We start from the raw sequence: 43768 nt of genomic DNA, 5'->3' as shown, positions 1-43768 counted from the left end.
TTTTAAGCTTGTACACTTAAAACTACCTTACACTTGTAATCAAAATCTTGTTCAGTTTTCAAAGATCTACTCTTACTAATAACGGCTTTCGTTTCATCTCAACGCCGCATATATTAATATACCATGTGGTTAAATTAATGTCAATAGAAAAGTTTGACTAATTTTAACCAAATTGATATGCCGCTCTTGACAACAATTAATACTATACTATCTATAACCTTAATCGTCAACACTTTTTTTAAATAAATCAAAAATAATTTAAATAAAGCAAAATTAAATTCAAAAAAATACATTTTATTGATACACTTAAATAGTTAAAAACATATATCAAAAGAGGAAAAATATGGATTTTTTTAAATTTTTAATTGATTTCGTACTTCACATTGATAAGCATCTCATTACCATTGTAAACATGTTCGGAGATTGGACATACCTGATTTTGTTTATAATTATATTCATTGAAACGGGTGCTGTTATTCTACCATTTCTCCCTGGTGACTCTCTTTTATTTGCTGCGGCAGCCCTATCAGCCAATTCAAATTATAGTCTTAGCATTTGGATCTTCATTCTTACCTTCTTTGTTGCATCAGCAGCTGGAGACTCATTAAACTTCTTTATTGGAAGAAAAGTTGGCAATGCTTTAATTGAACATCAATTCTTCGGCAAATTCATTAAGGAAAGGGACTTAAAAAGAGCACGAGAGTTCTTCAATAAATACGGCGCAATTGCAATCTTCTTGGCACGATTCATGCCAATTATTAGAACATTTGCTCCCTTTGTGGCAGCTGGAACCGACTTCAGTTACAAAAAGTTTCTAAAATATAATTTAGTCGCTTGTATCTGTTGGGTATTAATTTGCTGTGGAGCAGGATACTTTTTCGGAAACATCCCATTTGTTCAGGCTCACTTCTCACTTGTAATCATTTTGATCATTATCATCTCATTGATCCCCGCTTTAGTTGGCTATCTAAAAAGCAAGGTTTCAACACCAAAATAAAAAGAATCTTTCTTCCAGAATTTAATCTGCTAGAAAGATTCTTTTTTTAATTCCCTTTTACCAATTATGGCAACTATTATCAAACCAACAATAACCAGTAAAAAGAACAGTGCAAAACACATCAAAAAGTATTGATCCGGTAATACATTAATTATCGGATCTTTTTTTGGATTAAAAATCCAGTCTTGATTTTTAAACAATACTTCATGGAAATATATGAATACATCTTGGAAATCCAAAACACAAAACAGTGATAAAACACCCGTCACTAAAATCGCCACTTCTGAAAGTGACTGTAATTTCCACATTCTCTTAAAATAGTTAAATCGAAACATGATGATAAGTAAACTGATAAATGTAATCAATAAAACTAAATTATTAACTAACGTTAACGTTCTGACATTTTCAAAATGAACCATTCCATTTGATGAAATGGGAAACTGATTAAGTTTTAGCACACTCGTAAATGGATTTTGAATAAAATTAGTCATCCTATGAAAATTTTCCATTAATAATCCGTTTGAAACATGAAACTTAACCGCTAATCCCATGAACGCTATCGTCACGTAATACAACCAACTGGCATTAATAATAAAAAAGACCGAAAACGTGATCAAAAAAAGTAGGATTAGGATAAATACTCCAATATCCTTTAGACTATAAAACATTCCATTCATCTAGACTATTAACCTCATAAGTGGGTTGAACATCCCGTTTCTCAACCTGTTTCTTGGTGGAAACTCCCGTATAAGTAATTAAAGTATCCATTCTATCGTTAATTCCCGCCATGATGTCAGTATCATAATTATCTCCTACCATAATCACTTCCGACTTCTTTAAACCTAACTGTTTCAGAGCTTTTTCCACAATTAAAGTCTGTGGCTTTCCAATCATGATAGGATCAACTCCCGACGCATAACGAACTGAGTCAATAATTGATCCCGCACTTGGTAACATTCCATTCTCACTTGGAATTCTAGCATCTGGGTTCGTTCCCACGAATTTAGCTCCATGAGCGATTCCAAGAACTGCCCGTGACAATTTTTGATAGGTTAAATCACGATCAAGTCCAACTACTACGTATTCAGGATCATCCGTGAAAACATTAAAACCCTGTGCTTCCATGGCTTCTTTTAAGCCATTTTCACCAATTACATACGCTGACTTTGTTCTGTTATTAGCTTTAGCATCATCATTCACATAGGCCGCCGTTGCAATTCCAGAAGTATAGACGTTCTTGTCTTCTACATCAATCCCATGATTATTCGCCAAATTATCAACGACTTCACTTGGCATCTTCGTTGAATTATTCGTCACAAACAAAAAGGGAATGTGATTTTGCTGGAGCCTTTCAATAAATCGTTTGGCTGCAGGAATTCTTTTCTTTCCTTGGTAAACGGTCCCGTCTAGATCAATTAAGTATCCCTTATACTTCTTCATTTAATCCTCACTTATTTCTGCCTAATGGTAAAGCCACGTTTACCACTCTTAAAGTGTTTTGTCTTTAAACTCTTCTTTTGTTGTTTTTTAGCTGAATTATGACCACCAGCCGATTTGGATTTTTTATTTTTCATCCCAAACCGTTGTTTTTTTCTATTAGATTTATGACTTGAATTCTTTTCCTTCTCTGCCTCTAAATTATGCAAAATGAAGTAATTGGAACCAAAATTAGTATCTTCAATCAAATAATCAGGAATTGCTGAATGGCGTAAACTTTTACTAACGTTTCTAAAGTCACCATAAAAACCCTTTAATCGTAATTGTCCGTATCCCCAATCACCAACAATATAATCAAATCTAGTCAAAATTGGGTTAAATTTATTCGAAAATTCACCCAAATCAAAAGCATTTCTAACATTTGTTTCAATCACGTATACATGACCATTAACACTTAAAGTAGTCTCGTCCACTTGCTTGATATCAGCTAATGCTGCTCGTTCATCATTTCTGGTCTCAATTAACGTCTCGATTTCATTATGATCCATACTATTCTCCCTTTAACGGAAATTTCTTTGCCAGATAATCACCAAAGACATCTCGGAGGGTTTCATCATAAAAAATATCATTCTTTCCCACAATGCTAATTGCTGGGAAAAATGGGATGAAACTATAATGATCTATCAGTGCAATTGTGTATTTTTTGTCGGGCTCCACGAGTTCGTCATGGTAAAACAGTTGCTTTTTTTCAGGATCATACCGAATTCCATCATAAATTAATCGACCAAAGTATTTCCCACGAAAACCCATTCCTTTTTGTTCAAATCGAACTAGAAAATCCTTGTTCTTTTCCATTTCCATGACAACTTCCCACAAATTATAACCATAAAATTCACTTTTCATAACGTGAATTGAATGTGGTAATAACTTATGAAGTTCATTTTTATCAACAACACCCTTATCCAAGTTACCTAAAAACAAACCAGTGTTCAAAACGGCAGCCGTTGTACCGGCTTTTTTCTCAATCGCTTTAAGTCCCAAGTCGACTAATTCATTGTCATCCGTTAAAGAAGTAGTCATCGTATGAGGAATATCAGCGACTCGTTGACTTGCTAAAATTCCTTCGCCACGATCTTCAAGATGTTCAATTTCTTCCGCATCTTTCACATCAGCTTTCATTTCAGAAGTTTTGTAAACCCGGGCTTTCATGTTTTCGACTTGTTTATCATCATTGACATCAAACGTAATTTCACCGACATAATGACCCCACTTTTCAGCAGCAGTCAACATGGTTTGATTAACTTTCTCACCATGAACTAACAGATGATGGGTATGACCACCAACAATAACGTTAATTTCAGGAAAGGCTTTTGCAATTCTTCGATCATTATTAATCCCTAAATGAGAAAGTAAGATCAAAACATCATATTGACCCTTCCAAGCTGTCAAGCAACGTTCAATTGTACTTTTGATGGGAAGAGAATTCCAATCCATGTACTGATAAGTCGGATAAGGAGCAGTTAATCCCATAAAACGAACTCTAACATTGTTCTTTAAAAGAAAGTCACGATATGGAATTGCCCAACTTGGAAGTTGCCCAGTTCTTTCGTCAATCACATTATCTAAAACAACGGGGAAATTAGCATCATCGTATAAATGCGCCAATTCATCATGCGAAGTAGTAAGGGCTTCATTATTACCAATGGTGGCCGCATCGTATCCCACTGAGTTCATCAACTCAATATTTGCTTTGCCAGAAGTGGCCTCGGTCAATGCATTAGATCGATCAATGGCATCCCCATCATCAACTTTAAAGACACGATAACCCTTGTCTTCCAATTGTTTAGTTCTTAACTTCATAAATCTTCTGATTTTAGGCCAATTTTCAAAATGTGAGTGAAGATCATTGGTATGCAAAATTGCTACTTTATCCATCATATTACTTCCTCAATATTTTCTTCTATAATTATCGTTATTTTCTATTCTAACATCCATTAATAATGATAATCAAAAAGTCGATGACTTTAACCATCGACTTCTTTTCTTTCCCTATGCTTATCGCTTAAAACTTTGAAACCATACAAAATTAGTAACCAAATAATTGAACCAATCAACGCAACTAACGTTTGCATTTTAAAAATCAAAACAAAGGCAACAAAAACCATAAATCCAACAACAAAGAAGTCGGAGTAAGGGAACCATGGCATCTTAAAGGTAAGCTTACTGGTTTGTTCTGGCGTAAGTGATCGTCGATACTCATAATGAGTGATCACAATCAATGACCAAACAAATAAGAAACAAGTAGTGGCAATACTTGAGACCAGTTCAAACACGCCTTCAGGCATTAAAATGTTCAACACAACTGAGATAGCAATCACAATAGTTGAGAACAAAATTGCGTTAGCTGGAATGTGTCTTTTGGACAGGGTACCCAATTTCTTGGCAAATTTGTTTTGACTTTTATCTGTTAACGAAAATAACATTCGTCCAGTGGTAAAAATAGCACTATTACACGATGATGCTGCAGCAGTTAGAACGACAAAGTTAATGATCGCAGCTGCTGATTTAATTCCAATATTCGAAAATACTTGAACAAAAGGACTTGAATTAGCGGAAATGTACTGCCATGGGAAGATACACATTAAGGCTAGTAAAGATCCAACATAGAAAATAATGATTCGGGTAGGAACTTCATTAATACATTTTGGAATGATTTTCTGTGGATCTTGTGTTTCTGATGCGGTCATCCCAATCATTTCAATCCCTGCAAAGCTAAATAGAACCATTTGAAATGAAAGCACAAACCCGGAAGCACCGTGAGCAAAAAATCCGTGAGAATACAAATTGGATACCTGGGCGTACCCCACACTTGTCTTATAGTGCATTAACACCAAAATAATTCCAACGATGATTAACGCCACAATTGCAACCACTTTAATTAATGCAAACCAAAATTCCGTTTCACCAAAAGCAGAAACAGTAATCGAATTCAATAGGAACAAAATTAGAATCAAGAATGCAGCTGTTACCCATTGTGGTAACCCTGGAAACCAAAACTTCATGTATAAACCAGCCGCAGTGACTTCCGCCATCGCAATGGCGATCCAACAGAACCAATATGTCCACCCAGCTACAAAGCCGGTTCTTTCCCCTAAATATTTGTTAATAAATTCAATAAATGAAACGCTATTAGTATTCGATAAAAGTAATTCACCGAGGGCTCGCATCAAGAAGAAACAAGCCACTCCAGCAATCACATAGGCAATAATGATTGACGGTCCTGCAAGGTGAATTGATTGTCCTGCACCTAAAAACAGACCCGTTCCAATGGTTCCACCTAACGCCATTAATTGAACATGACGACTTTTGAGTCCCCGTGACATTTGGTTTTCATTATTTGTATTCTTTTCCAACAAAAACATCCTTTCTTTACGTATGCCTACATTATACACGGATACGTGAAGCTATTTGTTACTTTTTAAGGAAATTATACAGATATTTTGTCAGAAAAACTACCAAAAATTTAAAAAATTCCAAATTTACGTGATAAAAAAGAATCCACTTTGATGAGTGGATTCTCATTAAAACTATTTATTTGCTTTTTCTTTACTTTCTTTTTCAAGTCGTTGGACATCAAGAGCGATCATTAATTCTTCATTAGTTGGAACTAATAAAGTCTTAATCTTTGATCCCTTGGCACTTAAATCTCTAACAACTCCCCTGACATTATTCTTTTCTTTGTCAACACCAATGCCAAAGTATGAAAGTTGATCAGTGACTTCTTGTCTAACAGTGATACTGTTTTCACCAACTCCAGCAGTGAAGACGATGGCGTCAGCACCACCCAATTCTGCTAGATATGATCCAATATAACGAACAATTCGATTATCATAAATTTGACGAGCAATCTTAGCACGATGGTTAGTCTTTTGAGCCTCTTCAACTTCACGCATATCGGCAGAAACTCCAGAGATACCAAGCAATCCAGATTTCGTGTTTAAAACCTTAATCATATCATTGATATCAGTCATGCCCTCTTTTTCCATCACATAGGCTAAAAGAGATGGATCAACATCACCAGAACGAGTTGCCATTGTTAGGCCAGTAACTGGGGTGAACCCCATGGATGTATCATAAGACTTTCCATTCTTAACAGCACATATAGAAGCACCAGCACCCAAATGCATAATAATCATCTTAAGATCTTCCACTGGCTTACCTAACAACTTAGCAGCACGTTGTGATACATAACGGTAACTGATCCCGTGGAATCCATATTTACGAGCTCGATACTTCTCATAGTATTCATATGGAAGACTATATAGGTAGTTCTTTTCAGGAATCGTTTGATGAAATGAAGTATCAAAAACGGCCACACTAGTTACATTAGGAAGAACCTTTTCAAATGCTTTAATTCCCAAAACATTAGCTGGTTCATGGAGAGGAGCCAACTCATCCAAACTTTCAATCTTTTTGAGAACTTCAGGAGTAATAATTACCGATTGATCAAAATATTCTCCACCAGCAACAACTCGGTGTCCAACCCCAGTAATTTCGTTATAGTCATTAATAATGTCAAGATCGAGTAATTGATCTAACAAGATTTGAATTGCTTGTTCGTGATCTTTAACATCCAATGTTTCCTCAAATTTCTTCCCATCATCATATTTAATTTCAACATGTGATTCTGGTAAGCCAATTCTTTCAATTAATCCTTCACCAAGAACCTTTTCTTCTGGCATTTTGAATAACTTAAACTTTAAAGTTGAGCTACCAGCATTAATCGCAATAATTTTACCCATGAGTAATCTCCTTATTTTTAACTATTTTTTTAATAAATCGTTTTCTTCCCAATCAACAATCTCAGCCATGAATTTTTGAAAGGCATCTGTATCTTTAAATGAAGGGAACTCTCCCAACATAACCTTTTGCACTTGGTGACTATCTCCGCCACGATTTTGCAAAATTAAAATGGCCTTCTGAGCATTTTCGTTTGCAAACAACTCTTTTGGTAAATTCAAGACTCCTTGTAAGTATACAGAATCTTGAAACCATTTTAAAAGACCCTTGGCTTCACTAGTTTGAAAAATGTTGCTGGGAACCAAAAATACTCCAAAACCAGCTGGTTTTAAGTAGTTCATTGATTGTTCAATTAGTAAATGATGAACATATGAATGTCCTGCTTGAGCTCGAGTAGCATAACCCGTGGTTTTTTCATCAATTGGATAATAACCAACCGGAAGATCAGAAACAACCAAATTAACCTTGGGAACCAACAAATGTTCAATACTATCTTGCTGAATTAGCTCGACATCCAAATTCTGCATTTTCGCACTAATACTAGCAATTGAAATCATTGAATCATCATTATCAATTCCATATCCCTTTACAGTATCATGAAGTGAATCATGTAATTGATTCATAACCGCTGTGAGTAAATTCCCAGTTCCAACTGCTGGATCAAGGATGCTAACACTGGATTCATGTTCATAAATCCGCGTAACTATGTATCCCATGATGTAGGCGATTGTATCAGGAGTTATTTGATGATTTGCCTGAATCTTGTCTTCTTTAGTGGCTCGGATCATAACCATTTGAATGGCTCGTCGAATTGATTCGTTATCCATTTTGTGGTAGTCAACCGTTCGATATAGCTTAGTAAGGTCATCCACTATTTTGGGTTTAGGAACCCCATCTTCAACTCGAACCGTATTATTATCAATCATATTATCAGCCGTCTCAATGAAAGCATCCAAATACGACGTTCCTAAAGCTTGACTCAAGACTTTGCTGGATTGATCAAAAACTTGAAACAATGATATTGATTCTTTTTCAGACAGAAATATCAACCCCTTTTCTTATATATCTAGGGTTAATACTACCAGAGTTCACGTCCGTTATTCAAGATTTCTCGTTTATCTCTTAGAATTATTCAATTCTTTAGTCAACCTTTGATATTTTGCGGTCCGAATATGATTATTTTGGATTTGAAAGTCTACTTTTTGGTAGCGATAAACGATTATACCAGATAAAAATAGCAAAAATAAAATAGCAATTAAAGTTAAACTTCCCCTTCTTTTATAAATAACTTTTGGCTTCATAATTAACCCCATCAATTTTGATACGACTAGTTAAAACATGGTGATGGGTAGACCACGAAGCATGATTCACCCTTAAAATAATTGGGATGTGTCCACCCTTAACCCCACGTAACCTCACCATGTTCTCATATTTTTCCATAATGTATTCTTTATTCTCTTTTTTACTTTTAAGCTTAACGGAATTTCTTTCGACATTCATGACTTTAAACTGATAATCAGGTGATTCAATCACATCGAGATAACGGTAAAAAATTCCATCACGATCTTCCCACTTCTCACTTCTAACTAGTTGCGTGGTCAACATTATTAGACCAAAGGCCATCGAAATTACCAGCAAGGAAAAAATTGATTCAATGATCGAGAAACCAGCCCGTTTACTGATACTTTTTAAGTAATTTATGCTCATAAGTTTTCCTCACCGCATGCATTTCATCCCTACTTTTTTGTAAACAATGATGCTCAAAATCATTCACATTCAAATAAAAAATCACTCCACTACAAATTAATGCCATGCCAATCAGTGAATCCAATAGAGTAAATCCTAATCTAATTTTGTTTAATAGTTTCAAGGTGATACGCACCCCATCCCAGTTGAATTTTTTGTAAAATTAATCTTTTTTGTCCACTTGAAGACCATCTAATGGTTTGCGGTTTCACGTAGCCATCTTTTTTGATTTCAATGTTATGATAACTTTTAACGCTTAGCCCCCTTGGCATTTTAACTACTCGATTTTTTAACTTTGACTTTTCCTGCTTCACAAACACTACTTCATCATTTGGGTAAAATAATACCCGGGTTGAATGGTGATGAGCTTGCGATTCAACTAATGCCTCATTCCAAGCAGAATCAAGTGTCTCAAAGAAACGTTTCTCTTGATTTCCTATTACACCGAGATAATTGAAAGCTACTAACGTGATGCCAAGAATTAAGGACGAAACAAACAACACTAAGACACTTTCAACTAACGTAAATCCAGGTTGATCATTTTTGCATCGCATGATTTTTTACCACAACGATTCTTTCAGCATGTGCTTGATTAGCCTGCTTCCCAGTTAAATAATGACTTCGAACTAACTTATTAATTGTTACATCTCCATCGTGATTTTCATCCTGATAGGCATCAATTTGAGTTTGAATCACAGATACCATTGCTGATCCATGAATTTTCTTAGCATGATCTTTCTGATTACTAAGATTTGGGATAATAATTAAAACTAACAATGAAATGATAAACAAAACAATCGTCATTTCTATTAAAGTAAAACCCTTCCTATTCATTAATAAAGTCCTTTCATCGAATCATACATTGGTAATAGCATTTGTAAATAAGCTCCTACAATTAAAATTCCGATTACTGCAAAAGAAACTGGCTGAATCAATTTAATTAACAAGTTAGACTTACGGATCATTTCTTTAAAGCTCAATCTACTAAGTGCCTTAAGATTTTGAGCTAACTCCGACTGAGTACTTCCGTTTGAAAGAAACACGATCATTTCTTCAGACACAAAAGAATAGCGTGCTAAACTTGCCCCAAAATTCATTCCCTCATTAAAACTTGCGCGCATTGTTTTTCCAACATCATAAAGAAGACTTTGACGATCAAACTTTAATAAGGCTGAAACGACCTGCTTCAAGTCCAAGCCACCGTTAATCATCAAAGCAAAATTAGAAGTAACAAAATATTGATAATACGCTTTAAATAGCTGTCCTATCACGGGAATTTTAACCAATAAATTAATGCGATCAATGCATTTCTTCGCTTTAAAGTTTTGGTAACCAACCATTCCCAATAAAATAATTGTTAAACCAACAGCATAGACTATATACGAAATAACATGATGGTTACTAGTGCCTGTTTGTCCTGTCAAGTCAGCTGTTTGGGGCATAATTAAGAACTTAACGGCAAAGATGATGCTAAATAAAACTAAGAACAAAAAAATGGGGTAAACCACAACTGCTTTGATTTTCTCATTTTGTGTAATTCTTAATTTTAAAAAGTCACCAACTTCTTTCATTCCATTCACTAAATCACCATGCTCATCAGCGATTTTTAACTGATAATAGATTGATTCACTAAGAAAAAATTTCATCGAATCCGGTAAATTATTTCCTCTTTCTAAACCATGCATGATCTTATTTACAATTATTTGATTCCGTTTCGAGACTACTTTAACAAACTCCAAGCTCTGATGAATTGAAAATCCAGTAGATAATAAATCACCTAAGGTTGAAAACAAAAATGCTTGTTGTTTTATGGAAATCCGCTTACCCGTAAAAATATTTATCCCGATTTTTTTCACTAATTACTCCCCTTTTAAAAAGCAGTTCAATCTGATCCTTCCAATCTCTCATATCATCTTTTTCCACATGATGATTATTAAACTCATCCTTAATGGTTAATAAGGTTTTAATTTCCTTTAGATTTAGTTGGGATTAACCGTTGGTAGACCACTAAGTTTAAGGCCGCTTGAATTCGTTCAAAGTCAATCCCTAACTCTAGTAGTCGCTGAATCGTTCCATCAGGAGACTTAGCATGAACAGTACTTAAAACTAAATGACCTGATAAAGCAGCTGAAATTGCAACTTCCGCCGTTTGATGATCCCGAATTTCACCAATTATAAAAACGTCAGGACGTTGTCTTAATCCTACTTTTAGCAAATCTGCATAAGTCATCTTGGCCTGATCATTGACTTCCAATTGTAAAAAAGACTCTTCATAGATCTCCACTGGATCTTCAATTGTCATTACAATTTGATTTTTGCTGATTTTTCTAACTACACGATAAATAGTAGTTGTTTTACCCGATCCAGTGGGACCCGCAAATAAAAGTAAACCTCGCTTTTTACAAGCCGATTCAATCTTTTGAATTTGATCCGGATTAAAAAAGCCGCTCTCGATTTGATGAGTATCGTAGATAATCCTAATCACCATCGATTCATTTTGGCTAAAGTTTCCCACCGACGATAATCGCAAACGAAGTTTCTGATCTTTGATCGTATAATCCATTGCACCAAGCTGGGGCCTTCTACTATCCGTCACTGACATTCCACTTTGATACTTACAATACGAAATGACTCGTTTTGCCATTTCGGTACTTAAATTTGTAATTTGAATCGTCCTGACCGCCGTATGAACTTTAATACAATATTCATTTTCCTTTGGTAAGATAAAAACATCAGAAGCCTGGCGTTGGACCGCGAATTCCATAATATTATCTAACCATTGTGTCACTTTCAATTTCATCACATCCTTCATAACTAAATACGAAAAAAAGATGCAATCTAATTAAAGATTGCACCCTTTTTTTAATTATTTAATTATTCAGCTTCATTTGGTAAAACAGCTGCTTCATAAACATCTTGAACATCATCGTTGTCCTCTAATTCATCAATAAGACCACTATACTGCTCAACTTTATCTGAAGGAACTTCAGTTGTATTCTGTGGGACTAACTTAACCTCAGCATCCAACTTATAACCTGCTTTTTGTAATGCATCACGAACGCTCGCCATGCTTGCAGGATCAGTAAGGATTTGATATTCATCATCGGTCGACTTCATATCGTCAGCACCAGCATCTAAGGCAGCCATCAACATACTATCTTCATCATCATCCGTATCAGACTTTGAAATAGTAATGAATCCCTTTCGATCAAACATATATGATACTGAACCATCAGTTCCAAGTGAACCACCATGATGAGTAAATGCAGAACGAATTGCCGCAGCAGTTCGGTTCTTATTATCAGTTAAGGCAGATACCATTACTGCAGTTCCACCAGGTCCATATCCTTCATAAGTTACTTCTTCAAACTTTGCTCCACCAACACCTGAAGCTTTGTCAATTGCCCGTTGAACGTTGTCTTTCGGCATGTTTGCTTCACGAGCTTTTTCCATTTCTAGTCGTAATTGAGGATTTCCTTCTGGATCACTTCCACCAGCCTTTGCAGCTTGGTATAAGTTACGTGAGATCTTCTGGAAAATCTTTCCACGCTTAGCATCTTGGGCGTTCTTTCGTCCCTGAATGTTATGCCACTTTGAATGTCCTGACATGATCGCAACTCCTCTCTCTTTTAAACATATTAACTCTCTAATTATAGCAACTAGTAACTCTAGTATCAAGTTAAGTTCTATTTAGTTGATTCACGCTTTTTTAAACCAAAAGGCAAAAAGACCTTATTTTCTTCAATATCTTCATTATTCATTAACTTCGTTAAAAGACGCATGGCAACGGCTCCCACATCATAAAGCGGTTGAGTAATCGTTGACATGGTTGGTCTGGTCATTTCAGTTAACTTCGTATCATTACTAGTTGCAAGTTCAAATTCACCTGGGACACTAATCCCATCATCAGTCATCGAATTCATCACTCCTGCAGCCATATCATCGTCAGTAACAATTGCGGCAGTTACTTCATTCTTTTGCAAACGTTTTCTTAAAGCATATCCACCAGAATAACTGACATCGGTCTCAAAAAGCAATGATTTTTCATATGGGATTCCCGCATCAGTCAACGCATCCTTGTACCCTTTCAAACGAAAGTCCTTATTAATGGAACGTTCGAGGGGACCCGAAACAAAGGCAATCCGGTCATTTCCATTATTAATTAAATTAGTAACTTCAGAGTACACGGCTTGTCTATAATCAATGTTGACACTCGGAATCTTCCCACTAGCATCCACAGAACCCGCTAAAACCACAGGTGCTCGGGACTTCTTGAATTCCGATCGTAACTCTTCTGAGATTTCATTTCCCATAAAGATAATCCCATCAACCTGTTTAGCCTGAAGCGTATTCATTGAGGTCAGTTCACGCTGATTATTACCGTCAGAATTAGTTAAAATAATATTGTACTTATACATCGTCGCAATATCATCAATCCCTCTGGCAAGTGAAGCAAAGTAAGTATTCGTCACGTTCGGAATAATAACTCCCACCGTGGTAGACTTTTTACTTGCCAGTCCTCTAGCAACTGCATTGGGACGGTAGTCAAGTTTATCAATGATGTTTAAGACTTTTTGTTTGGTCGCATCTTTAACATTTTGGTTACCATTTACCACTCGTGAGACAGTTGCCATTGACACATTGGCCTCGCGAGCTACATCATAAATTGTCACATTTTGTTTTTTCAAAGTCGATTTCTCCTATGAGCACACTTATGTACACTAATTATTATAAATATATCAAAGTAAAGGAATTCATTCAAGTGAAATCGGTTACATCAAGAGAGCAAAAAAAACCGGACCGTCCGTCCGATTTGGGTAAATAAATTATTTTTCATGGTGTTCGTGAACTGGATAAATTGTCTCTGCACGATCTTGATCGCTAAATGCATCATCTGGATCAATCACAATATCATCAGATTCTTTTTCTTTAGCAAGATCATCTAATTCATTCTTAGGTGCTGGATGTTCTTCAACATCAGATTTTAAAGAATTAACAGCTTCCTGTAAATCAGATAATTTATCACTAAGAGATTCATTAACTTTATGAACCGATCCTCTAGCATCATCCATCTTATCTGAAGCAAGATCCTTAAGGTCTTCAGCCGTATCATTTGCATAGTAAACGTAGTCTAACGCACGGTCTTTAGCATCTTCCGTAGCGTCTAGAATCCACTCTTTAATTTCACGTTGTTTTGCTTCATCTAATAGTTTGTAGGCTACGAAAGCAGCAGTTCCACCAAGTACTGATCCTAAAAGCATTCCCTTTTTCAAATTCATAACCAATCCACCCCTTAATTTGTTTCTTCAGAATTTTTGTCGCGTTTAGAGAACAATCTGCCAAGCATCTTACCAGCAAATGTTAATGCAGACGTTTTAGCTAACAAACCACTCTTCGATTTAACTTTCTCAGTTGCATTTCTTGTTGCTTCATTTAGGTCTGAAACACTTTCACCTAAATCAGCTGCCGCCTGGAACACGGGATCAACCTGATCGAGTTTTGAATTAACGTTGTTAAGTAAGGTGTTTGAAATGACCATAATTTGCTCACATTCTTTGCTAATATGATTAGCATCATTTGTAAGACTATTAACACTTTCACTGACATCCTTAACCGTTTTTGACAACCTGATCAAGAAGAAACACAAAAATACAACTAAAACTAAAAACGCAATTGCAGCAATTAACGCTGCTACTTCACCGATACCCATTTAATTATCCTCCTAATGGCTTCTTCATCATTTAGAATAGCATTATCCTGTCAATATGACAATTTAAAAAGCTTAATTTTATTTAGGAGATTTCTCTGTTAAAATATTGATAACAGTAAAATTAAGAGTGGAGGAAATTATGAACATTTTTATTCAATTGGTAGCCAATTCTGCCAAAGCATCATCGGTCCTTAAATCGGGGTCAGTGGAAAATGTAGCTAATCCGTCGTTTTTAACCAAGTACTTTAGGAGTTTCGATTGGACCAAAATACTTTCAAATCTTACAACCAAAATTGTAAGTATTATTTTAGTCTCAGTCCTTTTTCTAATAATTGTACGAGTTGGAAAAACCGTTATAAAACATTTTTTCAACAAACGTCAAACTAATATTTCACAAAAAAAGGATAGTTTACCAAAGATTAACGGAACATCCGAACCAATTGCAGCGAGAAGAAACAAAACCATGTATACCCTTGCTACTAATATCTACTACTATACCGTCATTTTCTTTTGGTTATATTCAATTTTATCAATGATTGGCATTCCGGTTGGAACTTTGCTTGCTGGTGCTGGAATCTTCAGTTTAGCAATTGGACTTGGAGCTCAGGGATTCGTTAGTGATATTGTTAGTGGATTCTTTATCTTGTTTGAACACCAAATTGACGTTGGTGAACGAGTTATCATTAACAATATTGAGGGTTACGTAAAAGCCGTAGGTATCAGGACCACTCAAATTACTAGTATTAACGGAACCCTTAACTTTATTCAAAATCGGAATATTACCACGGTTTCAAATCTATCTCGTGGTGAAATGATGACAATCGTCAACATCAGAATCACGCCAGAAACACCCATTCATAAAGTTGAAGATATTATTGCTTCAGTTAATGAAGAAAAGTGTCCAAATGATCCTGATATTGTTGGAAAACCAGTCATTTTTGGAACCAACTTCCTTGAAGACGGGTCACTTGCCATCTCTGTGTTCCTACACACCAAAAGTGAACGCGAATTTGACGTCAATGCTAAGTACTTAGGGGCTTATCTCACCGCTATTTATAAGGCTGGCATTAATCTTCCACTTTCACCATTGGTAGTTCCTGCTCCACCACAAAAAACAAATTAAAAAATAAGCTATCACATATGTGATAGCTTATTTTTTTACCACCAATCTTCAATTACACCAGTTAACTTTCTGAGAGCATTTCCACGTGCACTATACGCATTCTTTTGCTCATCAGTCAATTGAGCCAATGTCTTACCTAACTCAGGCAGATAAAATAAGGGATCATAACCAAAGCCATTGGTTCCCCGTGGAGTTTCAACGATCTGACCATCCACTCTTCCAACAACCACTAACTGTTTCCCATTTGGCTTTCTAACAATCAAAGTCGTATTGAAGTGAGCATTCCGGTTCCGTTTTCCCTGCATGTTCCTCAATAACTTAGTTTTATTAGCCTGATCATTATGATCACCAGCATATCGTGCAGAATGGATACCTGGAGCTCCATTTAAGGCATCAACAACTAAACCTGAATCATCGGCCAAAACTGGCAAATCTAGATATTCTGAAACAACCTTGGCTTTGATGGTCGCGTTTTCTTCAAACGTTGTTCCATTTTCATTGATGGCAGGAACATTATCAAAATCATTAATCGATTTAACGGTTAAACCAAGTTTAGAAAGCATCTCCGTAAATTCATTAATCTTGCCAGGATTCTTTGAAGCAACCACAATTTGATTATTTTTCATTAATATTTCTCCAATTGTTTTACGGGAATAAGCTTAGCATCAATATTCGTGTGTAACCATTGCTTACCAACTTCGTCGAACCTTTTGACGTCCGCAGTGGTATAAAACTGAGCACTGGGATGAGCTACATTCGCCAAATGATCAGTATCTTTTAGTTCCCTTTCAACTGCATCAACCGTTTCATATCCAGGATTAACCAAAGTTACGTCCAGTCCCATTACATTACCAATTAAATCAGCAATAATTGGAAAATGAGTGCAACCTAAAATTAACGTATCGATTCCACTGTTTTGAAATGGCTTTAAGCCCTCTTGAACTTTTGCTTGTGCATCTTTACTATGGTACTTTCCACTTTCAACTAACGGAATAAAAGTTGGACAAGCCACTTCTTTCACTTCAATACTGGGATCAATTTTTTGAATTGTATCACGATATGAATGACTAGCAACTGTTCCCCTCGTAGCAATCACTCCGATTTTCTTATTCTTCGTTTTTTTAACCGCTGCCATACTTCCAGGCTCAATTACTCCAATCACAGGAATTGGAAGCAATTTTCTTAAATACGAAAGGGCTGCTGCAGTGGCAGTATTACAAGCAATTACCATCATTTTAGCACCTTGATCAACAAAAAAATGGCCAATCTCAGCAGAGTATTGACGTACCTCATCGGTGGTCTTTTCTCCATATGGGAGTCGCGCTTCATCCCCTAGATAAATCATATTTTCGTGTGGTAGTTTTTCTAACGCAACTTTTGCGACCGTCAAACCACCAACTCCAGAATCCATGTAAGCTACTGGTGATACCTTCATAATATCCCTCCTATTCACTTCAAATTTAATTATGGCGTTTTTTTTAATTGAGTTCAAGTTACCCTTTCTTCTTTATTTCATGGGAGTCTATGATAGAATGTTATTTGTAAAGTATCTTTTTGGAAGAGGACTCTGATATGAATAAATACGAAAAATTTCGCAAGGAACATTCTGATTCACCTTTTTGGGGAATTGAACTTTTAAGGGACAGCCTTTTACCAGATCTATTAGACCAAGATATTCATGACATCCTATACTGGGCCGGCAAGGATCTTGCTACCAAGTTTCCAGTTGCGTCAAATGATGATCTTCAGGCATTCTTTAAGCAAAGTCAGTTTGGTAATTTAGAACTTAAAAAAGAAAACATCAAAAAAATCAGTTGGAAACTAAGTGGACCAGAAGTAGAGACCCGCTTAAAACTAAATAAGGATCCGGATTTCATGCTCGAAGCTGGTTTTTTAGCACAGACTAAACAACAAATCGATCAAATTTCAACCGAGTGTGAAGCCACCATTAAACTAAACAGTGTGAACTTTAACGTTGTTTCCGATCCGAATGCTCCTGTGAATAACCCAAGTGATTTTAAAACAATTAATATAGCAAAATAAAAAGAGCCCAATGGGCTCTTTTTTTATGCTGTATATGCAGACAACAATTTCTTTAATTGATCTTTTGAATGGAAGCCGACGATTTGATCGATAACTTTACCATCCTTAAGCACCATGATGGTAGGAATACTCATAATTCCAAACTCACGTGAAGTATTAGGATTATCATCAACATTCATTTTAAAGAATTTGATTTTGTCAGCAACCTCTGGGTCCTCTGACAAGTCTTCAATTACTGGAGACTGCATCTTGCATGGACCACACCATGGAGCCCAAAAATCGACAACTGAAACACCATCAGCAGTGTCTTCTTTAAAGTTTGCATCATTAGTTTCATTAACCATAATATTTGCCTCCTTATTTCTCTTACTATGAGTAAGTATAAACACGTGTTGTTTCAAATGCAACTAAATTGCATACAATCTACTTAAACTTCACAACAGTTGAACCGTCCCCACCTGCATTAGCCGGTGAGAAACCAAATTCCTTTACTCGGCGGTTTCGTTTCAAGTAACTAATCACACCTTTTCGAAGAGCTCCTGTACCCTTACCGTGGATAATCGTTACCGAAGGATATCCAGCTAGAAGAGCAGAATCAATGTAACGATCAAGCCGTTGCATGGCAGATTCATATCGCTCACCGCGTAGATCAAGGGTTGGAGAAATTCCACTAGAACGGGTTCTTCTTACACTAGGAGTATGCTTCTTCTTACCTGGTTCTTTGTGGGTTTGTTCCAAATCTGACTCAGAAACTTTCATCTTCAAGATCCCAAGTTGGACTTCCCAGTTATCTTTTCCCATCTTCTTCAACAGAACACCACGTTGACCGTAGGATTTTACCAAGACATCATCGCCTTCTTTAAAATGATGCTTGGCTTTTTCACGCTTTAAAACACGATTGTTTTTAAGCTCAGGATGCTGCTCAAGTGAATTAATTTTCCCTTTAGCATCAATTAACTCATTCTCTTTGATTGGCTGATTGGTTCTCTTTTGGACTTGATGAAGATTATTGATGATTTCGTTAGCTTGCCGTCGTGTTTTTGAGACGATTTGATTAGCCTGTCGTTTAGCATCATTTACCATTGAATCTTTATTATCAGTAAACTTAGTAAGCTTATCATTTAGATCAGCATGAAGCCGCTCATTTTCAGCTAATTCAACTTTAAGTTTACGTGCTCGTTCATCCGCATCTTTGGTTTGTTTGGTAAGTTGTTTAATCATTCTATTAATATCTTGACTATCAGAGTCCATTAGTGAACTAGCTTCGGAAATAATGGTGTCAGGCAAACCCAATCGTTTAGCAATATTAAGGGCATTACTTTGGCCAGGAACCCCTAGTAACAATCTATAAGTTGGCTGGAGGGTCTTCTCATCGAATTCCATTGAAGCATTGATCGTCTCTGGTCGATTGTAGCCATACACCTTTAATTCTGGATAATGAGTAGTAGCCAAAACTTCACTACCTGATTCACCCATTTTATCTAAAATAGACATGGCAAGCGCTGCCCCTTCCTTAGGATCAGTTCCTGCGCCTAGTTCATCGATTAAAATCAAACTCTGATTAGTAATGTGCTTTAAGATATTAATTAAATTATCCATATGTGATGAGAATGTACTAAGGTTGGCTTCAATTGATTGTTCATCACCAATATCAGCAAACACGTTATCAAATACACCAACCTGACTACCCTCATTGGCCATTACAAAAATCCCCGATTGCGCCATTAACTGGTTAATTCCTAAGGTTTTAATGGTGATGGTTTTACCACCCGTATTGGGACCAGTAATGATAATTTGCCGAAAATCAGAACCAATCTGAATGTCATTGCCAACCACTTTTTTCTGATCAATCAATGGATGACGAACGTTTTTCAGATTAACGTGATTTTCTTTTGAGACACTGGGCTTAGTGGCATGCATTTGATCTGCAAACTTAGCCTTTGCATTAATAAGGTCAAAATGCCCTAATTGTGCTGCGTTTTCCATTAATTCTTCTTGGTAAGGACGAATCATATCCGAGAGCTCACCTAAGATTTTGTGAATTTCCTTACGCTCATCTAATTGAGAACGTCTTAAATCATTGTTCGATGAAACCACACTTTGAGGCTCAATGTAGAGCGTTAAACCACTTGTACTTTGGTCATGAACGATCCCACCAAATTTTTGCTTATCCTCGGATTTAACTGGAATCACATATCGTCCGTCTCGAACCGTAATAATTGGTTCACTTAAATACTTGGACTGCTTTCCATGAATATACTTATTCATGGTAGTTTTGATATTCGTTTCTAGTCGTGTAATTTCTCTCCGAATTGAACGCAGTTCACTGGATGCTGAGTCTAATACACGACCATCTTCATCAATTGAAGCTTGAAGTCGTTTTGAGATTTCTGGAAGATCATTGAAATCCTTGGCTTCGTCGTATAGAACGTTTAATTCAACCTTGTCATCATCTAAGTTTGCAAAAAAGGTCCTGACTCGCTTACTAGCAAGCAAAACCGCATTAACCTGAGATAATTCAGTCCCATTCAGGTCAGCATTAACCGCTAAACGCTTCATAGATGGCGTAATATCAACTAATCTTGGAACTGGGATCATTTTATTTAGACGATAAATATGAGAACCATCATCAGCTTCATCCAGTGAATGTGAGACTATGTCATAATCACTACTTGGCTTTAATTGCTTAAGTTCCCTTGATCCGTTTTCAGTAGTTAAAAACTGTCCTACCAATTGTTTTACTCTATCGTATTCTAATGTATCGAGTACTTTTTCGTTCATTTTTTCATCCCATTTTAACGATTTATCATTTGATTAAATAAATGCGGCGAATCCATCGTTATCATCTGTGAAACGGTTGAATTTTGATATTCAGTGTTAACCCAATCATTATTAGTTAATAATAATCCATCCAATATTAACATCATAACCAGTAAACTGATAATGGCACCAACAACTGCACCCAAAAGTGAGTTCAATTGACGTAAAACTGGAAGCGAAGCAATCCGATTTAATAGGTGTGAAACCCATCGGAGTACCACCGCAACAATTACAAAAGTTATTAAAAACGACAAACCACGCCAAAATCCAGTATTGGCATAAGCATGGGTCGCCAAAATCATATTAGATGCAGACCTTAAGAAATCTGCAACCGGAATTACATAAACAAATGCAATAACAGCAGCAATTAAATAACTAATAAAGCTGAATAATTCATTTACAAGTCCATGATGGTAGCCATTTACGATTGAAAAAATCAATACAATTATGATAATAATTGTAAACAACATTAATCTTCGCCATCCTCCGCTTTATTATTAATTTTATCAAGTTCTAGTTGCTTTTTTAATTGATCAGAAATTGCGTTAAACGCAATTAAAATGGCAGCATCTTCATTACTAACACCTTTAGATAAATTCTTTAACTGTGCAAGTTGATTATTCAAAATACGTGCAGTCGTTTCCATGTGTTCATCAGATGCATCACCAATAAATGTATATTCTTTCCCACCAATTTTTGTTTTAAATCTATTTTTACCTGCCAAATTAAAACCTCCCGCCAATGTTTCTATTTTAGCATGAAAATCTTTTAGAATTAATTAAAAAAGGATGCTGGTAATCCAGCACCCATTAATTATTTTTGATCTTGACCTGATTGAAGGAATGTATCAAGCATTTCTTGAACCATTTCCCACTCATTATCATCTTCAATTGGTTCTAATTCTCCACCAGTCGGATTGGCAGGATCATCATCTTTTGGTAACGCGTAGGCTTCAATGTCAACTTCATCATTATCATCATCTGTTGCTGGATAAATAAAGATATATGAACGATTGTAATCATCAGATGAGAAAGTAAATAAAATATTGTATAAACTCTCATTTCCATCTTCGTCGACAAGTGTAACTTGTTCTTGTTGGTTGTTCTCGTTTTCTTTACTCATATTAAGCCCTCTTTTCTAATTAGAAATTACATAATTTACCTTTACGATCAAGGTAACTCTGTAAAATCAATTCAGCTGCAACTTTATCAATGACCTTTTTTCGTTTTGCTCTAGAAACATCAGCTTGCTCAATTAACATTCGCTCAGCTTCAACGGTTGTAAGTCGCTCATCTTCAAAATCAACTGGTAAATTAAAGTGTTTTTTAATTAATTCACCATAATTTTTTGATGCTTCTACTCTGGGACCAGAGGTATTATTCATATTCTTGGGCAAACCAATTACAACACCATTTACATCGTATTTTTTAATCAATTCACCAATGCGGTCTAACCCGAATTCTTTTTCGTCTTCGTTAATCTTAACGATTTCAATTCCCTGGGATGTCCATCCCAAAGCATCGCTCATGGCTACCCCAACTGTTTTTGATCCTACATCTAATCCCATTAATCTCACTGATCTGCCGTCCGATCCATCGATGGTGTTTTACCCTTCAAGTATGAATGTAAAAGTACATCGATTATTTCTTCTCTATCATAATGACACATAAGTGTCCGTGCATTATTCAATTTTGGAAGATATGCTGGATCACCAGATGTTAGATAACCAACCAATTGAACATAAGGATCATATCCCTTTTCAATTAAAGCTTGGTAAACAGTTGCCAGCGTCTTGTGAATGTCTAGATTAGACTTGTCTTCAAATAATGAAACGTCTTCTTGTTTATGCTCCATCATAGATCCCTCCCCTACAAAAATGATAATACACGACTAATTTTCAAATAACAACTATTACTTGCGTTCCTCAATCCAAGCTTTGGCAGCCTCTAACGCATCCTCAATTCCGGCTGGATTTTTTCCACCAGCTTGAGCCATGTTGGGACGGCCACCTCCGCCACCATTAATATACTTAGAAATCGATTTAATCAAATCGCCTGCTTTAATGCCGGACTTAACCTGATCCTCACTAACTGCCACTAATAAATTAGCTTTGTCATCAGTACCGGTCCCAAGCACCAATACATCAGAAGCATGTTTATCTCGCCACGAATCTGCTAATTCTCTTAGTTGGTTCATGTTAGCATTTTTTAAACTTCCTGCAATCAAAGTGACTCCGTTAATATTCTGAACATTATTAAAGATATCAGTAGCTTCTTGGTTTGCCAATTTGGTTTCAAGAGATTCCTGTCGACTCTCTAAATCTTTAATTTGGGCTTGCAATTGTTTTACACGTCCCGGAGTCTCATCGGTGGTAGGAGCTTTTACAGTTTTTCCGATTTCCTTTAACATACGTTCCTCATCATTTAAGAGATCAAACGCATCCTTAGAGGTAACTGCTTCAATTCTTCTTACACCAGAACCAACCCCTGTTTCAGAAACGATCTTAAATAATCCTAGTTGATTGGTGTTTTTAACGTGATCGCCACCACAAAATTCAATGGAAAAATCATCAATTTTTACCACCCGAACTTCGTCACCATACTTCGCATCAAAGAGGGCGATCGCACCCATTTCTTTTCCAGTTTTCTGATCAGTTACCACCGTTTGAACTGGGATGGATGCAAAAATCTTTTCGTTTACCATATCTTCAACTTTTTGCAGTTCATCATCGGTTACTCGACCAAAATGAGTAAAATCAAAACGAAGGTAGTCGGGACGAACCAACGAACCCGCTTGCTGAGTGTGACCTCCTAAAACATTTCGCAGTGCCTGATCCAATAAGTGAGTGGCAGTGTGATTGTTTTCAACTCGCTCATGAAAACTACGGTCAACAACCAACTTGTACTGCTCACCCTTTTTCAGATCTCTAATAACTTTTACCGTGTGCAAGTTTTGACCATTCGGAGCTTTTTGAACATCCTCAACTTCTGCCACTTCGTCACCATTCTGATTATAAATCTTTCCGGTATCAGCCACTTGACCACCCATCTCTGCATAAAATGGGGTCTTATCAAAAATTAGTTCAACTTCTCCTTCACCTGGTGTCACACTGTTTACTAATTTTTCATCCGCAATAATGTCATCCAATTTAGTTGCATCAACGGTTAACTGATTATACCCAACGTATTCACTTGGTGTTTTGATGTCCAGCAATAAATCACGTTGAACCTTCATTGACTTTTTCGAACCACGAGCGTTTCTGGCACGATTTTGTTGCTTTTGCATTTCAGCATCAAAGCCTTCTTCATCAACTTTAACACCTTCATTACCAGCGTATTCCTCAGTTAATTCTAGTGGAAAACCATAGGTATCATATAGTTTAAAAGCATCCTTACCAGAAATCTCCTTTTTGGAATCTTTTTTGGTATCAGCAATAATGTCGTTCAATAACCGAAGTCCATCATTTAGAGTTGCATTAAAACGTTCTTCTTCATTTTTAACGATTTTTTGAATATAGTCACTTTGTTCGAGGACATCAGGATAGTAAGCTTGCATAATCTTGCCGACAACGGGAACCAACTTGTATAAGAAAGCATCATTAATCCCTAATTCATGACCATTAACAGTAGCACGACGAATCAAACGACGAATGACGTAACCACGTCCTTCATTGGATGGAAGAGCTCCATCACCAATGGCAAAGGTAATGGCCCGAATGTGATCAGCAATAACCTTAAAGGGGACGTCCTCTTCCCGATTACCACCGTACTTCTTACCGTTGCTTAATTCTTCAGTCTTCTTAATAATCGGCATAAATAGATCAGTCTCAAAATTAGTCGGTGCATCTTGAAAAATGGATACCACTCGTTCTAGACCCATTCCAGTATCAATATTCTTTCTTGGAAGTGGTTCATAAGTCCCCTCTGGGGTGTGATTATATTGAGAAAAAACAATGTTCCAAACTTCCAGGTAACGTTCATTTTCTCCGCCAGGGTAGTTTTCAGGATCATCTGGAGCTAGATCATCATATTTTTCTCCTCGATCATAGAAAATTTCTGAATCAGGACCTGAAGGACCTTGACCAATATCCCAAAAGTTATCTTCAGCTGGCACAATGTGATCCGGAGCAATTCCAACCTTCAACCATAATTTTTTGGTCTCTTCATCATCAGGATAAACTGTGACATACAAATTGTTAGGATCCCATCCAAACCACTTGGGACTAGTTAAAAGCTCGTATGCCCAAGGAATAACCTCTTTTTTGAAATAATCACCAACCGAAAAATTACCAAGCATTTCAAACAAGGTCTGATGTCTAGCGGTTTTCCCAACGTTCTCAATATCATTAGTTCGGATACTTTTCTGAGAACTAGTCAATCTTGGGTTGCTTGGAACTTCTGAACCATCAAAATACTTCTTCATGGTAGCAACACCGGAGTTAATCCATAGTAAGGTTGGATCATCCTTCGGAATTAGAGAAGCACTGGGCTCAACAGTGTGACCCTTTTCTTTGAAAAAATCAAGAAACATTTGACGAACTTGACTACTGCTTAGTTTTTTCATGATATCCTCCATAAAATAAAAAATAAAAAAACACCATTGCTAGCAAAGACGCCGGAACGCGGTACCACTTTGCTTGCAACGATGTTGTTCATTACCTCTTTAGTCCCTATAACGTGGGAAACGGTTTACTATCTGGCAGCATCAAAATAACTTAGCACAGTCTGTTTTCATTATCCAAACCTCTCTGTGGTACTTTATTAATTTGATATATCCAATTAACTTAAATTATATCCAGAAAATAAAACACTGTCAATCAGTAATGTTATTGATAACGCTGTGAACTACGTTTTTTCTGTTTCTTTCGAGCCCGGATTTGATTTCTAACTTCAATCTTCCGATCTTCATCACTTTTTTGTTTAATGGCTCGTTTAATTTTCTTCTTGTATCCTGGCTTAACGTTTTTCTTCTTTTTCTTAATTAAACCAATCATGGTCGGATCTAACTTATTTTTAGGTTCTTTTCGCTTCATTCGTCGCTTTCGATCATACGTATCAACGACCTCACCACGCTTGATCTCTTTTGGAATGAACTTAATGCCCATCTTTTCCAGTTCCGAAACCTTTTGTTCCTCACCTGGAGCATAGAGGGTCATGGCAATTCCCTTCATGCCATTTCTTCCAGTTCGTCCAACCCGATGAATAAAGTACTCTAAGTCAGTGGGAATATCATCATTAATCACGTGCGATACCCCAGAAATATCAATTCCTCGAGCAGCTAAATCGGAGGCAACCACAAATTGATAATCTAGATTCTGAATCTGTTTCATGACTCGTTTTCTGACTCGTGGCTGCATTCCACCATGAATTTCAGCAACTTTTAATCCTTGCTGCTTTAGATAGTTATAAATTTCATCAACTCGTTCACGAGTATTGGCAAAAATTAAAACTAGGTATGGTTCGCCCATCGTAATTAATTGATAAATTAAATCATTCTTATTCTTACCCTTAGTAGAAATTAACCAGTTTGACACATTTTGGTTAATAACGGTTTTGGTAGGAATATCATTCATTACTGGATTTTTCATGTATTTCTTAAGAAATGGTTTTAGTTTTGGTGGAACCGTGGCAGAAAATACCATCATTTGCAAATCTTCTGCCATTTTAGAGGCAATCTCATCAACCGTATCCAAGAATCCCAGATCAAGTGTCATATCAGCTTCATCAATTACTAATTGGTGGGCACTATGAATCTCAAGATCACCATTCTTCACAAGATCCCAAACTCTTCCAGGGGTCCCAATTACTACTTGCGGTTGTTCACGCTCAAGTTTTTCAACTTGACGTTCCTTATCTGTCCCACCAACGTAATTACCGATATGGATCGTCTTATCAGAAAACTTTGCAATCTGTTTGGCATTGTCGTAAATTTGGTAAGCCAATTCTCTACTAGGAGTAGTGATTACTACTTGAACGTCTTCCTTATTAAGATCTAAACCATCAAAAATTGGTAAAAGAAAAGCATGAGTCTTACCACTTCCCGTAGCGGACTTACCAATCACACTTTTTCCGTGCTTGATGGTTGGAATTACTTTGGTTTGAATTGGGGTGGGATTACGAAATCCAAGATCTTTAATGGCGTCACCAATAAAGGGTTGAAAATGATAATCCTTAAACGAAGCTCCCATTAGTTATTCTCCTTTTTATACTGCTTCACAACTTCAGAAAGTTGCTGCACAACCTGTTTTATTTCATCGTCATCGGAAGCCTTAGCACCACTAGCTAGCGCATGACCACCGCCATCGTGTTCTTTGGCCAGTTCATTAATTGAAGGACCTTTAGAACGCAGACGGATCCGGTAATTCCCTTCTTTTTGTTGAACAAAGATGGCCCAAGCAACTACTTCACCAATATTTCCAGGAAGTGGAACTACCGAAGAAGTACTATCATCTCCTAACTTAAGATCCTTAATCACTTCATTAGTTAAAATCACATAAGCTGCACCATTTTCATCAATTGTTAAATGTTCGTATACATAGGCAGCTAAACGGGCTTGGGCAACATCTATAGCATCTTCAGTTTGAGCAACATCTGTAATTGAAAAATGATATTCATCCAACTTACTTGCCACTTCAAAAGTATGTGAAGAGGTTGAGGAGTACTTGAAACGACCAGTATCACCAATGATTCCAGCATATAACAAACGAGCCGCATTATCTGGCATCTTGAGATCATTGTTTGCAGCAAATAAATCATAGATAAGTTCAGAAGTACTTGATGCTTCCGGCTCAACCCACATCAAATCACCAAATTGGTCATCATTAGGATGGTGATCAATTTTGATGAGGTATTTCCCCTTAGTATAACGATTATCATCAACTCGTGGCTGATTGGCAGTATCTACCACAATTACTAAAGCATTTTGGTAATCATCATCACTTGCTTCAGTTACTTTTCCTAACCAATCAAAACCTTGGTACTGTTTCCCGACAGTTAAAACTTTCTTATCAGGATAAGACGCTTTGATAATACTTGCTAATCCAAGCTGTGACCCCACTGCATCAGGATCAGGGCTCTGATGTCTATGAATAATGATGGTTGGAAATTCCTTGATTTTTTCATTAATCTGCTGTTTTACGTTCATTACAATGGCCTCTAATACTCTTAATTATTTAACAGTTAAGTATAACCCACTCCAGCTACATTTCAAAGCGTGGATCCGAATACAATGGCAACTTAATATTTTGAAAGCTAATGTCTGATAGATTTGTCAGCGTTATCCCGAGCAATCTAATGCCATAGGTTGCCTCAGGTAACCCATCAAAAATCTCCAGCGCCAAATCATAGAAGAGTCGAGCATCATTTTCCATAAAATCATTCCAAGAAATTCTCTTAGTCAACGTCGTAAAATCACTATATCTGACCTTTAAAACTAAAACTTTCCCATGTTTTTCATGTTTATTCAGGGATTTTTCGACCATCTTAGCAATCTTATGCAACTGTGATTCTACTTCCTCTCTACTCTTTAATTCAGGTCCATAGGTTCGTTCCTTTCCAATTGACTTTCGCTCACGTTGATATTCAACTGGCCGATCATCGGAACCACGAACCCGACGATATAAAAAATAACCAAATTTACCAAAATTCTTGATAAGGTCCATTTCAGATTGCCGATACAAATCCTGCCCATTTTGAATGTTTAGCTGTTGCATTTTTTGAAGTGTTTTCTTTCCAACCCCACGATACCGATCAATTGGGAGCTTCATTAAAAATTCATGACTATCTTCAACGTCAATCATGGTAACCCCCGCCGGCTTACGATAATCAGAGGCTTCTTTAGCCAAAAACTTATTGTACGAAATCCCAGTAGAAGAGGTTAGATGCGTTTTTTCCCATATCTCGCTTTGAATTAGGTGTGCAATGAGAACTGGATTTCTAATTTGCTTTTTATTTTTCGTGATATCAAGATAGGCTTCGTCCAAGGCCACCGTTTCAATACGATCCGTATATTCGTGAAAAATATCGTGAATTTGATGGGAAACATCCCGATATAATTCGAATTCTGGTGCCTTAAAAATACCATTTGGGCACAATTCTAATGCTTTACTGGCAGGCATAGCTGAATGAACGCCAAACTTTCTAGCTGGATAATTAGCAGTGGTAACTACTCCACGACCACCCGTTTTTCTTGGATCCTTAGAGATAATTAATGGTTGATCAATAAACTCAGGGTGTTCTCTTTGTTCAATCGAAGCGAAAAAGGCATCCATATCAACATGTAAAATATCACGTGAATGATTAATTTTAATTGATTCTTCCAATATAATCCTCCTTAATCCACCAAACGTACGTTCTTTCATCTCCAATAAAAAAGATCGGATAAATCCGATCTTTTTTATTTAGCGTTATCATCACTATTTGAAGTTTGCTTTGAATCAGTTGCTTTTTCTGGTTCGTTCTTTTTAGAAACTTCCTTTTCCTTGGAATCATTTTCTGAAGCTTTTTCTTCTCCAGGACGACTTGCACTTGCAATCGCATTGAGGTCAAATACTAAATAAAGACCATCACAGTCCAAAGTAACTGTCCGCTTTTCATTGTTGATTTGATCAACAATTCCATGAAGTCTACCAATGGTAACAACGTGATCACCCTTGCGCAGGTTCTTTAAAGTGTCTTGATGCTTTTGTTGTTGCTTCTTTTGTGGTCTGATCATCATAAAGTACATTAAAACGAACAAAAGAATTAATACAATAATTCCAGCATATTGTGATATATTTTGCATGTTTTCACCTCATTCTTTATTTAACAATAGCTTACCAAATTGAAGATAAAATTTCCAATTTATTTAATTAGTTTCCGGATATTTCCGCCCTAAATGCTCATAGCCAGCTCTAGTTACCATTCGGCCACGCGCTGTCCGTTTTAAATAACCAATTTGAAGTAAATAGGGTTCATACATTTCTGAAATTGTTTCAGATTCTTCACCAATATTAGCAGCTAATGTGTTCAAACCAACCGGTCCGCCATCATAAAAATCAATCATCGTGGAAAGTAACTTAATGTCAGTTCTATCCAATCCATTTTTATCAACCCCTAAAGCATCAAGGGCCGTATCCACACTTTTGACGTCGATTTCATCATGCTTAGCAACTTGGGCGAAGTCCCTGACTCGTTTTAGTAAACGATTAGCCACTCGTGGGGTTCCCCTAGAACGAAGGGCAATTTCATGAGCGCCCTCTTCTTTAATCTTACTATGAAAAATTTTCGCCGACCGTTTCACGATCTTTTCTAAATCACGATCATTATAATAATTCATTCGTTCAACGATTCCAAAACGATCTCTGAACGGTGAATCAAGTAGTCCAGCCCTAGTAGTTGCTCCAATTAAAGTAAAGGGCGGCAAATCAAAATGAACAGGATGTTTAGTCGCATCATCATTTCCAATGATAATGTCAACGTAATAGTCTTCCATTGCTGAATACAGCATTTCTTCCACTTCTTTTGGCAAGCGGTGAATCTCATCAATAAAAAGAATGTCTCCCGGCTGTAGTTCATTTAAAAGTGCAACTAGATCACCCTTCTTTTCGATTGCTGGTCCGGTGGTTGTTTTCATGTCAACACCCATCTCGTTTGCAATAACATTGGCTAACGTTGTTTTACCAAGACCTGGTGGCCCGTATAATAAAACGTGATCAAGTGATTCTTCACGTTGTTGTGCAGCTTGAATGTATATCTTAAGTTTCTTTTTTAGGTCATCTTGACCGATGTACTGATCAAAATTTTGTGGTCGAAGTGACATTTCAAATGATTCATCATTTTCATCATCACTTGCTCCAGACACGATTCGATCATCTGTCATTATTTCCTCCTAACTTACTTAGTTAACAGTTTTAAACCAGCACTAATGTATTGGTCAGTAGTGTAATCTTTCTCAACTTCTTGAAGTTTTGCCTTAATTTTATCAACTTCACGTTGCTTAAAGCCCAATGCTTGGAGGGCACTTAATGCATCATCTAATTGTTTATTACCAGTATCTTCAACATCATCTACAGAAACATTGCCAGTAAAAACATCATTGGATGTAATTTTGTCTTTTAAGTCTAACACAATTTGCTGAGCAGTCTTTTTCCCAATTCCCGGGAACTTGGTCAGATATTTGATGTTTCCAACGTTAATGGCCCTAACTAAACCATTACTATCATTGCCCGCCATGATCGCCAAAGCACTTTTAGACCCAATGCCAGATACGTTCAGAAGTTGCTCAAAAAGTTGTTTATCTTCTAAGGTGATAAATCCGTATAGCGCCACCCCATTATCTGAAACCGACTGGTGGATGTAAACCCTTACCTGCTGATCAGTATCATAGTGATAAGGATTAGCTACGTAGATTAGATAACCTACTCCATTAACATCGAGAACAATGTATTTGGGACTTACGTTCGTAATCATCCCATATAAATACTCATACATACAATCAACTCATTTCACGTTAAATTAAAAATCATTCTTACCACTTTGATGTGGATCTTGAATCCTTTTGAACATCGTCTCTAAGTCTGAATTCGAAAAATGAACCAAAACGGGGCGTCCATGAGGACAATTAAATGGATTTTCACACTCGGGTAACTTGTCTAGCAACGCATGTGCTTGCCGTTTATCGAGATGATGATTGGCTTTAATGGCACGTTTACAGCTCATCATAATGGCTGCCTTTTCTCTAAACTGAGCCGTTGATAATTGCTGATTGCTTAAAATCCAATCAATCATTTCTTTAATGGTGTCTTCTTCCTGTCCCGCCTTAAACCAAACTGGATGTTGTCTTATTACAAAACTGTTCTTCCCAAATGATTCCAAGTGAAGCCCATTTTCTTCCAAAAGATCCAAATGACTTGAAATTACCAAAGCATCGCTTGCGGGATAATCAAGTACAATTGGAACCAGCATTTTCTGTTCATCCCCACTGACCTTTCCAACTTGCTTTCGGTAATATTCATAATTAATTCGTTCTTGAGCAGCATGTTGATCCACAATGTACATTCCATCTGAACTCTCAGCCACTAAATATGTTCCGTGAACTTGGCCAATATATCTTAGTTGAGGAAAGTCATGAGAAGCATTGGGAGCTTCAATCCTGCCACCAAATGGGAGTCCACCCTTTTCATGCTCATATCTTGCCTTAAAATTTTGAACTGCCGTCGCATTTAAATCAGCTTTTTGATAAATCATAATCGGTTGATGGGTCGATGAATCTGAGGCCATGTGAGTAACAGAATTCATCGGATCGGGTTTCCCAGTTGATTCTTCAGTATCAGCATGAACCGTTTGCTCTCCATTTTCATACAATTGATCTAAATTAAAGGAAATTTCAGTTGAATTATGCCGGGCTACACCGTTTTTTAATGCTTGATTATTCATGGCTTCAGGAATCAAATTTTGTTTAGATAGGGTCTCATAAATCGTTTGCGAAATAAAAGTACTAAGTTCCTTCTTTTTGGAAATTCGAATTTCTTCCTTTGAAGGATGCACATTTACATCCACTAGACTCGGATCCATCGTAATGCTTATGACCACGATCGGATATCTACCAACCATTAGTTTTGATCCGTAACCATCAATAATGGCATGATCCAATCCAAAATCACGAATAAAACGCCCGTTAACAATCACTGACGTATATTTTCGACTAGCCCGTGTTAATTCAGGAAGGCTAATATAACCGCTGATCTTAAAATCAGGATTCTCTCCCTTGATCGCAATCATCTGTTTCATGTTGCGGTTCCCGTAGATTCCGGCAATGACCTGCTGCATATTATTTCTACCTGATGTGCGTAAGAGTTCACGTCCATTGTGAGTAAGCGAAAATGCAATCTCAGGATGACTAAGGGCTAACCGGTTTACAATGTCGGATATTTTAGATAATTCGGTAGCTGGCGCTTTTAAATACTTTAGCCGATTAGGCGTGTTAAAGAAAAGATCAGAGACCAAAACTGAGGTCCCTCTTCGAGCTTGAGAAGGTTCCATTTTAACTACTTTTCCACCATGGATCTGAATCTCAGCTCCTTGTTTTTTACCATCAGAGGTCTTCATATCCACGTCAGACACGGAAGCAATACTTGGCAGAGCTTCACCACGAAATCCTAGTGACCTGACACGAAATAAATCCCGCTTATCACTAATCTTACTGGTTGCAAAGCGACGAAAGGCTAATTCCACTTGGTTTGAAGCAATCCCTGAACCATTATCAACCACTTCAACGCTTTTAAGCCCCGACTCAGCAACCACAATATCAATTTTGGTGCTATTAGCATCAATTGAGTTTTCAACCAGCTCTTTCACTACCGATGCTGGCCTTTCGACTACTTCTCCTGCTGAAATTTGATCTGATAAAATCGTTGGTAGTTGGTGAATATCTGCCATAGTGTCACCTCCTAATTTTCTAACTTAGTTTTCCATTTGTATACCAAATTCATAATTTGAATTGGGGTTTTGCCCATAAGATCGGTACTCTCTAAATCTTTAATGATTTTACTTTCATTCTTGCTTAATTGTGGATGGTTCTTAGGCTCATCAACTTTAAATAAAGCCATCTGTTCACCATCACTTAAGTCAACTGACGTTTCTGATTCAGTCTTCTGGGGAAGTGTTGGATGCTTCACTTGTGCTTCATTTTTCTGAATCTTATCATCATGATTGTTTTTCCGTTGATCAGCATCCTCAAGTTTCTCAAGGACCGTATTAGCTCGTTTTAATAATTGATCAGGAAGTCCCGCTAGCTTAGCAACATTAATCCCATACGAACGATCAGCAGGACCATCCATAATTTTATGCAAAAAGACTAAATTACCATTCTTTTCAACCGCTCCAACATGAACATTCTTTAAATGTTTTAATTCATGATCTAAATCGGTTAACTCATGGTAATGAGTCGAAAAGAGGGTTTTTGCCCCAATATTGTCATGGATATACTCAATAATGGCTTGAGCAAGCGCCATTCCATCATACGTGGACGTTCCCCTTCCAATTTCATCAAATAAAATCAACGAATTATCTGTGGCATGTTTAAGAGCTTCGTTAGCTTCTCTCATTTCCACCATAAAAGTACTCTTTCCAGAAATAAGATCATCAGCGGCTCCAATTCGAGTGAAAATTTGATCAAAAATAGGCATATCAGCACTCTCAGCTGGAACAAAACAACCCATTTGGGCCAAAATCACAATCAACGCTAATTGTCTCATGTACGTGCTTTTTCCTGACATATTAGGGCCGGTAATTAGCAATTCTGAAACAGATGGATGCATTACCACATCATTTGGGACATAACTCTGAGCTCCCATTACTCGTTCTACCACAGGATGACGTCCAGCCTTAACGTTTAAGTCATGACCATCATTAAATTGGGGCTTAATAAACTGATATTTCTCAGAGATAGTAGCGAAACTTTGCAAAACGTCTAATCGCGAGATTCCACTTGCTAATTTTTGGATCCGCGGGATTTGTTTTTTAATTTGATCGCGAACTCGAGTGAATATTTCATACTCCAAGCTCTTTGATTTTTCTTCAGCTTCAAGTATAATCGACTCTTTTTCTTTTAATTCCGGAGTCGAAAAACGCTCTGCGTTAGTTAGCGTCTGAAGACGTTCATAACGACTATCATCCAGTTTACTTAGATTTCCCTTTGAAACCTCAATGTAGTAACCGAAAACGCGATTATAGCCAATCTTTAGATTATGAATCCCAGTTATCTGACGTTCCTTAGCTTCCATATCAGCAAGCCACTGCTTACCATTCTTCATGGCATCCCGATACTGGTCGAGCTGTTTACTATAGCCATCTCTAATTAAGCCTCCATCAGTCACTGAAATTGGTGGTTCGGAGATAATAGCCGCTTTAATTAATTCATATACATCATTAACATCATCAAGTTTTTGATAAATTTCATCGAATTCAGGAGTATCAAGATCATTTAACACGTGCTTGATTTTTGGAATTTGTTCAAGTGAAGTTTCTAATTGGACTAGATCACGGCCATTCACACCGCCAAAAGAAATTCGTCCGGCTAACCGCTCTAAGTCATACACTTTAATCAAATTATCAGCGAGTTCACTTCGTTCATAATAATTATCTAAAAGTGTCTCAACCAAACTCTGCCGTTGCTCAATCTCTTTTCGATCAATTAAGGGACGTTCCAACCATTGCTTGAGTTTTCTACCACCCATTGCCGTTTTAGTATCATCGACAATCCAAAGTAACGTTCCACTCTTTTTTCCGGTTCGAATATTTTTGGTGAGTTCCAAATTATACTGCGAATTATGATCAATCTTTAAAAAAGAACTAGGTTCATATCGAACGGCGGGTTGAATGTGTGACAGACTTCGTTTTTGGGTGTCAGAAATATACGATAGCAACATTTTAAGTGAATCAAGTAAGGTAGAATCATCAATGGTAGAAATAATCTCATCTGAATCTATTTCAGAAATCTGGTTTTCATGAGAAATTAGAACTCCAATCCCCTTTAATTGATCAATTAAATCACTATCAATCGATTCATCAACAACAACTTCCTTAGAATTCAAGTTAATCACTTCATTTAAAACAGCTTCCGCGTTTTTTAACAAACTAACCTTTAATTCACCAGTGGATAAGTCAATGTATGAGAATCCATATGCATTATTACTTTCACTATAGGTCACCGCAGTTAAATAATTATTAACCTTTGCATTTTCAGCGTTAGCATCCGTCTGAGTTCCTGGAGTTACTAATTGAATGACATCCCGGTCAACCATTCCCTTAGCTGTCTTGGGATCTTCCATCTGTTCACAAATTGCCACCTTATATCCCTTATCAACCAGTGTATCTACGTAACTCTGCACTGATTGATGAGGAACTCCACACATGGGAATGGGATTATCAGATTTTCTGCTACGCTGTGTTAAGGTCAACTCCAATAATTGAGCTCCCTTAACGGCATCTTCATTAAACAATTCATAAAAGTCACCAATACGATAAAACAAAAAAGCATCAGGATACTGATCCTTAACCTCCTGATATTGTTGCATCATTGGCGTTGTTTGTTTTGATTTTGCCATGCGTTACTCTCCTCTAAAATTCTTGGTACGGATGATCCTTATTAATTAAAATGTTCTTAATCTTTCGTGCTTTTCCCGATTTACTGTCAACATCAATGTAACACCCTGATAACACTGCACTACCTGTTTCTTGCACTTCAAACCGATTGGGCCTTGCTGTCATAAACTTATTAATGACTGGCTCAAACTTCATCCCAATGACCCCATCATTTGGTCCTGTCATTCCGGCATCGGTTAAAAAAGCTGTCCCGTGGGGCAAGATTTGACCATCACTAGTTTGAACGTGGGTATGAGTTCCAACCAAAGCTGAGATTCTTCCATCCAAATGAAGCGCCATGGCCTTCTTTTCACTAGTAGTTTCCGCATGAAAATCAACAAAAATAATATTCACGTTATCTTTGTGTAATTGAGATAGGAGATTATCCACGTCCTCGAACGGATCGTCAATTTCATCCATAAAAACCCGTCCCTGAAGATTAATTACGGCTACCTGGTTGCCATTCACGTCCATTTCTATGTATCCATGTCCTGGAACATCTTTTCCAGGATAATTAAGTGGACGAATAAGATTTTTGGTTTGATTGATAAAATCGAAAATTTCGGAATTATTCCAGGCATGATTTCCCAGGGTAATTACATCAGCTCCAGCATTCATAATTTTCAAATAAAGTTCATGATTAATCCCACGACCTACTTTAGTAGCATTTTCACCATTTACAATGGTGACCTGAGGTTTCAAATCGTGTTTTAATAATGGTAAATATTTTTCTACCGTGGCCACTCCAATATTACCAACCGTATCTCCTAGAAACAAAAATCGCATATCCATTCCCCGTCTTCTAATATAATATCTTTATTTTACACTGATAAATTGAAATAAAAAAGACCAGAATAATGTCTGATCTTTTACTTTGCATATTCAACTGAACGGACTTCTCGAATCACATCAACCTTGACGTGACCAGGATGATTCATTTCCTTTTCAATCTTATCTTTAATATCTCTAGCAAGCACAATTGCTTGGGTATCAGAGATCTTTTCGGGCTTGGCGATCACTCTAATTTCACGTCCAGCTTGAACAGCGTAACTCTTTGAAACTTCATCAAAGCTATTACTAATCTTTTCAAGTTTATCAAGACGATGAACAAAGCTTTCCAGTGAGTCACTCTTTGCACCAGGTCGAGCCATTGAAATCTTGTTGGCAACATCAACTAACTCTGAAATCATGTAATGAGGCTCACTTTCAGGTCCACCTAATTGAATTGCATCAATTACCTCAGGACTCTCACCATACTTCTTTGCGATATCAACGCCAGCATCAATATATGAAACATCCGTTCCACTATTAGACGACAAGCCAATCTCACGCAATAATCCCGCTCTTTTCGCTAATGTAACATCTTCACCTAACTCAGCAGCAAACACTCCCGCCAATTTTGCTACTTGAATGGAGCGTGATAAAACATTTTGTCCATATGAAATTTTGTATTTCAATTGACCAATTAATTTAATCAAATCAGGATTCATCGAATGAATCCCTAAATCAAAGACAACGTTTTCTCCAGTTTCTTGAATTTGGGCTTCGAGTTCTTTCTTACTCTTATCCACCATTTCTTCAATACGAGCCGGATGAATCCTTCCGTCTTTAATTAACTTTTCAAGTGCCATTTTGGCGACTTCACGTCGAACCGGATTAAAACCACTTAAGACCACGGCATTAGGAGTATCATCAATAATTAAATCAATTCCTGTAAGTGATTCAAAGGTTCTAATGTTTCGACCCTCACGTCCAATGATTCTACCTTTCATATCATCATTGGGTAAAGTTACTACAGACACAGTAGTTTCTGAGACAATATCAGCTGAACTCTGCTGAAGTGCTTCAACAATTAAATTCTTGGCATCCTTAGCAGATGCTTCCTTAGCAGAATCGTAACTTTCTTTAATCATTTGAGCACGAGTATCAGCCAATTCTTGCTTCGTCTCATCAATTACCATCGTACGAGCTTCCTCTTTAGTTAAATTAGAAACTCTGGCAACCTCCTGTTGCCTTTTTTCAATAAGTGAATCTGCTTTTTGTTGTTTCTTAGTCAGTTCTTGCTTCTCTTTTTCAAGTTTTTCTTCTTGACGTTCTAATGAATTATCTCGCTTTTCAAACGCACTATCTTTTCGATCAAGTGTCTCTTCACGTTTTAATAACCGATCTTCCTGTTTTTGAACTTCAAGTCGACGCTTCTTCAGTTCTTTTTCTACCTGAAGACGATAAGCATTACCCTTTTCCTTTGCTTCTAAATTAGCCTCTTTAAGCGCATTTTCAGCCTGCTTCTCAGCATCCGAAAGGATATCCTTTGCACTCTTATGAGCAGCATCTAACTTCTTCTCAGATACTTGCTTATAAGTAAACTGACCAATCAAAAAACCAACAACTACAGCGATAATAGCGGAAACAACTGTAACTATCATTTACATATGCCCCCGTATCACTAATAAAAAATTTATTTAAATAACTAACACAAACGTTATTCACTTCTTAATTCTAAAGTTTAGAAAAATTAGTGTCAACTAGTATGTACAAAAACAGGATACAAATATCATCCTATTTTACTTTAAATTATCGTAAATCATTTTAAGACCACACTTAGTAGCGTAATCCCGAATCTCATTTCGATCTTTGCCAAAGTTAAATTCTTTCGCCTTTACATCTCCGTCAGGGAGCGCAATTCCAACCCAAAAGTTTCCTGCTGGATGTCCCTCTAGTTGATCTGGTCCTGCAACTCCAGTAAATGAAACAGCAACATCGGTATTAAGTAGTTTTTTGGAATTTTGTGCCATCCATACGGCGGTTTCACGCGAAACAACTCCATGATCATTAATGACCTCAGTGGGAATATGCAGAACGTTTTCTTTAACCTTAGCTGAATAGGTGACAAATCCACCAGGAAAGACTTCAGATACGCCAGAGACATCTCCAAGTCGACTCTGAAACATGCCGGCTGTGAGTGACTCAGCTGCTGTAATCGACAATTTCTTATCCTTTAGAAGGCTAACGGCCACTGTAGCTAAAGAATTATCGTCACCGAATCCATAGAAATACTTGCCAACGATTGCATTAACCTTTTGAGCCATCCCATCAATTAGGTTATCAACATCAGCTTTTTTAGATCCACTAGCAGTAATTCTGAGAGTAACTTCATTATGCTTAGCGTATGTTGCAAGCGTTGGGTTACTTTGGTTAGAGATTAAAGGCTTTAATTGATCTTCAAGTTCAGTTTCCCCAATCCCAAAGAAACGCATTACTTTCGAAGCAATCACCGGATTGCCACTAGCCATCTTGGCCAAGATTGGCAAAGCATATTTAGTAAACATGTGCTGCATTTCAACTGGAGGTCCAGGTAAAACTAAATAATCACATTGCTTGGTCTCTAAAAACATTCCAACCGCAAATCCATTATCATTCGGTAATACAGTTGCACCATGAATGTATTTAGCTTGCATGTCGGCTGTCGTTGGTTCTTTCATTGGATAAGACTTATAAAAGTCATTAATTTTTTGTAGAGCATGCTCATCTGTATCGAGAGCAAGTCCCAGATGTTTAGCAAGGACTAGTTTAGTAATGTCGTCTTCTGTGGGACCCAGTCCACCACTTAAGACGACCAAATTACTTCGACTCTCAGCGAGGTTAATAACCGATTCTAGTCGCTTATAGTTATCTCCCACCGTATCTTGAAAATAAACGTCAATTCCAAGATTAGCTAAGCGACGGGCAATGTATGGAGCACTTGTGTCAGTAATCTCACCTAAGAGAATTTCCGTTCCGACTGATACTATTTCAGCATTCATCAAATCACTCCTAACAATATTAATTAAAATGAATCAGAAAAAACTTTTCGATTTTTGTAGAAATACTCAATCCCAGAGTAAATGGTAAAGAAGAGACAAATGTACAAACAAATCTGTCCCACTGGTAAGTTAAGATTGTTAAATAAGGCATTATTCAATAGCAAAATAATAATTGCAATCATCTGGAAAAAAGTCTTTATTTTTCCAGGCCATGCTGCTGCAACTACTTCCCCATCGTTTTCAACGATAATGAGTCTTAATCCAGTAACCGCCAATTCCCGGCAGACAATGATGGCAGCAATCCAACTAGCAACACTTCCTAAACCTACTAAAACGATAAAAGCACACATTACAAGCATTTTATCGGCTAAGGGATCAGCAAATTTTCCAAAATTAGTCACCAGATGTTGCCGACGAGCAATTTGTCCATCCAAGAAATCCGTTAAAGCGGCCACAATGAAGACGATCGTTGCTAAAATTTGAGTAACTGGAATCATGGTTCCTACAATCATTACACTACCCAAGTCCATGGGTACTACCAATAAAATCAAAAAGATTGGTATAAGAATTATTCTAAATAAAGTTAATTTGTTTGGTAAGTTCAAAAATCTATCCTCCTAGGATCAAACGCTAAAATAACGACCTGTTATCTTTAACAGATCGTTATTTTGGTTAAAGTTTATTTGGTCAACTTGAAAGTAACGTTTCTAACCTGAGCACTGCCATTATTAGCAGGTTTCTCTAAGTTAGCCTTTTGTCCGTTAATGGTAATATCAGTTGCAGTAGCATTACCTAAATTAACGTTAAAGTCCTTAGAATTAGCAGGAATGGTTACCTCATGGGTTTGATTAGGATTCAAGGTTCCTTGCCAAACTTGTGATCCATTAACGGATACAGCCGACCATGATTTAGCGGTTCCCTTTAAATTAACCTTAGTTTCTTTTTCATTGGTCTTAACGTTATACTCGTTCTCATTTGCTCCTTTGGTAATTTGAGTTCCAGTAGCCTTAGTATTCTTTGACTTAGCTTTTGCTTTATCCTCAGCAGCTTTTTGTTTTGAACTGGAACTAGCTTTAGAGCTGGAACTATCGGATGAGACCGAAACTGAGGTGGTGCTTGAGGCACTATTAGAATTATGATGAGCTAATTTTCCTGCGCCAACCCAAATTACACCGATGATAATAACCACGATAATTACAATTCCAACGATCGGAACTAACTTTCTCATATTCCAACCAGAGTGATTTGGTTCTGGACTGGATGGATCATGACGAGCCGTTCTTTGACTAGACTGTTGTGATTGGGCTGGTTCTGGTTGATTCCCATTATAATTCTGGCCCTCACGACTTTCATTATCAATAGAATTGGCATTTTCTCCACCAGGCAGATCTTGATCATACTTTTGAATAAACTCACTTCCGTTTAATCCAACAGCATCAGCAAACTGCTTAACAAACGCACGCACGTAAAAATCACCCGGTAGCGCAGCAAAGTTATCTTCTTCAATTGCCTCTAGATAACGTTTCTGAATTTTAGTTTTCTTTTGAACGTCATCAATCGACATCCCAGCGTCAACTCTTGCCTTACGGAGTAGTTGACCAATATTGACACTCTTTTGATTTTTATCTTCTTTATCCATATGTAAAACCCCATTGTTTTAGATTTCATTGCAAGTATATCACAACGCATTGTTTTAAAAAAAGATATACGTTAAGAAATGACCTTTAAGGTCGTTTTCCCAAAGTCAAAAAAATGTTTAGCAAAATCAATGACTTCGCTAAGTGAGAGTTGATTTAAGATCTGAACTTCATCAAAAATATTTGTGTATTCGTTTAAGGGATCACCCATTTGATTAGCAATCGCTGAATTAGAATTCATGACCGAAATTGATTGGCCAATTTCCTCCCGTTTAATTAAATTGAAAATCTTAGTTAACCCTGAAGCATCATCTAAAGCTCTTTTAATTTCACGTTTAATTGACTGCTGGAATAACTCAGGGTGATCGGAATCTTCAGCAAAAATCACAAATTGATAGCCTGCTTCCATATCAAAATCATACCCAAAAGAATCATTGATGATGCCTTCAGAATATAGACGTTGATATGACTCTGAATCCTCGGAAAAAATCATGGATAGAAATAATCCTAGGGATAATTCATTCTTGGAAAATTGGGAACCGTAAACTTGATCACTTGGTCCCCTGAAACCAACCGCTACTTTGCCAGTTGAAAGATTCATTTCAGAATAATCAGATGCAACAATGGGACTCTTCTGAATTGCCTCGTTAGTTTTTTGTTTCAACGTTGCGATCTGTGTTGGATTAATTGGCTTGATCGCTTTTTCGAGATCACTAATCCGTGCAATGGCCTGGTCTTTATCAACCTTTCCTACCAACATTAAATCCATGTTATTAGGAACATAATACTGACGATACATGGCGTACAAATCATCAGCAGTAATTTCAGCAATCGAATCAACGGTTCCAGCAATGTCATGGTCAAGTGGCGATCCATGATACAAATTACCAATCGTGTCGAAATAAATTCTTGAACTAGGATCATCCTGATACATAAGAATTTCTTGGCCAATAATCCCCTGTTCTTTTTGGACTTTTTTCTCATCAAAATATGGATGTTGAACTAAATCAATTAAAACATCTAAGTTATCATTAACACGACTAGTCGTATTAAAAAGATAGCTGGTTTGATCAAAACTAGTAAAAGCATTGGAATCAGAGCCAAATTTACCAAATCGATCACTAGAATCATAGTCATGTTTATCAAACATCTTGTGTTCCAAAAAATGTGCAATTCCAAGTGGCATCCCTTGAAGCTGGTCACCATTCAATCTCACGTTGTTAATGGCACCAAAATGAACGTTTAAGATTCCATAGGTTGAATTAAAGCCTGGTTTAGGGTCAATCATCACTTTCATCCCATTATCTAAATCATAACGATGAATGGTTTCATTTAAATTGTCATACCGAACTTCAACCATTATTTGTTCCTTTCAATAAAAATCTTGTCTTTAACTTCATCATTGAAGCTACCTTACTTAAGTCGTCTTTAGTAACTGCCCTAATTTTTTGGATCCATTGATCAACACTCAAGTCCATTCCATATAATTCATTCACAAAGTCGCCGTTCAGAGTTCTTCTCTGACTATCAAACTTTGAATCGTATCCATCGACAAGTGCCGATTTCACGTCCAAGAAGCGTTGATCATCGTATTTTTGAGCTTTAATTAAATCAATCTGCTGATGAATTAAAGCTTCAACCTCCTCTGCATCATCCGCATTAATCCCGCTTTCAATTGCTACATATCCAAGGGTGGAGTTGTAACTACTTGAAATATAATATGCCAGACTGTGCTTTTCACGAATATTATGAAACATCAACGACTGTTGCGTCCCACCAAGTAATGCATTCATGACGATGGCAGAAAAATAATTGCGATCCCCAATCAAGATGGGAAGATCAAACGCCAAATCAAATTTAGATTGTTCACCCTTGATGGTTTCCACCTTACTTTGTTCAGATGATTGACCTAATTCTGGTCTTATTTTTGAACTAAGGTCTGGCCGTGGTGAAAACGCCAAATGATGCTGAACATCCTCAATTTGCTTCGGAGAGAGTTGTCCTAGGATTGAAATATGAATTTCATCATTTGCCAAAATGTTCTTCAATTCATTTAAAACATCTTGATTTTTAAGGCTCATAACCTGTTGGGGACTTCCAATCACTGACTCTGAATAGTTAGGTTGACCGTAAAAATATAGTTCACGAGTTCGTTTTAGGGCATAATAACGACGATCATCACTAAGTGAATTCAGGTACTGAACGAGATTATCCCTTTGAATCTGAAACTGATCATCAACATATTGATGACCAACTTGATTAGGATGAAAAATCATTTCGGCAAGAAAAGCAAGAGCTTCATCCAAAACATCTGAATTATCCAACGTGAAATCATTATTAACAAAACTCATCACAACTCTTAAAACACTTCGATTGCCAATCTTAAAAACATTGGTACCAAAATCAGCACCAAATAGTTCAGAAAGTCTTCTAGCCACTTTAAGTTTCGAATTATACTTTTGACTGTAATTTTCCATCATTTCAGCTACCATTGCTCTAGCCGCAAATTTTCGATGGTCTAACGGTTCCA

44 protein-coding genes (1 of these 44 cut by a window edge) are annotated in these 43768 nt (G+C 36.9%); 3 read left to right on the top strand and 41 right to left on the bottom strand.

The features are described from left to right. Positions 1–343: 343 nt before the first annotated feature. Positions 344–997 (top strand): VTT domain-containing protein, encoded by a 654-nt coding sequence (locus tag AC6UD2_RS05530; RefSeq protein WP_039144243.1) that lies wholly within the window; start codon positions 344–346, stop codon positions 995–997. Between the two features lie 29 nt (positions 998–1026). On the opposite strand, the gene AC6UD2_RS05525 is transcribed toward AC6UD2_RS05530, so the two are convergent. The 16 genes from AC6UD2_RS05525 to AC6UD2_RS05450 form a co-directional block, all read right to left on the bottom strand. Further along, positions 1027–1665 carry a TIGR01906 family membrane protein gene (locus AC6UD2_RS05525; protein ID WP_500698264.1) on the bottom strand — a complete coding sequence of 213 codons (639 nt, stop codon included), beginning with the start codon at positions 1663–1665 and terminating at the stop codon, positions 1027–1029. Next, entirely contained in the window at positions 1655–2437 is a 783-nt protein-coding gene (nucF, locus tag AC6UD2_RS05520; protein ID WP_500698257.1) for a 5' nucleotidase NucF, read from the bottom strand. The genes AC6UD2_RS05525 and nucF overlap by 11 nt, the downstream gene beginning before the upstream one ends. 11 nt (positions 2438–2448) lie before the next feature. Next, positions 2449–2982, bottom strand: a complete 534-nt coding sequence (locus tag AC6UD2_RS05515) for a YutD family protein (protein WP_010022042.1) — start codon at positions 2980–2982, stop codon at positions 2449–2451. A 1-nt stretch (position 2983) separates the two neighbouring features. Continuing rightward, positions 2984–4372: a bifunctional metallophosphatase/5'-nucleotidase gene (locus tag AC6UD2_RS05510; RefSeq protein ID WP_039144247.1), complete on the bottom strand. Its 1389-nt coding sequence runs from the start codon at positions 4370–4372 to the stop codon at positions 2984–2986. Positions 4373–4458: 86 nt separating this feature from the next. After that, positions 4459–5856, bottom strand: a complete 1398-nt coding sequence (locus AC6UD2_RS05505) for an amino acid permease (RefSeq protein ID WP_500698256.1) — start codon at positions 5854–5856, stop codon at positions 4459–4461. A gap of 165 nt (positions 5857–6021) precedes the next feature. After that, entirely contained in the window at positions 6022–7236 is a 1215-nt protein-coding gene (locus AC6UD2_RS05500) for an acetate/propionate family kinase (RefSeq protein WP_010022038.1), read from the bottom strand. Between the two features lie 21 nt (positions 7237–7257). Continuing rightward, a complete protein-coding gene (locus AC6UD2_RS05495) occupies positions 7258–8250 on the bottom strand; it encodes a class I SAM-dependent methyltransferase (RefSeq protein ID WP_010022037.1) in 993 nt (330 codons plus the stop codon). A 262-nt stretch (positions 8251–8512) separates the two neighbouring features. Continuing rightward, complete coding sequence (locus AC6UD2_RS05490) at positions 8513–8941, bottom strand: competence type IV pilus minor pilin ComGF (protein ID WP_500698255.1); 429 nt, start codon at positions 8939–8941, stop codon at positions 8513–8515. Between the two features lie 140 nt (positions 8942–9081). Next, positions 9082–9534, bottom strand: a complete 453-nt coding sequence (locus AC6UD2_RS05485; protein ID WP_039144257.1) for a type II secretion system protein — start codon at positions 9532–9534, stop codon at positions 9082–9084. Further along, positions 9518–9814 carry a competence type IV pilus major pilin ComGC gene (comGC, locus tag AC6UD2_RS05480; RefSeq protein ID WP_039144260.1) on the bottom strand — a complete coding sequence of 99 codons (297 nt, stop codon included), beginning with the start codon at positions 9812–9814 and terminating at the stop codon, positions 9518–9520. The genes AC6UD2_RS05485 and comGC overlap by 17 nt, the downstream gene beginning before the upstream one ends. Further along, complete coding sequence (locus AC6UD2_RS05475) at positions 9814–10836, bottom strand: type II secretion system F family protein (protein ID WP_500698254.1); 1023 nt, start codon at positions 10834–10836, stop codon at positions 9814–9816. Before AC6UD2_RS05475 ends, comGC begins: the two co-directional genes overlap by 1 nt. Before the next feature lie 107 nt (positions 10837–10943). Further along, on the bottom strand, positions 10944–11768 hold the full coding sequence (gene comGA, locus AC6UD2_RS05470) for a competence type IV pilus ATPase ComGA (protein WP_500698263.1): 825 nt from the start codon (positions 11766–11768) through the stop codon (positions 10944–10946). A gap of 86 nt (positions 11769–11854) precedes the next feature. Then, on the bottom strand, positions 11855–12589 hold the full coding sequence (locus AC6UD2_RS05465; protein ID WP_010022027.1) for a YebC/PmpR family DNA-binding transcriptional regulator: 735 nt from the start codon (positions 12587–12589) through the stop codon (positions 11855–11857). A 77-nt stretch (positions 12590–12666) separates the two neighbouring features. Further along, complete coding sequence (gene ccpA, locus AC6UD2_RS05460) at positions 12667–13668, bottom strand: catabolite control protein A (protein ID WP_500698253.1); 1002 nt, start codon at positions 13666–13668, stop codon at positions 12667–12669. Positions 13669–13806: 138 nt separating this feature from the next. Then, positions 13807–14259: a YtxH domain-containing protein gene (locus AC6UD2_RS05455; RefSeq protein ID WP_010022025.1), complete on the bottom strand. Its 453-nt coding sequence runs from the start codon at positions 14257–14259 to the stop codon at positions 13807–13809. 14 nt (positions 14260–14273) lie between these two features. After that, positions 14274–14690, bottom strand: coding sequence for a DUF948 domain-containing protein (locus AC6UD2_RS05450; protein ID WP_010022024.1), 417 nt, complete (start codon positions 14688–14690; stop codon positions 14274–14276). A 139-nt stretch (positions 14691–14829) separates the two neighbouring features. Between AC6UD2_RS05450 and AC6UD2_RS05445 the strand changes: the two genes are divergently transcribed. Further along, positions 14830–15813 (top strand): mechanosensitive ion channel family protein, encoded by a 984-nt coding sequence (locus AC6UD2_RS05445; protein WP_500698252.1) that lies wholly within the window; start codon positions 14830–14832, stop codon positions 15811–15813. A 35-nt stretch (positions 15814–15848) separates the two neighbouring features. Here the strand turns inward: AC6UD2_RS05445 and AC6UD2_RS05440 are convergent, their stop codons facing one another. Both AC6UD2_RS05440 and murI read right to left on the bottom strand, forming a co-directional pair. Beyond that, positions 15849–16439 (bottom strand): XTP/dITP diphosphatase, encoded by a 591-nt coding sequence (locus AC6UD2_RS05440; RefSeq protein ID WP_500698251.1) that lies wholly within the window; start codon positions 16437–16439, stop codon positions 15849–15851. After that, a complete protein-coding gene (murI, locus tag AC6UD2_RS05435) occupies positions 16439–17248 on the bottom strand; it encodes a glutamate racemase (protein WP_500698250.1) in 810 nt (269 codons plus the stop codon). Before murI ends, AC6UD2_RS05440 begins: the two co-directional genes overlap by 1 nt. Positions 17249–17385: 137 nt before the next feature. Here murI and AC6UD2_RS05430 point away from each other — a divergent pair, with 137 nt between their 5' ends. Further along, positions 17386–17856: a YslB family protein gene (locus AC6UD2_RS05430; protein WP_500698249.1), complete on the top strand. Its 471-nt coding sequence runs from the start codon at positions 17386–17388 to the stop codon at positions 17854–17856. 23 nt (positions 17857–17879) lie between these two features. Here the strand turns inward: AC6UD2_RS05430 and trxA are convergent, their stop codons facing one another. The 23 genes from trxA to yfmF form a co-directional block, all read right to left on the bottom strand. Then, positions 17880–18200, bottom strand: coding sequence for a thioredoxin (gene trxA, locus AC6UD2_RS05425; protein WP_010022017.1), 321 nt, complete (start codon positions 18198–18200; stop codon positions 17880–17882). 79 nt (positions 18201–18279) lie between these two features. Beyond that, the gene (locus AC6UD2_RS05420) at positions 18280–20637 is read right to left on the bottom strand and encodes an endonuclease MutS2 (protein ID WP_039144271.1); all 2358 of its coding nucleotides are present in this window, start codon (positions 20635–20637) and stop codon (positions 18280–18282) included. Between the two features lie 14 nt (positions 20638–20651). Then, a complete protein-coding gene (locus AC6UD2_RS05415) occupies positions 20652–21146 on the bottom strand; it encodes a CvpA family protein (protein ID WP_500698248.1) in 495 nt (164 codons plus the stop codon). Further along, the gene (locus AC6UD2_RS05410; protein WP_010022013.1) at positions 21146–21400 is read right to left on the bottom strand and encodes a cell division protein ZapA; all 255 of its coding nucleotides are present in this window, start codon (positions 21398–21400) and stop codon (positions 21146–21148) included. Before AC6UD2_RS05410 ends, AC6UD2_RS05415 begins: the two co-directional genes overlap by 1 nt. A gap of 89 nt (positions 21401–21489) precedes the next feature. Then, a complete protein-coding gene (locus tag AC6UD2_RS05405) occupies positions 21490–21798 on the bottom strand; it encodes a DUF1292 domain-containing protein (protein ID WP_010022011.1) in 309 nt (102 codons plus the stop codon). A gap of 19 nt (positions 21799–21817) precedes the next feature. Beyond that, positions 21818–22243, bottom strand: a complete 426-nt coding sequence (gene ruvX / locus AC6UD2_RS05400) for a Holliday junction resolvase RuvX (protein WP_029327128.1) — start codon at positions 22241–22243, stop codon at positions 21818–21820. A gap of 5 nt (positions 22244–22248) precedes the next feature. Beyond that, positions 22249–22533 carry an IreB family regulatory phosphoprotein gene (locus tag AC6UD2_RS05395; RefSeq protein WP_039144276.1) on the bottom strand — a complete coding sequence of 95 codons (285 nt, stop codon included), beginning with the start codon at positions 22531–22533 and terminating at the stop codon, positions 22249–22251. Positions 22534–22587: 54 nt separating this feature from the next. After that, on the bottom strand, positions 22588–25239 hold the full coding sequence (gene alaS / locus AC6UD2_RS05390; protein WP_500698247.1) for an alanine--tRNA ligase: 2652 nt from the start codon (positions 25237–25239) through the stop codon (positions 22588–22590). A 262-nt stretch (positions 25240–25501) separates the two neighbouring features. Further along, positions 25502–26863 (bottom strand): DEAD/DEAH box helicase, encoded by a 1362-nt coding sequence (locus AC6UD2_RS05385; protein WP_500698246.1) that lies wholly within the window; start codon positions 26861–26863, stop codon positions 25502–25504. Beyond that, positions 26863–27819: a DHH family phosphoesterase gene (locus tag AC6UD2_RS05380; RefSeq protein WP_039144282.1), complete on the bottom strand. Its 957-nt coding sequence runs from the start codon at positions 27817–27819 to the stop codon at positions 26863–26865. The genes AC6UD2_RS05385 and AC6UD2_RS05380 overlap by 1 nt, the downstream gene beginning before the upstream one ends. Positions 27820–27874: 55 nt before the next feature. Further along, complete coding sequence (gene dinB, locus AC6UD2_RS05375; RefSeq protein WP_500698262.1) at positions 27875–29035, bottom strand: DNA polymerase IV; 1161 nt, start codon at positions 29033–29035, stop codon at positions 27875–27877. A gap of 35 nt (positions 29036–29070) precedes the next feature. After that, a complete protein-coding gene (gene yajC, locus AC6UD2_RS05370; protein ID WP_039144283.1) occupies positions 29071–29457 on the bottom strand; it encodes a preprotein translocase subunit YajC in 387 nt (128 codons plus the stop codon). Positions 29458–29520: 63 nt separating this feature from the next. Further along, the gene (gene ruvB / locus AC6UD2_RS05365) at positions 29521–30534 is read right to left on the bottom strand and encodes a Holliday junction branch migration DNA helicase RuvB (protein WP_500698245.1); all 1014 of its coding nucleotides are present in this window, start codon (positions 30532–30534) and stop codon (positions 29521–29523) included. A 14-nt stretch (positions 30535–30548) separates the two neighbouring features. Continuing rightward, positions 30549–31145, bottom strand: coding sequence for a Holliday junction branch migration protein RuvA (gene ruvA / locus AC6UD2_RS05360; RefSeq protein ID WP_500698244.1), 597 nt, complete (start codon positions 31143–31145; stop codon positions 30549–30551). A gap of 24 nt (positions 31146–31169) precedes the next feature. Further along, entirely contained in the window at positions 31170–33092 is a 1923-nt protein-coding gene (mutL, locus tag AC6UD2_RS05355; protein ID WP_500698243.1) for a DNA mismatch repair endonuclease MutL, read from the bottom strand. A gap of 11 nt (positions 33093–33103) precedes the next feature. Then, the gene (gene mutS, locus AC6UD2_RS05350; protein ID WP_500698242.1) at positions 33104–35761 is read right to left on the bottom strand and encodes a DNA mismatch repair protein MutS; all 2658 of its coding nucleotides are present in this window, start codon (positions 35759–35761) and stop codon (positions 33104–33106) included. A gap of 13 nt (positions 35762–35774) precedes the next feature. Beyond that, entirely contained in the window at positions 35775–36584 is an 810-nt protein-coding gene (locus tag AC6UD2_RS05345) for a TIGR00282 family metallophosphoesterase (RefSeq protein ID WP_500698261.1), read from the bottom strand. A gap of 83 nt (positions 36585–36667) precedes the next feature. Next, positions 36668–38224 (bottom strand): ribonuclease Y, encoded by a 1557-nt coding sequence (gene rny / locus AC6UD2_RS05340; RefSeq protein ID WP_039144289.1) that lies wholly within the window; start codon positions 38222–38224, stop codon positions 36668–36670. A gap of 138 nt (positions 38225–38362) precedes the next feature. After that, a complete protein-coding gene (locus AC6UD2_RS05335; protein WP_500698241.1) occupies positions 38363–39601 on the bottom strand; it encodes a competence/damage-inducible protein A in 1239 nt (412 codons plus the stop codon). Between the two features lie 23 nt (positions 39602–39624). After that, positions 39625–40206, bottom strand: a complete 582-nt coding sequence (gene pgsA / locus AC6UD2_RS05330; protein WP_039144294.1) for a CDP-diacylglycerol--glycerol-3-phosphate 3-phosphatidyltransferase — start codon at positions 40204–40206, stop codon at positions 39625–39627. A gap of 74 nt (positions 40207–40280) precedes the next feature. Then, the gene (locus AC6UD2_RS05325) at positions 40281–41240 is read right to left on the bottom strand and encodes a helix-turn-helix domain-containing protein (RefSeq protein ID WP_500698240.1); all 960 of its coding nucleotides are present in this window, start codon (positions 41238–41240) and stop codon (positions 40281–40283) included. Positions 41241–41311: 71 nt separating this feature from the next. Continuing rightward, positions 41312–42598: an EF-P 5-aminopentanol modification-associated protein YfmH gene (gene yfmH, locus AC6UD2_RS05320; protein ID WP_500698239.1), complete on the bottom strand. Its 1287-nt coding sequence runs from the start codon at positions 42596–42598 to the stop codon at positions 41312–41314. After that, positions 42591–43768, bottom strand: partial view of an EF-P 5-aminopentanol modification-associated protein YfmF gene (yfmF, locus tag AC6UD2_RS05315; protein ID WP_500698238.1) — the 3' portion only. Its footprint extends 85 nt past the window's final position; the window shows 1178 of its 1263 coding nt (coding positions 86–1263); its start codon lies off the right edge, out of view; its stop codon occupies positions 42591–42593. Before yfmF ends, yfmH begins: the two co-directional genes overlap by 8 nt.

This window comes from Fructilactobacillus sp. X2R5C2 (assembly GCF_059901375.1).
Note: the sequence above shows the minus strand (reverse complement) of the source record. Positions and strands in the feature narration are given on the sequence as shown.

Coding starts and splice junctions, on each gene's coding strand:
- AC6UD2_RS05530 (WP_039144243.1), top strand. CDS start 344: ATGGATTTTTTTAAATTTTTAATTGATTTCGTACTTCACATTGATAAG.
- AC6UD2_RS05525 (WP_500698264.1), bottom strand. CDS start 1,665: ATGTTTTATAGTCTAAAGGATATTGGAGTATTTATCCTAATCCTACTT.
- nucF (WP_500698257.1), bottom strand. CDS start 2,437: ATGAAGAAGTATAAGGGATACTTAATTGATCTAGACGGGACCGTTTAC.
- AC6UD2_RS05515 (WP_010022042.1), bottom strand. CDS start 2,982: ATGGATCATAATGAAATCGAGACGTTAATTGAGACCAGAAATGATGAA.
- AC6UD2_RS05510 (WP_039144247.1), bottom strand. CDS start 4,372: ATGATGGATAAAGTAGCAATTTTGCATACCAATGATCTTCACTCACAT.
- AC6UD2_RS05505 (WP_500698256.1), bottom strand. CDS start 5,856: ATGTTTTTGTTGGAAAAGAATACAAATAATGAAAACCAAATGTCACGG.
- AC6UD2_RS05500 (WP_010022038.1), bottom strand. CDS start 7,236: ATGGGTAAAATTATTGCGATTAATGCTGGTAGCTCAACTTTAAAGTTT.
- AC6UD2_RS05490 (WP_500698255.1), bottom strand. CDS start 8,941: ATGAGCATAAATTACTTAAAAAGTATCAGTAAACGGGCTGGTTTCTCG.
- AC6UD2_RS05485 (WP_039144257.1), bottom strand. CDS start 9,534: ATGCGATGCAAAAATGATCAACCTGGATTTACGTTAGTTGAAAGTGTC.
- comGC (WP_039144260.1), bottom strand. CDS start 9,814: ATGAATAGGAAGGGTTTTACTTTAATAGAAATGACGATTGTTTTGTTT.
- AC6UD2_RS05465 (WP_010022027.1), bottom strand. CDS start 12,589: ATGTCAGGACATTCAAAGTGGCATAACATTCAGGGACGAAAGAACGCC.
- AC6UD2_RS05455 (WP_010022025.1), bottom strand. CDS start 14,259: ATGAATTTGAAAAAGGGAATGCTTTTAGGATCAGTACTTGGTGGAACT.
- AC6UD2_RS05450 (WP_010022024.1), bottom strand. CDS start 14,690: ATGGGTATCGGTGAAGTAGCAGCGTTAATTGCTGCAATTGCGTTTTTA.
- AC6UD2_RS05445 (WP_500698252.1), top strand. CDS start 14,830: ATGAACATTTTTATTCAATTGGTAGCCAATTCTGCCAAAGCATCATCG.
- AC6UD2_RS05440 (WP_500698251.1), bottom strand. CDS start 16,439: ATGAAAAATAATCAAATTGTGGTTGCTTCAAAGAATCCTGGCAAGATT.
- murI (WP_500698250.1), bottom strand. CDS start 17,248: ATGAAGGTATCACCAGTAGCTTACATGGATTCTGGAGTTGGTGGTTTG.
- AC6UD2_RS05430 (WP_500698249.1), top strand. CDS start 17,386: ATGAATAAATACGAAAAATTTCGCAAGGAACATTCTGATTCACCTTTT.
- trxA (WP_010022017.1), bottom strand. CDS start 18,200: ATGGTTAATGAAACTAATGATGCAAACTTTAAAGAAGACACTGCTGAT.
- AC6UD2_RS05420 (WP_039144271.1), bottom strand. CDS start 20,637: ATGAACGAAAAAGTACTCGATACATTAGAATACGATAGAGTAAAACAA.
- AC6UD2_RS05415 (WP_500698248.1), bottom strand. CDS start 21,146: ATGTTGTTTACAATTATTATCATAATTGTATTGATTTTTTCAATCGTA.
- AC6UD2_RS05405 (WP_010022011.1), bottom strand. CDS start 21,798: ATGAGTAAAGAAAACGAGAACAACCAACAAGAACAAGTTACACTTGTC.
- ruvX (WP_029327128.1), bottom strand. CDS start 22,243: ATGGGATTAGATGTAGGATCAAAAACAGTTGGGGTAGCCATGAGCGAT.
- AC6UD2_RS05395 (WP_039144276.1), bottom strand. CDS start 22,533: ATGATGGAGCATAAACAAGAAGACGTTTCATTATTTGAAGACAAGTCT.
- alaS (WP_500698247.1), bottom strand. CDS start 25,239: ATGAAAAAACTAAGCAGTAGTCAAGTTCGTCAAATGTTTCTTGATTTT.
- AC6UD2_RS05385 (WP_500698246.1), bottom strand. CDS start 26,863: ATGGGAGCTTCGTTTAAGGATTATCATTTTCAACCCTTTATTGGTGAC.
- AC6UD2_RS05380 (WP_039144282.1), bottom strand. CDS start 27,819: ATGAACGTAAAACAGCAGATTAATGAAAAAATCAAGGAATTTCCAACC.
- dinB (WP_500698262.1), bottom strand. CDS start 29,035: ATGAAAGAACGTACGTTTGGTGGATTAAGGAGGATTATATTGGAAGAA.
- yajC (WP_039144283.1), bottom strand. CDS start 29,457: ATGCAAAATATATCACAATATGCTGGAATTATTGTATTAATTCTTTTG.
- ruvB (WP_500698245.1), bottom strand. CDS start 30,534: ATGACAGATGATCGAATCGTGTCTGGAGCAAGTGATGATGAAAATGAT.
- ruvA (WP_500698244.1), bottom strand. CDS start 31,145: ATGTATGAGTATTTATATGGGATGATTACGAACGTAAGTCCCAAATAC.
- mutL (WP_500698243.1), bottom strand. CDS start 33,092: ATGGCAGATATTCACCAACTACCAACGATTTTATCAGATCAAATTTCA.
- mutS (WP_500698242.1), bottom strand. CDS start 35,761: ATGGCAAAATCAAAACAAACAACGCCAATGATGCAACAATATCAGGAG.
- AC6UD2_RS05345 (WP_500698261.1), bottom strand. CDS start 36,584: ATGCGATTTTTGTTTCTAGGAGATACGGTTGGTAATATTGGAGTGGCC.
- rny (WP_039144289.1), bottom strand. CDS start 38,224: ATGATAGTTACAGTTGTTTCCGCTATTATCGCTGTAGTTGTTGGTTTT.
- AC6UD2_RS05335 (WP_500698241.1), bottom strand. CDS start 39,601: ATGAATGCTGAAATAGTATCAGTCGGAACGGAAATTCTCTTAGGTGAG.
- AC6UD2_RS05325 (WP_500698240.1), bottom strand. CDS start 41,240: ATGGATAAAGAAGATAAAAATCAAAAGAGTGTCAATATTGGTCAACTA.
- yfmH (WP_500698239.1), bottom strand. CDS start 42,598: ATGGTTGAAGTTCGGTATGACAATTTAAATGAAACCATTCATCGTTAT.